Annotated in this window: 54 protein-coding genes, 5 pseudogenes and 1 riboswitch (2 of these 60 running past the window's edge); of the genes and pseudogenes, 39 read left to right on the plus strand and 20 right to left on the minus strand. The window is 55.4% G+C overall.

Going from position 1 to position 57,671, the window contains the following annotated elements:
* From cobN to AYT24_RS02050, 7 genes are all read left to right on the plus strand, one after another.
* Positions 1-483, plus strand: partial view of a cobaltochelatase subunit CobN gene (gene cobN, locus AYT24_RS02020; protein ID WP_010932109.1) — the final stretch only. 3,297 nt of this gene lie to the left of the window's left edge; only the last 483 of its 3,780 coding nucleotides appear in the window; its start codon lies beyond the left edge, outside the window; its stop codon occupies positions 481-483.
* On the plus strand, positions 480-1,028 hold the full coding sequence (locus AYT24_RS02025; RefSeq protein WP_010932110.1) for a hypothetical protein: 549 nt from the start codon (positions 480-482) through the stop codon (positions 1,026-1,028). Before cobN ends, AYT24_RS02025 begins: the two co-directional genes overlap by 4 nt.
* On the plus strand, positions 986-1,243 hold the full coding sequence (locus AYT24_RS02030) for a TonB-dependent receptor (RefSeq protein WP_164926857.1): 258 nt from the start codon (positions 986-988) through the stop codon (positions 1,241-1,243). The genes AYT24_RS02025 and AYT24_RS02030 overlap by 43 nt, the downstream gene beginning before the upstream one ends.
* A 4-nt stretch (positions 1,244-1,247) precedes the next feature.
* On the plus strand, positions 1,248-3,197 hold the full coding sequence (locus AYT24_RS02035; RefSeq protein ID WP_010932111.1) for a magnesium chelatase subunit D family protein: 1,950 nt from the start codon (positions 1,248-1,250) through the stop codon (positions 3,195-3,197).
* Positions 3,194-4,237: an ATP-binding protein gene (locus tag AYT24_RS02040; RefSeq protein WP_010932112.1), complete on the plus strand. Its 1,044-nt coding sequence runs from the start codon at positions 3,194-3,196 to the stop codon at positions 4,235-4,237. The genes AYT24_RS02035 and AYT24_RS02040 overlap by 4 nt, the downstream gene beginning before the upstream one ends.
* Before the next feature lie 19 nt (positions 4,238-4,256).
* A complete protein-coding gene (locus AYT24_RS02045; protein WP_164926858.1) occupies positions 4,257-8,009 on the plus strand; it encodes a cobaltochelatase subunit CobN in 3,753 nt (1,250 codons plus the stop codon).
* 18 nt (positions 8,010-8,027) lie between these two features.
* Positions 8,028-8,250: riboswitch (cobalamin riboswitch) on the plus strand.
* Between the two features lie 229 nt (positions 8,251-8,479).
* Positions 8,480-10,612 carry a TonB-dependent receptor plug domain-containing protein gene (locus AYT24_RS02050; protein WP_164926859.1) on the plus strand — a complete coding sequence of 711 codons (2,133 nt, stop codon included), beginning with the start codon at positions 8,480-8,482 and terminating at the stop codon, positions 10,610-10,612.
* 132 nt (positions 10,613-10,744) lie between these two features.
* Here AYT24_RS02050 and AYT24_RS02055 read toward each other — a convergent pair whose 3' ends face one another.
* Positions 10,745-10,945: a transposase gene (locus AYT24_RS02055; RefSeq protein ID WP_010932115.1), complete on the minus strand. Its 201-nt coding sequence runs from the start codon at positions 10,943-10,945 to the stop codon at positions 10,745-10,747.
* 421 nt (positions 10,946-11,366) lie between these two features.
* Here AYT24_RS02055 and AYT24_RS02060 point away from each other — a divergent pair, with 421 nt between their 5' ends.
* From AYT24_RS02060 to AYT24_RS10425, 17 genes and pseudogenes are all read left to right on the plus strand, one after another.
* Complete coding sequence (locus tag AYT24_RS02060) at positions 11,367-11,576, plus strand: Flp family type IVb pilin (RefSeq protein ID WP_010932116.1); 210 nt, start codon at positions 11,367-11,369, stop codon at positions 11,574-11,576.
* A 232-nt stretch (positions 11,577-11,808) separates the two neighbouring features.
* Positions 11,809-12,018: a Flp family type IVb pilin gene (locus tag AYT24_RS02065; RefSeq protein ID WP_010932117.1), complete on the plus strand. Its 210-nt coding sequence runs from the start codon at positions 11,809-11,811 to the stop codon at positions 12,016-12,018.
* Between the two features lie 652 nt (positions 12,019-12,670).
* Positions 12,671-12,880 carry a Flp family type IVb pilin gene (locus AYT24_RS02070; RefSeq protein WP_010932119.1) on the plus strand — a complete coding sequence of 70 codons (210 nt, stop codon included), beginning with the start codon at positions 12,671-12,673 and terminating at the stop codon, positions 12,878-12,880.
* Between the two features lie 60 nt (positions 12,881-12,940).
* Positions 12,941-13,777 (plus strand): Flp pilus assembly protein CpaB, encoded by an 837-nt coding sequence (cpaB, locus tag AYT24_RS02075; protein ID WP_010932120.1) that lies wholly within the window; start codon positions 12,941-12,943, stop codon positions 13,775-13,777.
* Positions 13,778-13,783: 6 nt separating this feature from the next.
* Positions 13,784-15,421 carry a type II and III secretion system protein family protein gene (locus AYT24_RS02080; RefSeq protein WP_226986838.1) on the plus strand — a complete coding sequence of 546 codons (1,638 nt, stop codon included), beginning with the start codon at positions 13,784-13,786 and terminating at the stop codon, positions 15,419-15,421.
* Positions 15,422-15,431: 10 nt separating this feature from the next.
* A complete protein-coding gene (locus AYT24_RS02085; RefSeq protein WP_226986839.1) occupies positions 15,432-15,908 on the plus strand; it encodes a TadE/TadG family type IV pilus assembly protein in 477 nt (158 codons plus the stop codon).
* Positions 15,909-15,914: 6 nt separating this feature from the next.
* Complete coding sequence (locus tag AYT24_RS02090) at positions 15,915-16,967, plus strand: TadG family pilus assembly protein (protein WP_164926860.1); 1,053 nt, start codon at positions 15,915-15,917, stop codon at positions 16,965-16,967.
* A 6-nt stretch (positions 16,968-16,973) separates the two neighbouring features.
* Positions 16,974-18,122: an AAA family ATPase gene (locus AYT24_RS02095; protein ID WP_164926861.1), complete on the plus strand. Its 1,149-nt coding sequence runs from the start codon at positions 16,974-16,976 to the stop codon at positions 18,120-18,122.
* Positions 18,098-19,540, plus strand: a complete 1,443-nt coding sequence (locus AYT24_RS02100; protein ID WP_010932125.1) for a CpaF family protein — start codon at positions 18,098-18,100, stop codon at positions 19,538-19,540. The genes AYT24_RS02095 and AYT24_RS02100 overlap by 25 nt, the downstream gene beginning before the upstream one ends.
* 14 nt (positions 19,541-19,554) lie before the next feature.
* A complete protein-coding gene (locus AYT24_RS02105; RefSeq protein WP_164927209.1) occupies positions 19,555-20,523 on the plus strand; it encodes a type II secretion system F family protein in 969 nt (322 codons plus the stop codon).
* A 17-nt stretch (positions 20,524-20,540) separates the two neighbouring features.
* The gene (locus tag AYT24_RS02110) at positions 20,541-21,479 is read left to right on the plus strand and encodes a type II secretion system F family protein (protein WP_010932127.1); all 939 of its coding nucleotides are present in this window, start codon (positions 20,541-20,543) and stop codon (positions 21,477-21,479) included.
* Positions 21,476-22,201 (plus strand): prepilin peptidase, encoded by a 726-nt coding sequence (locus AYT24_RS02115; RefSeq protein WP_226986840.1) that lies wholly within the window; start codon positions 21,476-21,478, stop codon positions 22,199-22,201. The genes AYT24_RS02110 and AYT24_RS02115 overlap by 4 nt, the downstream gene beginning before the upstream one ends.
* A 203-nt stretch (positions 22,202-22,404) precedes the next feature.
* Entirely contained in the window at positions 22,405-22,572 is a 168-nt protein-coding gene (locus AYT24_RS02120; RefSeq protein WP_010932128.1) for a Flp family type IVb pilin, read from the plus strand.
* Positions 22,573-22,865: 293 nt separating this feature from the next.
* Positions 22,866-24,086 (plus strand): glycosyltransferase family 87 protein, encoded by a 1,221-nt coding sequence (locus AYT24_RS02125; RefSeq protein ID WP_164926862.1) that lies wholly within the window; start codon positions 22,866-22,868, stop codon positions 24,084-24,086.
* Between the two features lie 81 nt (positions 24,087-24,167).
* Positions 24,168-25,388: a glycosyltransferase family 87 protein gene (locus tag AYT24_RS02130; RefSeq protein WP_010932130.1), complete on the plus strand. Its 1,221-nt coding sequence runs from the start codon at positions 24,168-24,170 to the stop codon at positions 25,386-25,388.
* A gap of 184 nt (positions 25,389-25,572) precedes the next feature.
* A pseudogene (locus AYT24_RS02135) lies at positions 25,573-26,684 on the plus strand (glycosyltransferase family 87 protein).
* Between the two features lie 80 nt (positions 26,685-26,764).
* Complete coding sequence (locus AYT24_RS10425) at positions 26,765-29,254, plus strand: glycosyltransferase family 87 protein (RefSeq protein WP_226986841.1); 2,490 nt, start codon at positions 26,765-26,767, stop codon at positions 29,252-29,254.
* 169 nt (positions 29,255-29,423) lie between these two features.
* Here AYT24_RS10425 and AYT24_RS02150 read toward each other — a convergent pair whose 3' ends face one another.
* From AYT24_RS02150 to modD, 10 genes and pseudogenes are all read right to left on the minus strand, one after another.
* On the minus strand, positions 29,424-30,266 hold the full coding sequence (locus AYT24_RS02150; RefSeq protein WP_010932133.1) for a glycosyltransferase family 2 protein: 843 nt from the start codon (positions 30,264-30,266) through the stop codon (positions 29,424-29,426).
* A gap of 172 nt (positions 30,267-30,438) precedes the next feature.
* Positions 30,439-31,658, minus strand: a pseudogene (locus AYT24_RS02155) (IS256 family transposase).
* Positions 31,567-32,364, minus strand: coding sequence for a hypothetical protein (locus tag AYT24_RS02160; RefSeq protein WP_164926863.1), 798 nt, complete (start codon positions 32,362-32,364; stop codon positions 31,567-31,569). The pseudogene AYT24_RS02155 and the gene AYT24_RS02160 overlap by 92 nt, the downstream one beginning before the upstream one ends.
* A 181-nt stretch (positions 32,365-32,545) precedes the next feature.
* Entirely contained in the window at positions 32,546-33,772 is a 1,227-nt protein-coding gene (locus AYT24_RS02165) for an ISL3 family transposase (RefSeq protein WP_010932135.1), read from the minus strand.
* A gap of 38 nt (positions 33,773-33,810) precedes the next feature.
* Positions 33,811-34,848: an ArnT family glycosyltransferase gene (locus tag AYT24_RS02170; protein WP_010932136.1), complete on the minus strand. Its 1,038-nt coding sequence runs from the start codon at positions 34,846-34,848 to the stop codon at positions 33,811-33,813.
* A 372-nt stretch (positions 34,849-35,220) separates the two neighbouring features.
* Complete coding sequence (gene modC / locus AYT24_RS02175; RefSeq protein WP_010932139.1) at positions 35,221-36,276, minus strand: molybdenum ABC transporter ATP-binding protein; 1,056 nt, start codon at positions 36,274-36,276, stop codon at positions 35,221-35,223.
* Positions 36,273-36,959, minus strand: coding sequence for a molybdate ABC transporter permease subunit (modB, locus tag AYT24_RS02180; RefSeq protein ID WP_010932140.1), 687 nt, complete (start codon positions 36,957-36,959; stop codon positions 36,273-36,275). The genes modC and modB overlap by 4 nt, the downstream gene beginning before the upstream one ends.
* A 19-nt stretch (positions 36,960-36,978) precedes the next feature.
* Positions 36,979-37,604 (minus strand): annotated as a pseudogene (gene modA, locus AYT24_RS10700) (molybdate ABC transporter substrate-binding protein).
* Complete coding sequence (locus tag AYT24_RS10430) at positions 37,601-37,741, minus strand: hypothetical protein (protein ID WP_226986842.1); 141 nt, start codon at positions 37,739-37,741, stop codon at positions 37,601-37,603. The pseudogene modA and the gene AYT24_RS10430 overlap by 4 nt, the downstream one beginning before the upstream one ends.
* A gap of 12 nt (positions 37,742-37,753) precedes the next feature.
* Positions 37,754-38,611, minus strand: a complete 858-nt coding sequence (gene modD / locus AYT24_RS02190) for a ModD protein (protein WP_010932141.1) — start codon at positions 38,609-38,611, stop codon at positions 37,754-37,756.
* 445 nt (positions 38,612-39,056) lie between these two features.
* On the opposite strand from modD, the gene AYT24_RS02195 reads away from it, so the two are divergent.
* The 7 genes from AYT24_RS02195 (at position 39,057) to AYT24_RS02225 (ending at position 45,320) form a co-directional block, all read left to right on the plus strand.
* On the plus strand, positions 39,057-39,770 hold the full coding sequence (locus AYT24_RS02195; RefSeq protein ID WP_010932143.1) for an ABC transporter ATP-binding protein: 714 nt from the start codon (positions 39,057-39,059) through the stop codon (positions 39,768-39,770).
* Between the two features lie 19 nt (positions 39,771-39,789).
* Positions 39,790-41,328, plus strand: coding sequence for a lycopene beta-monocyclase CruA (gene cruA / locus AYT24_RS02200; protein WP_010932144.1), 1,539 nt, complete (start codon positions 39,790-39,792; stop codon positions 41,326-41,328).
* Between the two features lie 5 nt (positions 41,329-41,333).
* A complete protein-coding gene (gene ligA, locus AYT24_RS02205; protein ID WP_010932145.1) occupies positions 41,334-43,358 on the plus strand; it encodes an NAD-dependent DNA ligase LigA in 2,025 nt (674 codons plus the stop codon).
* 279 nt (positions 43,359-43,637) lie between these two features.
* A complete protein-coding gene (locus AYT24_RS02210; protein WP_010932146.1) occupies positions 43,638-44,267 on the plus strand; it encodes an LOG family protein in 630 nt (209 codons plus the stop codon).
* 3 nt (positions 44,268-44,270) lie between these two features.
* Positions 44,271-44,708: a thioesterase domain-containing protein gene (locus tag AYT24_RS02215; protein WP_010932147.1), complete on the plus strand. Its 438-nt coding sequence runs from the start codon at positions 44,271-44,273 to the stop codon at positions 44,706-44,708.
* Between the two features lie 44 nt (positions 44,709-44,752).
* The gene (locus tag AYT24_RS02220) at positions 44,753-45,001 is read left to right on the plus strand and encodes a BrnT family toxin (RefSeq protein ID WP_010932148.1); all 249 of its coding nucleotides are present in this window, start codon (positions 44,753-44,755) and stop codon (positions 44,999-45,001) included.
* The gene (locus tag AYT24_RS02225; RefSeq protein ID WP_010932149.1) at positions 44,982-45,320 is read left to right on the plus strand and encodes a BrnA antitoxin family protein; all 339 of its coding nucleotides are present in this window, start codon (positions 44,982-44,984) and stop codon (positions 45,318-45,320) included. The genes AYT24_RS02220 and AYT24_RS02225 overlap by 20 nt, the downstream gene beginning before the upstream one ends.
* A 110-nt stretch (positions 45,321-45,430) precedes the next feature.
* Here AYT24_RS02225 and ubiE read toward each other — a convergent pair whose 3' ends face one another.
* Together ubiE and hisI are read right to left on the minus strand one after the other, a co-directional pair.
* Positions 45,431-46,156, minus strand: a complete 726-nt coding sequence (ubiE, locus tag AYT24_RS02230; protein WP_164926864.1) for a bifunctional demethylmenaquinone methyltransferase/2-methoxy-6-polyprenyl-1,4-benzoquinol methylase UbiE — start codon at positions 46,154-46,156, stop codon at positions 45,431-45,433.
* 6 nt (positions 46,157-46,162) lie between these two features.
* Complete coding sequence (gene hisI / locus AYT24_RS02235; RefSeq protein WP_010932151.1) at positions 46,163-46,576, minus strand: phosphoribosyl-AMP cyclohydrolase; 414 nt, start codon at positions 46,574-46,576, stop codon at positions 46,163-46,165.
* A 239-nt stretch (positions 46,577-46,815) separates the two neighbouring features.
* Between hisI and AYT24_RS02240 the strand changes: the two genes are divergently transcribed.
* From AYT24_RS02240 to AYT24_RS02260, 5 genes and pseudogenes are all read left to right on the plus strand, one after another.
* Positions 46,816-47,907: an efflux RND transporter periplasmic adaptor subunit gene (locus AYT24_RS02240; RefSeq protein ID WP_010932152.1), complete on the plus strand. Its 1,092-nt coding sequence runs from the start codon at positions 46,816-46,818 to the stop codon at positions 47,905-47,907.
* A gap of 33 nt (positions 47,908-47,940) precedes the next feature.
* Entirely contained in the window at positions 47,941-48,282 is a 342-nt protein-coding gene (locus AYT24_RS02245; RefSeq protein WP_226986843.1) for a hypothetical protein, read from the plus strand.
* A 1-nt stretch (position 48,283) separates the two neighbouring features.
* Positions 48,284-48,568 (plus strand): ferrochelatase, encoded by a 285-nt coding sequence (locus AYT24_RS02250; protein WP_010932154.1) that lies wholly within the window; start codon positions 48,284-48,286, stop codon positions 48,566-48,568.
* Positions 48,569-48,764: 196 nt separating this feature from the next.
* A pseudogene (locus AYT24_RS10705) lies at positions 48,765-49,562 on the plus strand (NYN domain-containing protein); the annotation flags it as partial.
* A gap of 623 nt (positions 49,563-50,185) precedes the next feature.
* Complete coding sequence (locus AYT24_RS02260) at positions 50,186-51,091, plus strand: AEC family transporter (protein ID WP_164926866.1); 906 nt, start codon at positions 50,186-50,188, stop codon at positions 51,089-51,091.
* A 30-nt stretch (positions 51,092-51,121) separates the two neighbouring features.
* Here the strand turns inward: AYT24_RS02260 and AYT24_RS02265 are convergent, their stop codons facing one another.
* From AYT24_RS02265 to AYT24_RS02290, 7 genes and pseudogenes are all read right to left on the minus strand, one after another.
* The gene (locus AYT24_RS02265; RefSeq protein WP_226986880.1) at positions 51,122-51,739 is read right to left on the minus strand and encodes an energy-coupling factor ABC transporter ATP-binding protein; all 618 of its coding nucleotides are present in this window, start codon (positions 51,737-51,739) and stop codon (positions 51,122-51,124) included.
* On the minus strand, positions 51,667-51,843 hold the full coding sequence (locus tag AYT24_RS10435; RefSeq protein WP_226986901.1) for a hypothetical protein: 177 nt from the start codon (positions 51,841-51,843) through the stop codon (positions 51,667-51,669). The genes AYT24_RS02265 and AYT24_RS10435 overlap by 73 nt, the downstream gene beginning before the upstream one ends.
* A 158-nt stretch (positions 51,844-52,001) precedes the next feature.
* Positions 52,002-52,193, minus strand: a pseudogene (locus tag AYT24_RS10710) (energy-coupling factor ABC transporter permease); the annotation flags it as partial.
* A 22-nt stretch (positions 52,194-52,215) separates the two neighbouring features.
* A complete protein-coding gene (locus AYT24_RS02275) occupies positions 52,216-53,040 on the minus strand; it encodes a transporter (RefSeq protein ID WP_164926867.1) in 825 nt (274 codons plus the stop codon).
* A gap of 80 nt (positions 53,041-53,120) precedes the next feature.
* On the minus strand, positions 53,121-53,525 hold the full coding sequence (gene nikR, locus AYT24_RS02280; RefSeq protein WP_010932159.1) for a nickel-responsive transcriptional regulator NikR: 405 nt from the start codon (positions 53,523-53,525) through the stop codon (positions 53,121-53,123).
* A 4-nt stretch (positions 53,526-53,529) separates the two neighbouring features.
* On the minus strand, positions 53,530-54,981 hold the full coding sequence (gene gltA / locus AYT24_RS02285) for an NADPH-dependent glutamate synthase (RefSeq protein WP_164926868.1): 1,452 nt from the start codon (positions 54,979-54,981) through the stop codon (positions 53,530-53,532).
* 121 nt (positions 54,982-55,102) lie between these two features.
* On the minus strand, positions 55,103-55,948 hold the full coding sequence (locus AYT24_RS02290; RefSeq protein WP_010932161.1) for a sulfide/dihydroorotate dehydrogenase-like FAD/NAD-binding protein: 846 nt from the start codon (positions 55,946-55,948) through the stop codon (positions 55,103-55,105).
* Between the two features lie 196 nt (positions 55,949-56,144).
* On the opposite strand from AYT24_RS02290, the gene hisH reads away from it, so the two are divergent.
* The 3 genes in view from hisH to scpB are tightly spaced (at most 38 nt apart) and all read left to right on the plus strand, a layout consistent with a single transcriptional unit that may run on beyond the window.
* Positions 56,145-56,750 carry an imidazole glycerol phosphate synthase subunit HisH gene (hisH, locus tag AYT24_RS02295; protein WP_010932163.1) on the plus strand — a complete coding sequence of 202 codons (606 nt, stop codon included), beginning with the start codon at positions 56,145-56,147 and terminating at the stop codon, positions 56,748-56,750.
* A gap of 21 nt (positions 56,751-56,771) precedes the next feature.
* Positions 56,772-57,554 carry a 1-(5-phosphoribosyl)-5-[(5-phosphoribosylamino)methylideneamino]imidazole-4-carboxamide isomerase gene (gene hisA, locus AYT24_RS02300; RefSeq protein ID WP_010932164.1) on the plus strand — a complete coding sequence of 261 codons (783 nt, stop codon included), beginning with the start codon at positions 56,772-56,774 and terminating at the stop codon, positions 57,552-57,554.
* Between the two features lie 38 nt (positions 57,555-57,592).
* A protein-coding gene (gene scpB / locus AYT24_RS02305; protein ID WP_010932165.1) for an SMC-Scp complex subunit ScpB crosses the window boundary here: on the plus strand, positions 57,593-57,671 show its start. It continues 551 nt past the right edge of the window; only the first 79 of its 630 coding nucleotides appear in the window; its start codon is at positions 57,593-57,595; its stop codon lies off the right edge, out of view.

Raw genomic sequence — 57,671 nt, forward strand, 5'->3', positions numbered from 1 at the left:
TACTACAACTACTACGGCGGCCTCATCACGGCGGCCAAGAGTCAGCGCGGCGGCGAGTTGCCCGAAGCCTTCATGGGCGACAGTTCCGATCCGAACCGGGTGCAGGTGCGCACCACATTCGAGGAGGCAAAGCACATTTTCCGCTCCCGCCTGCTCAATCCCAAATGGCTCGACGGCCTCAAACGGCATGGTTACAAAGGCGCGGGCGACATCTCCAAGGTGCTCGACATCATCCTCGGCTGGGACGCCACCGCCGAGGTGGTCGATGACTGGATGTACGAGCGCGTGGCCGGGAAGTATGTCTTCGACGAGGAGATGAAAAAGTGGATGGAGGAGGTCAATCCCTACGCCCGCCAGAACATTCTCGACAAGCTGCTCGAAGCGATCAGCCGGGGCATGTGGAACGCCACGGACGAGATGAAGCAGCGTTTGCAGGAGGAGTACCTCGAAACCGAAGGGCAGCTGGAGGAGATCAACGAATGAAGTTTTCCGTTACCTGCATCATGACAGCGATGCTTATGTCGGTCGCCCCTGCGGATGTGGTGCGTGCTTCCGGGCGCGGCGATGAGTTCGGCGCGGAGTTCGACGGGCTGGAGAGCCGGAGCTGGTACAGGGAAACAACCACCAGCAACAGCGACTCCGATCGAGACTTCTTTTCGCGACTCCGGGTGAAGTCGGCGGGCCAGACCCTGAAAAGGCAGGTGTCGCAAATCGAGCTGAACGCGGGCAGCAGCAGTAACCTGCCCACCTTCCGGCAACGCTACAACGAGACCTCCACGACCCGCTCCAACCCCGACTTGCAGAGGGAGCGGGCCGTGAAGACCGGCCTTGCCCTGTCGTTTGCGCCGTCGGAGAAGCTGACCTTCACCTGGAAGCCCGCCGCATGGCTCGAACTGACCCCATCGTACCTCTACCAGCACGCCCGCAATGAAGAGACCGGCCTCTGGCTGCCGCCATTCCATTCCATACCCTGTCGGGACAGATCGTGCTCAAACCTGTCAGCCGTCTCTCCATTCGCGCCGACCTGAAATACACAGGCGAGGTCTATGCCCGCCCGGACAACGTCGAGCGCCAGCCAGGCTACGGGCTGGTGGATCTGCGCGTGGAATATCGGGCGGGCGCGATGCAACTCTCTCTCGATGTCGATAACCTGCTCGACCGCGAGTATCTCTATGTCGATGGCTATGACGCGCCGCCCCGTGAGTGGAAGATTGGCATGAACTACACTTTCTGTCTGAACTGAAATCATGAAAAGAAAATATTTCCCGTTTTCGGCCATTCTCGGCCAGGAGGATCTCAAAAAAGCGTTGCTGCTCAATGCCGTCAATCCCCGCATTGGCGGTGTGCTGGTGCGCGGCGAGAAGGGCACGGCCAAATCGACCGCCGTCCGGGCGCTCGGCGCACTGCTTGCCGCAGCGAGGAACGGCAGCGGTGGTGAAGGCGAGGTGGTCGTGACGCTGCCGCTCAACGCCACCGAGGAGATGGTGGCCGGAGGCATCGATTTCCAGCAGACCATGAAGGAGGGGCGGCGCGTATTCCAGCCGGGCCTGCTCGCCAAAGCCCACAAGGGGATTCTGTATGTCGATGAAGTGAACCTGCTTGATGACCATCTGGTCGATATCGTCCTCGATGCGGCTTCCTCCGGCGAGAACCGCGTCGAGCGCGAAGGGATCACCCTCAGCCATCCCTCCCTTTTCGTGCTGGCCGGTACGATGAATCCCGAGGAGGGCGAGCTGCGCCCGCAGTTGCTCGACCGTTTCGGACTCTGCGTGGAGGTGCGCGGCGAGGCCGATCCAGCGCTTCGCGTCGATCTGATGTTGCGCAGGGAGGCGTTCGACCGTGAGCCTGAAGAGTTTTCGGAGAGGTATCGTGCCGAGGAGGAGCGGCTTGGGCGAACTATTGCCGATGCGCAGTCGCTTCTGCCGTCAGTCAGGATTCCGTCGCATTTGCGCGGCTTCATTTCGGAGCTGTGCCGGAACAGCAATGTCGCCGGGCACCGGGCAGACCTGGTGATCGAGCAGGCGGCGCGGGCCAACGCCGCTCTGCGCGGGTCGCGCGAGGTGTCGGTGGAGGATGTCACGAAGGTCGCGGGCTTTGCGCTCGTGCATCGCCGCCGCGATCCGGTTCCGCCGCCCGAACAGAAGCCGCAGGAGCCGGAGCGCCAGGAGGAGCAGTCGCGTGACGAGCAGTCCCGGCAGGAGAAGCCGGAAGAGCGTGGCGATGAGCCGCAGCAGCCACAGGAGGGCGACGACAGGCGGGACGGCAACGACGATTCCGGCAATGAAGAGAGGTCGCAGCCAGAAAACAGGGATGCCGCCGAACAGCAGGAGCGGCCCGATAACGAAGGTCAGGACGAGCTGTTCAGCATCGGCCAGTCCTTTCGTGTTCGCAGCATCGCCACTCCGAAAGATCGCAAGATGCGGCGCGGCTCCGGAAAGCGTTCGCGGTCGCGGGTTTCGCAGAAGCAGGGGCGCTATACCAAGAGCACCATGCCGCGCGGCAACAACGACATAGCGCTCGACGCCACGCTCAGGGCCGCCGCGCCGTTCCAGCGCCATCGTGAAAACCCCAACGGCATGGCGGTGGTGTTGCAGAACGAGGATATCCGCGAAAAGATCAGGGAGAAGCGCCTCGGCAACCTGCTGATTTTCGTGGTCGATGCGAGCGGTTCGATGGGCGCGCGGGGCCGCATGGCCGCCTCGAAAGGGGCGGTCATGTCGCTCTTGCTCGACGCTTACCAGAAGCGCGACAAGCTGGCGATGGTCTCGTTCCGCAAGAATGAGGCGTTCGTCAATCTGCCGGTCACCTCCTCCATCGAGCTTGCCGCCCGGATGCTCAAGGAGATGCCGGTGGGCGGGCGCACCCCCTTTTCCGCCGGTCTGCTCAAGGGGTACGAAATCGCTCAAAACTATCTCCGCAAAGAGCCGGGCGGACGACCGCTTATCATCCTTGTCACCGACGGCAAAGCGAATCGGGCCATCGGGCAGGGCAAGCCGCTCGACGAAGTGTTCACCATCTCCGAAAAGATTTCCCGCGAGGAGCGAATCCGCTTTCTCGTCGTCGATACCGAAGAGCCTGGTCTGGTCACTTTTGGTCTCGCCAAAAAAATCGCCGGTCTGCTCGATGCCTGGTACTACCGCATCGACGACTTGCGTGCAGACACCCTTGTTTCCATCGTAAAAACCATGATGCCATGAAAAAGAACTACACCTATCCCTTTACGGCCATTGTCGGTCAGGAAGAGATGAAGCTCGCGCTGATTCTCAACATCATCAATCCGGCCATCTCCGGCGTGCTCATCCGCGGCGAGAAGGGGACGGCCAAATCGACCGCCGTCCGGGCGCTGGCCGATATTCTGCCGGAGATCGAGGTGATTGCCGGAATTCCCTTCAATCTCGCGCCCGACGAGGATGACGAAACGATCCGCGAGTGCTTTACGGTGACGGGTCACGCTATGCCCGATCCGGACAACCTCGAGGTTACCATGCACAAGGTGCAGGTGGTCGAGCTGCCGGTGGGCGCGACCGAGGATCGTGTGGTCGGCACACTCGATCTCGAACATGCGCTCAAGACGGGCGAAAAGCGCATCGAGCCGGGCCTTCTCGCCGCCGCGCACCGGGGCATTCTGTATGTCGATGAGGTGAACCTGCTTGATGACCACGTGGTTGATGTGCTGCTCGACTCGGCGGCGATGGGGGTGAACACTATCGAGCGCGAAGGGGTCTCCTTTTCCCACCCGGCCCGTTTCACGCTGGTTGGCACCATGAACCCGGAAGAGGGTGAGCTGCGTCCGCAGTTGCTCGACCGCTTCGGACTCTGCGTTCACGTCGGCGGCATCGCTGATCCGCAGGATCGCGTGACGGTCATGGAGCGCCGTTTCGCTTTCGAACAGGATCAGGAGCGCTTCTGCAGCGAGTGGCAGGGTGAATCGTCGAAGCTTGCTGAACGCATCGTCGCGGCACGCGAGCTTTATCCCTCCGTCACGATCAGCCGCGAGCACCTGCTTGGCATTGCCAAAAGCTGCCTCAAAGTGGGCGTTGACGGCCATCGCGGCGACATCATCATCATGAAGACCGCCAAGACCATCGCCGCCTGGGAGGGCCGTCATTGCGTCGGCAGCGACGACATCGACCGCGCCGTCGCCCTCGCGCTGCCCCACCGCATCCGCCGCCAGCCGTTGCAGGACATGGTGATGGATGTCGGCTCGTTGCTGGGGTCAAAGTGCACGACCAACTAATCGTCAAATCCGTACCAACGTGATCACTATCGCTTATTATAACAACATCCACAGTTCGGCCATCTGGCATCAGCTGGCGGCTGTGGTTCGTGACGAGGGCATCGAGCTGCTCTCTTTCGGCTTCGGCGGAGAGCAGGCTTTTGTCGAGCGCCTCGATAACGGCTCCATCGACCTGCTGCTGGTCAACGTGCCGCCGGAAGCGCCCGGTTTGCCGGGGCTGCTTCCGAAGATGATGCAGGTCCCCGGAAGGGTCGCTCTGCATCCGGGATTGCCGGAGAGCTTCTCCACGGTTGACGACGCGGAGCTCCGGACACTCCGCGACTATTTTGGCGTGCTCTCACAAGAGAACTACCTGAACGGCCTGCGCCGCCTTGCCGGTCTCGACCACGAGCCTTGCCGCGTGGTCAGCACGACCGGTATCTATCATCCCGGAAGCGACCGCTTCTTCGAGAGCGCCGAAGAGTACGCTTCATGGTTACGGGGAACGGAGCGGTGGAGTGAAAATGCTCCGGTTGCCGGGATTATCATGCACTACAACCTTCTGGCCGAGACCAACCACGCTGATGTTGATGCACTCGTCGAGGCGCTTTCTGAAGCGGGTATCGTGCCGTTTTGCGTCTTTTTCGACAGCGAGGCGGCCATGTTGCAGGAGAATCGCTACCCCTGGCATCGCCTTTTCACCTCCGGTGAGTTGCGCCCCGATGTGGTGCTGAACTTCCTGCTTGGGCGGCTGCTCGCGACGCCCGAAGAGCGCCATGTTCTGCAGTCCCTCGACGTTCCGGTCATCCAGCTTCTCCGCAACTTCATGCTCTCGCCTGAAGAGTGGCTCGCCGATCCGGTCGGCATCAGCGCCATGTCCCTGACCCACTCACTGGTGCAGCCGGAGATGTTTGGCGCCATCGATCCGGTCATGGTGTCAGGAATGATTCGCAAGCCCGGCGACCCGTTTACGCTTCGAACCGCCGTTCCAATCGATGACCGGATTGCAATGATCGCCAGGCGCGTCAGGCGGTGGGCGCGCCTTCGCCATGCGTCTAACGCTGAAAAAAGGATCGCCATTATGCTCCACAACAATCCCTGCAAGGGGGTCGAGAGCACCATTGGCATGGCCGCCGGTCTCGATACCTTCGAGAGCCTGCTCTCGCTGCTCCGGCGGATGCAGCAAGAGGGGTACGACACGGGCGAGCTGCCGGAGTCGGGCAAGGCGCTGCTCGACCTTATACAAGACCGCAAAGCGCTGCTCGAATTCCGCTGGACGACCGCCGACGAGATCATGCGCAAGGGCGGCGTCTTGCACGCAATGCACGAAGAGGAGTACCGCGAGTGGTTCGACGGGCTCGACGCCGGCGTGCGCGAGCGTGTGGATGCCGACTGGGGCGTCTTTCCGGGCGAGGGGATGGCGCTCGAAGTCAATGGCAAACCGGCGCTGCTCATCACCGGCTTGCGTTTCGGCAAGGTGCTCGTGATGCCGCAACCGAAGCGCGGCTGCTACGGCGCTCGCTGCGACGGCGAGGTGTGCCGCATTCTGCACGACCCCAACATCACGCCGCCGCACCACTGGCTGGCCACTTACAGTTGGGTGCAGAAGGAGTGCGATGCCGTCATCCATTTTGGCACGAGCGGCGCGCTGGAATATCTGCCCGGCAAGCGGGCCGTGCTCTCCGGCAACTGCTTCAGCGACATCTCGCTCGGCGATCTGCCGAACATCTATCCCTACATCATGGATGTGCCCGGCGAGGGGATGACCGCCAAGCGCCGGGGCCGGGCCGTCATCATCGACCACCTCACGCCGGTCTATCGCCCTGCGGCCCTGACGCCGGAATTGCAGCGATTCGACGAGCTGCTGAATGAATTCCGCCGCACGGTGGATGGCAATGAAAAGGCGCGCATGGAGGCGTTGCAGGAGGAGCTGCTCGAGCTGGCTGTCAACTTGCGATTCCTGCCGGAAAATGCTACCACGGCTCACTTGCTCGACGAGGTCGAGCGCCTCTCGCGCAGGATCGGTCTGGTGAAGCAGTCGATGGTGCCCGACGGGATGCACCGGTTCGGCGAGCCTCCGCCGGTTGAGGGTGTCGCCTCCATGCTGACGGCTGCTCTGCCGCGACTCGGCGACGAGTATCCCTCCCTGGCCGAGGTTGCCGGGCTGCATCCAGGGCTCGGCGGCGACGACTTCATGAAAGCCTCCGAACTGTTCGCGGCACTGCTCGATCCTTCTCAGGGCGAACAGGCCATCCGCGACGCTGCCGAGGCCTTGCCGGATGCGCTCAAGGCGTGGTGTCTGAAAACCGCCGAGGGGATCGGGCGGGCAGGCGACGAACTGACCAACGTCATCCGGGCGCTCTCCGGGCGCTACATCGAAGCCGGTCTCGGCGACGCCCCCTCTTCTGGCAAGGCCGACGTGCTGCCCACCGGCAGGAACTTCTACGCTGCCGACATCATGACCATGCCAACCGAAACCGCATGGACAATCGGTTCGGGCATGGCCGACATGGTGCTGCAAAAATTCCATCGAGAGGAGGGGCGCTTTCCCGAAAGCATCGGCATGAGCCTCTGGAGCTCGGATGCCTTCAAATCGGACGGCGAACTGCTTTCGCAAATCTTTGCCCTCATGGGGGTCAGGCCGGTGCGGCAATCGAATGGCAGGGTGAACGGTATCGAGGTGATCCCGCTCGACGAGCTGACGGTGAGTATCGACGGCGTCTCGATGCCGAGGCCGAGGATCGACGTGACCATCGAAACCAGCAGCATCGTCCGCGACATGGTGCCGCACTTCCTTGCGCTGATCGACAAGGCGGTCGCCGCCGTCAGCGCCCTTGAAGAGGAGTCGCCGGAAATGAACTTCGTGCGCAAGCACACGCTCGAACAGCTTGCCGCTTTGCAGGAGTCCCACGCCGAACAGATGGACGCTTCGCTCATGCAGCGCCTGTCACTCTACCGCGTCTTTTCATCGCCACCCGGCGCCTATGCCAACGGCGTGGCGCTCGCGCTCGACGCCTCGGCCTGGAACGACCGGCGCGATCTGGCCGAAACCTATATCAACCACTCAGGCTACGCTTATGGCGGCGAGCAGCTCGACCACGGCGTAAAGGCGTACGGCGTGTTCAGCAGGCAATTGGCCAAAGTCGAAGTCTCCTTCATCAAGCAGACCTCCGAAGAGTACGACGCGCTCGACTGCGGCTGCTACGCGGCCAGCGCCGGGGGAATGGCTGCCGCCGCGCAAGTGCTCTCCGGCAAACCGGCGAAGACCTGGTGGGCCGACGCCACCCGCCCCGGCAATCCCGACATTCGCGACTTTCGGGAAGAGGCCGAACGCGCTGTCCGGGCCAAGCTCTGCAACGAGTCGTGGATCGCTTCGATGAAAGAGCACGGTTTTCAGGGTGCGCAGGGGTTCGCATCGCGGATCAACAACCTCTTCAAATGGAGTGCCACGACGGGCGAAGTCGAGACCTGGGTGTTCGAGCGTGTCGTCGAGACCTTCGTGCAGAACGACGAGAACCGCGAGTGGATTCGCCAGCAGAACCCTTATGCGCTCGAAGAGATCACCCGCCGCCTGCTCGAAGCCGAAGCACGCGGCCTCTGGGAAGCTCGGCCCGATCTGCTCGAAGCGGTGCGGCAGGCGGCGCTCTCCATCGAGGGCGACCTCGAAGAGCGCATCGGCGATGTTGACGAATCGTTCCAGGGAGGCCGCATCGACATTTTCACCGGTAAAGACGTAGAACGCTGGAAACAGGAGTGGCGTCTTGGCGTCGATTCTTCGGAAAAGAAGCAGTAAGAAAAAGTAGCAACTGACAATAAATAATTCAGTTACGGTTTCCGGTGCCCGGTGGGGCGCCGGAATGAAAAGGGAACCCGGTGAAAATCCGGGACAGTGCCCGCTGCTGTGATCCTCCCGTCGGCCACAATCGGGTCGGCGGACGATCGCTTCCGATGAGGCCACTGGTTCGCGCCCGCGAACCGGGAAGGCCGGAAGCGAGGGGAGAGTCAGAAGACCTGCCGTAATGCAGTAAATGCTCCGGGAAGAGAGCGAATACGAACATGACAACAAACAGCGCGATTGCCGCGTGTGGCCGGGCGGAGGCGACAAGATTCCGTCCGGCAGAAGCGAACGTTCCCTTTTCCTTACGGAAAAGGATCGTCAGGAGACGCGGAAAACGATCAGCAGGTTGCCACATCCGTGATGGGCCGTGTGTGGATGACTTGCACAACACACAAAGAAACATTCCAACAACAATCCGTTTAATCATGAAAAGCAATTTTGTAAAGCCTTCGAAGTCATTCATCCGCATGGCAGGCCTGCTTGCCGTGCTCTCGACAGTCTGTCGTCCGGACGCTGCCGCAAAAGAAGTTGCCAAAACCGATTCGGCTGACTACGTAGCCGATGAAATCGTCGTCAGCTCAACCAGAACAGACGAAAAACTCAAGAACATCCCGCGCAAGGTCGAGGTGATTACCAGCAAGGATATTGAGGCGCTCGATCCCGATAATGCCACCGAGTTGCTGCAAAAAACTGCCGGTGTTGATGTGATCGAGTATCCGGGCGTGCTTTCTGGCGTATCGATGAGGGGCTTCGTGCCAAATTACGGTTCATATCTCAATCCCCAGTACGTTACCTATCTCCTTGATGGCCGCCCTCTTGGTACGTACAATCTTGCCTCGGTAGATATGAACATGATCGAGCGGGTCGAGGTGATTAAAGGCCCATCATCGGCATTGTATGGATCGAAAGGAATGGGAGGCACCATCAACTTTATTACAAAGAAATCCCGTGGCCCGATCAAGGGGACGGCCTCGCTCGGCTACGGAAGTTTCGAAACCTTCGAGGGCAATGCCGCCGTCGGCGGTTCGATCAGTGACCGGTTCGATTTCGATATCGGTTTCCGCTACTTCAATCAGGGCGAAGACTACAAGGTTGGAAAAAATACGCTCATATCGAATCCCGATCCGCAGATTCTCGAAAGGGACATTGATACGATGCACAACAGTACCTACTCGACCAATTCGGGCATGATGCGTGTCGGTTATCGGTTGAACGACAATTTCAGAGTCGATTTGCGCGGTGCGTTTTTCAATGCCCCATCCGTACATACCCCCGGCTCTATCTGGGGCTACTATGGTGAGGGTATGAAAGATGTGTATCGAAAAACAGCAGATCTTTCGCTTACCGGTACGGCAGGACGTCACAGCATCAAATTCATGCCGTACTGGTCAAAAGACGAATCGAACAATCTCAAGCAAACCGAAGCTACACAGAATAAACCGAGTAAAATCTACCCGTATTACCTGGGAGATTTTGAGGAGTATGGCTTTCAGTTGCAGGATGTTATTGCTTTGGGCAACCACCGTATAACCGGCGGTTTGGATTATGATAACCAGACGTACAAAACCAGGCGGTACAGTGCACCGGATGTTGCCCAAAGACCGTATAGCGCTGACAGCAGAACTAGTGATTTTGGCCTGTTTACCCAAGCCGCGCTCTCTTTTCTTGATAATCGCCTGATTGTCACTCCCGGAGTCCGATTCGACGCAACGACATTCGGTTTGCTTGATACACCGCTTGTTCCCAATGTGAACACCGAAAAAGAGCATGACGGGTTTTTCAGTCCATCGCTGGCATTCCAGTACTCTTTTGTTCCCGAATTGAAAGTGCATTCGAGTATCGGACGAGCATTTGTCGCGCCTTCGGGGTTGCAGAAAGCTGGTGAATATGTTGACTCTTTTGGAAGAACGGTCAGGGGTAATCCCGATCTGGAGCCGGAAACAAGCCGAACGTGGGATGTCGGTCTGACCTGGAGTGACACGAAAAAAGGAGTGCGGGCCGATGTGACCTACTATGATACTGATTTTAAAGATTTTATTACGCAAGTACAGAGAACGGATGGCAGCACGACTTACATGACTTATGTCAATGCGGGAAGCGCGAAGATCAGGGGACTTGAGTTCGAGCTGTCCTACGACTTTGGAGCTTTGGCTGATTACCGCTACTCATTACGCTGCTTCGTAAACTATACGCATCAATTTGAGAATGATGTCACAATGGGTGGTGTTACGAGTCCAATGAAGTATGTGCGGGACGGTCTTGGTTCATTCGGCATCGAATATGACGATTTCCGGCTACTCAGTGCGCGACTCAGTGGTCGCTATCTGGGTACCAGTTATGAAGACAACTATTATCGATCGTATGGACGGTTACCGAATGTGTTAGTGATTAAAAACGAACCTGCATTAGTGTTTGATGCGACGGTTGGCATAAAGATCAACGCTCAGAACCGCGTCGATCTGATGGTCAAGAATCTTCTCGATGAAAACTATGCCGAAAAAACCGGCTACAACATGCCGGGCCGCTGGTACGGCATGAAATACATCGTCACCTTCTGAGCCGGGCGCAGCAGATGATGGCATTCAATCTCATCAAAAAGGCAGTACTGGTGACGGTACTGCCTCTTCTGCTTCTGACGGTCTGCGGTTTTGAGTAAGCCAGGTTGGTAACAGGGCGACAGCTCGCCATCTTTATGGGACGATCGGGGTGTGCTTGGGATAGCCGAGGTGTTCATCCAGTTCACCTTCGAGTGCCTTTTCGATTAAGCGCTTTTTGAACTGGTCGAACAGGCCACCGTTGTCAAAAAGGGCTTGGGGGCTGCCGCTTTCTCGCAGAAGCTGCCCGATCAGCTCGCCCTGAATGTCCGGGGTCTTGTTTTTCTTTCTGGTCATAGTTTTGCTCCTTGTTACATGATAGGAAACTACGACCGTTTACACACTTTATCTTACAGACCCTTTTAATTTTTTTGACGATCGGTCACATGAAGTGCTCTTAAATTGCTTATTGCTTGTTTTGGTGTGTTTAATTTGGTTACTTAATATGTGAGTGTGTATCTTATATATGAAGGAAATGCCTTGGGTATTAAAGCTTGACGTTTAAAGGTTACGCTGTCATTTTTTAACTTTTTGTTATGAGTGCCCAGGAATTGTCTCGAGGCTTCGCCTGTAAGACCGGTTCATGCTGGCCAGCCAAGAGGCGCGTGTAATCTTTTTTTGTGTTGCGCTGACCGCGATGAGGTTTGCGGGAAAAAACTGACAATTTCGATTAACTGGTTGACTAAACTTTTTAACAAAACAGACGGAGGAAACAAACATGCTGAAAATGTATGTGGATTACTATGTTGCTGTATTAAGTGGATTTTTACAGCAGTATTTTGGCGTGAAATCGCAAAAAGGTGTAACCATGATTGAGTACGCCTTGATTGCTTCCTTGATTGCTGTGGCGGTCATTGCGGTTCTTTTGACTGTTGGATCGAACCTGCAGACCGTCTTCAGCTATGTCGGTAGCAATCTCACGACGTAATTAAAGCTTGACGTTTAAAGGTTACGCTGTCATTTTTTAACTTTTTGTTATGAGTGCTCAGGAATTGTCTCGAGGCTTCGCCTGTAAGACCGGTTTATGCTGGCTAGCCAAGAGGCGCGTGTAATCTTTTTTTGTGTTGCGCTGACCGCGATGAGGTTTGCGGGAAAAAGGCTGACAATTTCGATTAACTGGTTGACTAAACTTTTTAACAAAACAAACGGAGGAAACAAACATGCTGAAAATGTATGTGGATTACTGGGTTGCTGTATTAAGTGGATTTTTACAGCAGTATTTTGGCGTGAAATCGCAAAAAGGTGTAACCATGATTGAGTACGCCTTGATTGCTTCCTTGATTGCTGTGGCGGTCATTGCGGTTCTTTTGACTGTTGGATCGAACCTGAAGACCGTCTTCAGCTATGTCGGTAGCAATCTCACGACGTAATTGGTTGCCCGGCCAGGCATAGGCGCGTTTACTACGGCGGTCATTGCGGTTCTTTTGACTGTTGGATCGAACCTGAAGACCGTCTTCAGCTATGTCGGTAGCAATCTCACGACGTAATTGGTTGCCCGGCCAGGCATAGGCGCGTTTACTACGTAAAAACTCTTTTACAGATTAACAGTGAAACGACCAATCTTTGTTGTCATCGCACTCACCTTGGGTGCGATGACGGCTTTCATCGCGGCCCGCTGGATGAGCGGCCCCAAGGCTTCAGGGCCCAGTGTAGTCATTGTGGAACAGCCCATCGCCGCCGGCCGGCCTATTTCGTGCTCTTAAATTGCTTATTGCTTGTTTTGGTGTGTTTAATTTGGTTACTTAATATGTGAGTGTGTATCTTATATATGAAGGAAATGCCTTGGGTATTAAAGCTTGACGTTTAAAGGTTACGCTGTCATTTTTTAACTTTTTGTTATGAGTGTCCAGGAATTGTCTCGAGGCTTCGCCTGTAAGACCGGTTCATGCTGGCCAGCCAAGAGGCGCGTGTAATCTTTTTTTTGTGTTGCGCTGACCGCGATGAGGTTTGCGGGAAAAAGGCTGACAATTTCGATTAACTGGTTGACTAAACTTTTTAACAAAACAAACGGAGGAAACAAACATGCTGAAAATGTATGTGGATTACTGGGTTGCTGTATTAAGTGGATTTTTACAGCAGTATTTTGGCGTGAAATCGCAAAAAGGTGTAACCATGATTGAGTATGCCTTGATTGCCGCCTTGATTGCTGTGGCGGTCATTGCGGTTCTTTTGACTGTTGGATCGAACCTGAAGACCGTCTTCAGCTATGTCGGTAGCAATCTCACGACGTAATTGGTTGCCCGGCCAGGCACAGACGCGTTTACTACGTAAAAACTCTTTTACAGATTAACAGTGAAACGACCAATCTTTGTTGTCATCGCACTCACCTTGGGTGCGATGACGGCTTTCATCGCGGCCCGCTGGATGAGCGGCCCCAAGGCTTCAGGGCCCAGTGTAGTCATTGTGGAACAGCCCATCGCCGCCGGCAGGCCTATTTTGGCAGGACAAATCAAAGCGATCAGTTGGTCGGGTTCAGTTGTGCCGCAAGAGGCCTTCAGCCGTACTGCGGACGTGGTTGGTCGAATTGCCTTGGTTCCCATGATCCCCGGTGAGCCTGTTCTTCCTGGTAAGCTGGCTCCAATCGGCGCGACCGGCGGATTGTCTTCGATAATCCCGGCAGGCAAGCGCGCCATTAGTGTTCGTGTGAATGACGTCGTCGGGGTTGCCGGATTTGCCCTTCCGGGCAGTTATGTGGATATTCTGGTCAGCGGCAGAGATGTCAGCGGCCAGCCTTTTTCCCGAATAGTGCTGTCGAAAGTCAAGGTATTGGCTGTGGAGCAGGATACCGTTGCGGAAAAAGACAAACCGAAAGTTGTGAACGCGGTGACCCTCGAGCTTTCACCGCAAGAATCAGAAAAACTGGATCTGGCCCGGAACATCGGCGCGCTTTCCCTGGTTCTGCGCAACGAACTTGACACCACCGTAGTAAACTCTGTAGGCGTCCGTCTGTCTGATGTTGTCTACCCGCAGCGTGGTGTTCCAAATACATCTTCTCAGTTTAAACAAGCTGCACCTGTGCAGGCTTCACAAGCTGCACCGGCGCAGGTTTCACAAGCTGTACCGGCGCGTCAATACCGTGGAGTCGAAGAAATTCGCGGCATCAGCCGCCAACAAGCTACCACACCATAAGCCAACATGGACATGAATTTGACATGCGTAAAGCGTCTGGCCTGCGGAATGAGTGCTCTTGTGGCACTTGCTGGCGCAGTTCCCGTGGTTGTACTGGCCTCTCCAGCCTCTGTGCTTGCAGTGGTCGCATCGGAACCCGTAGCTAAAAAGGCTACTCCTGCACCCGCAAAACAGGTCGCACCGGCAACCGTAGCCAAAACAGCCGCCCCTGCATTTGTAACTCCAAAAACCACTCCTGCGCCTGCGGCTAAAAAGGCTGCTCCTGCGTACGTGGCAAAAAAGTACTCACGCGTACGCGCTAGTGCGATGGATTTTTCTGCATACGCACCTTCGAGCTATTCTGTTCCTGAAGGTGAATCCAGGGTCTACCGGCTTGCCGTGCCAGCCAAGCGTGTTGCTGTGGGGGACCCTGCCATTGCAGATTTTATTATGATCAGCCCCTCAGAACTCTATCTGTCGGGCAAAAAAACAGGCGCTACCAATCTTATTGTCTGGGGCAAAAACGGCAACTTCACCACTGCTCCGCTGGTTGTCAGCCGGAATGTCAAACCCATACAGGACCTGTTGAGAGCTGTTTTGCCGAAAGAGCACGATATTCAGCTATACTCCTCAGGGGATGCCTTGGTATTGGCTGGTTCCGTGTCCAACGCTTTGGCTGCTGAAACCGCTATCCGCCTGGTAAAAACCTTTTTGGGGGGCACAGTTCCGGATGTTACCCCAGAAGCCACCCTGACCAAGAAAAGCGAGGCAGCGACGGGCACATCGGGGGGAACCAGTATATCAGGCATGACTGGAGTCGCCAGCGCCGCAGGTATGTCTGGTGCTGCGACAGTGGCATCTTCCGGCATTCATGGTTTTATCAACCTTCTCAAAATACGCGATCCGCAGCAGGTCCGCCTCGAAGTGCGCATTGCTGAAGTTTCGAAGTCCTACATGGAAGCTCTGGGCTTCAGCTGGACGCAAGGCGTGGGCAGCACCGCAGGCAGCAGCCTTATGACAGGGTTTGTCAGCAACGCAACGCTCAACCTCCTCCTGAAGAATAGCGGAAATCTTAAGGTTGAAGCAGATAGTCAAAAAAACTGGATTAAAATGCTGGCTGAACCCACCATTGTCGCCATGAGTGGTCAGGAAGGGTATTTTCTGGTTGGAGGCAAAATTTATACACCTACCCCAACAGGAAACGGAGCAGTCGACTATCAGGAACGCACCTATGGTGTAGGGTTGCGATTTACTCCTACCGTGCTGGATGCAGGCCGTATTTCGCTCAAGGTTGCTCCCGAGGTCTCTGAGCCCGACTCGCAATTCCAATCTGCAGGAAGCCTGTATAATTTGCCTGCCTTTAAAGTCAGTGCGGCTTCCACCACCGTTGAAATGAACGAGGGACAGAACCTTGTTATCGGCGGCCTTCTGAAAGACAAACTTACCGAAACAATCGAGGCCGTGCCTTTGCTGGGTCAACTTCCCCTGCTCGGCGCATTGTTCCGTCACACTTCGATGGATTCTGAAAAGGTCGAGGTCATCGTCATTGTTCGCCCGACACTGGTCAAAGCAAGCGATACCGTGCCGGAGCTTCCGACAGACAGGTTTGTTCCGCCTGGTCCAAATAGGCTTTTTCTCGAAGGAAAACTTCAAGGCTCGAAATAACATGAACAGGATGCACGCAAATACCGCCGCCATGCGTCACGCGCAGGCGCCGAAGCATGCTCAATTTCAGAAGGGTGCGGTGATGGTAGAATTTGCGTTTATCCTTCCCATTTTTCTGCTTCTCCTTTTCGGGATGGTTACTTTTTCGATAGCCCTTTACGATAAAACCGTGCTTTGCATTGCAAGCCGTCAGGGAGCGCGTACCGGAGCCTTGTATTATGCAAGCAACTACGACAGCAATGGAAATTTAATCAATGCAAATGTTCAGCAGAGAGCCTGTGATGCTGCCAACGCTGTCTGCCAGCAAGACCTGATCAATTTTGGGCCTAACATGAACCTTCAGATACAATGTCAGGTTTTGGGTGGTACCGTTCATGGCCAGAGGTCTGTTTCCGTCACAACCGGCATTGATTATACGGGGATTTACATTTTATCGGATGTGTTGCACTTATCGTCCACAACCATAATGAGGCTTGAGGAGGATTAAGTAATCATGGCACGTTTACGCTCCATCAAACGCCTTCATAGCCAGCGTGGTGTAGTAACCATTTTGTTCGCATTGGTATTGATGGTATTGGTTGGTCTTATTGCGCTGGCGGTTGACCTGACTCGTCTCCATCTGGTTAAGGCCGAACTTCAGAACGCGGCCGACGCCGCTGCGCTGGCTGGCGCCGGTTCACTCATCGACACATCATTGCAGACGTTCAATTGGTCAGCGGCTACGGCCAAAGCGCAGGAATTTGCAGACGTCAACTCCGCAGATGGCAAGACGATTGGGCAACATCGGCAAGAGCAGGATGTGAATGTGGCCATTCAGCCGGGCTACTGGAACCTCATAACGCCGTCATTTACTTCCAATACCGGTTTGGTAACTCATACAGGGGATGGAAATATCCCCGCTGTGCAGGTTACAATTACCCTTTCTCACCTGAAATTTTTTTTCGCTCCGATTCTGGGTATTCCTGAAGGTACAGTTCAGGCTACTGCTATTGCTGCGGTATCGCCACCAACAGGCGGTACGGGCTTGTTTCCCATGGCTATTGGCGGATGTCTGTTCAATCTTTTTTGGGATTCAGTGCATAACACTCCAAAGCTGGATCCGGCAACAGGGCAGCCCTATGAAATTCAGGTCTATAGCGTTTACTCTGGTGGAGCTGGCGCTTCATGCGACTCGGGCCAATGGACCAGTTTTCAGACAGATGCTAACAACGTTCCATTTATAAGAGATCTGATTAAAAATGGAAATAGTATTCCATTATCCATTGGTGATTCCATCTGGATTCAACCGGGTACCGAGGCGACTGTATACGACAGTGTTCCCACCAACGTTGATGTTGCTGTGCCGGTTGTTGACAATGTTGCTACGCACTCTTCTCAGACTGTTATTGCGATTGCCGGTTTTCATATTACGGGTGTGGTTAAACATGGCAACAAGAGTGTTGTTACAGGTCATCTCATCCCTCAGTCTATGGTTCCCAGTCTCCATCCCGGTAACGGCACTGGCATCCCTTACGGCGCTTACACTCCTCCCTTTTTGGTCAAATAAAAGTATATGAACATAGTTACATATTCTCCACAGCCATGGGATGTTTCCGATTCGCAGCTTGAACTGGGTCAACACCACCTGACTCGACTTCTGGGCGAGTCAGGGGAGATGGTTCGCCAGATCAAGGCAAAAGACCCTGACGTTGTATTCATAGTTGGCTTTAAATCCACCGATCCCGGCTTCATTTGGGAGCTGGAAAAGCTCTGTCTTGCGCTGCCTCATGCTACTATTGTGGTACTGGACCCGCAGGCAGGGCCTGAACAGTTGTTGACGCTTATGCGCGCCGGTGTGCGTGAAGTCATCGACGATAGCTCCGAAAGAACCCTGCAACAGGTTATCGAGAGGGCTTTTCTTCGTACCAAAGGTGCGATCATCAGGCAGAAGAGGGTTTTTGGATTTGTCTCTGCCAAAGGGGGGGATGGCGGCTCCTGCATAGCGGCCAACTTTGCATTTGCGCTTTCTCAGGAGCCTGACATTCATGTGCTGGCGGTAGACATTTCTTTGCCCTTTGGTGACCTTGACATGTATCTTAGCGGAAACACCCACAGTCAGGATCTTGCTGACATTTCCAATGCAAGCGACCGGCTCGACAAGTCGCTGCTCGACACCATGGTGCAGCATATCAGTCCCTCGCTCGACCTCATTCCCTCGCCTGCAACGTTCGAAAAAATCGTGAATATCGAACCTGAGCGAGTGAGCGATCTCATTCACATTGCGGCAAGCTTTTACGACTACATTATTGTTGATTTTGGAGCATCTATAGACCATGTTGGTGTTTGGGTTCTCGAACACCTTGATGAACTCTGCATCGTAACCACCCCGTCACTCCAATCGCTGCGCCGGGCGGGTCAACTGCTCAAACTCTGTAAAGAATTTGAAAAACCAATTTCTCGCATCGAAATCATCCTTAACCGAGCTGACACAAATTCTCGCATTACCAGTGATGAAATAGAAAAAGTTATTGGCAGACCAATCAGCAAGCGCATTCCTCAGGATGAGGATGCCATGCAGGAATCACTCTTGTCTGGTCAGTCAGTGCTGAAAGTTGCGCCCAAATCCCAGCTTTCCAAAACCATCGTTGACTGGGCCTTGCACCTCAACGGCGTCAGTCGGCCTAATAAACGCTCGATATGGGAACGCTTAAAGATCAAATAGCTCGCTGGAATCTCTCCCTCAAAAGAGGAGCAGATTTTTCTTCCTCAGCCCCCGAGACCGCTGATGTGCCTGAGAAAGCGCCTGTCGTTCAGGCTCCGGTAGCGTCAGTTCCCGTAGCAGCGAAAAAAAACAAGGAATCCAACGGCGATCCTGACTATTACTCGGCCAAGACAAAGCTGCACCAGAAGCTCCTCACCCGCATCGATCTCAACTCGATAGAGAGCCTCGATGCCGATCAGTTGCGCAATGAGCTGGGTATGCTGCTTACCAGATTGATCGAAGAGGAGGCGCTGCCCCTCAATCATCAGGAGCGCAGCAAATTGGTGACCGACCTCAAAAATGAAATCCTGGGTTTGGGTCCTTTGGAGCCTTTGCTGGCAGACCCTGACATTTCTGAAATCATGGTCAACGGTTACCAGAATGTCTATGTAGAAAAAAAAGGATGCATTTCCTTGACCGACATTCGCTTCAGCGACGATGCTCACCTCATGAAAATCATAGACAAGATCGTCTCTCACGTGGGGCGGCGTATCGATGAATCAAGCCCCATGGTCGATGCCCGCCTTCCCGATGGTTCGCGCGTCAACGCCATCATTCCGCCATTGGCACTCGACGGCCCTGCACTTACCATAAGGCGCTTTGCGGTTGTGCCTCTGCAAATGCACGACCTCATCGAAAAAAAAACACTTACGCCAACCATGGCCGAACTGTTGTCGGCTCTGGTGAAAGTCAAGTGCAACATCATTATCTCAGGTGGTACCGGCTCGGGAAAAACCACGTTGCTCAACATTCTTTCGGGTTATATTCCGTACAACGAGCGTATCATCACCATCGAAGACACTGCCGAGCTTCAGCTTCAGCAGGATCATGTTATTCGCCTGGAGACGCGCCCGCCAAACATTGAAAATAAAGGTGAAGTCACCATGCGCGCGCTGGTGAAAAACTCTCTGCGCATGAGGCCAGACCGCATCGTGCTGGGTGAGGTTCGTAGCTCCGAGGTGATCGACATGCTGCAGGCCATGAACACCGGCCACGATGGTTCACTCACCACCATTCACGCCAATAGTCCACGTGATGCGATAGCCCGACTTGAAAACCTTGTGGGACTTGGTGGTATCAATCTGCCCAGCAAGGCGTTGCGTCAGCTTATCGCCTCTTCGGTTCAATTTATCATCCAGGTTTCGCGACTCAGTGATGGTACCCGAAAGATCACCCATATCCAGGAGATCATCGGCATGGAAGGCGATGTCATTACCACACAGGATATCTTTTTTTTCCAGCGTACCGGCACTAATTCGGACGGATCTGTTCAGGGAGTGTTCAAAGCTACGGGCGTGCGTCCCAGAGTTTATGAAAAAATACGCACTTTCGGTCTCAATCTTAGCGAAGGGATCTTTGACCCCGACTCCAAAGACTAAACTTTGTGCACATCATGACCACGTTTTTGTTATCATTATCTGTTTTTTTTGCGGTTCTGCTGATCATGTGGTTGGTGTATTTGGTTTGGTCCCGGTTTTTCGATCCCAACAACAAATCCAAAAATCAGAGGCTGAAGAATATCCAGACCACTATTCAATGGGGTGGGCAAGCTCCGAGCAGCTTGCTAACGAACCTTGAGGAGCATGAACTTGAAACGTGGTTACGTTCACGATCCAGAGCATTTGAGAAACTTGTTAACCTCGTTCAGCAATCTCGCAGCTCTTTCAGTGCAGGGAGCGTCCTTGGTCTTATGCTTGCCTTGTTTGCGGTAGTGCTGCTGGCTGGTCTTCTGACCAAAACCAACATTCTGTTCCTGCTTGTGCTGGCTGTCGCTATTGCCAGCATGCCTGTTATGTGGTTATCCCGAAAGGCCAAGAAGCGGCGCATGGCTTTCGAGGCAAAACTCCCCGAAGCGCTCGACTACATCTCTCGCTCACTGCGTGCCGGCCACAGTCTTTCCTCTGCCATTGGTATGATTGGCAAGGAGTTCCCCGATCCCTTGGGTGGTGAATTCAAAACCGTCTTCGATGAAATGAACTTCGGTATCCCATTCAAAGAAGCCTTCGCCCACCTCTCTAATCGTATTCGTAGCAACGATATCAGTTTCTTTGTTATCGCTCTCATGATACAGCATGAAACTGGCGGCAACCTCGCCGAACTGCTCGGTGGGTTGGCCACAACCATACGCGAACGCTTCAAGTTGCGTGGCAAGGTTCGCACGCTTTCGTCTGAAGGGCGCATATCAGCCCTGGTGCTGGGCAGTATGCCATTTGTATTCGCAACTATTATCTCTCTCATAAACCCCCGGTACATCCTGCCGCTCTTTAACACTCCCCAAGGTCACACCCTTCTTTACATCGCTGGGGGGCTCATGCTTGTTGGCATGTATGTGCTTAACAACATGGTTAAGATCAAGGTTTAACCCAAGCAACGTCCACAATGTTAGACGCCCTGCAATTTTTGACCATAGTGCTCTCGGGTGCTGCTGTAGCTTCGGTTGTGTTTGCGTTGTACAATTGGTGGCTCAGTAACACCGTCAAAAAAAGACTGAGTCAAATCGTTCGCCAGCGCTGGGCCCCAGCCGACGTTGCTTCACCCAGGAAGCCAACACCGCAAAAAATAGACACAGTCATCAATATTCTCTCAAAACTCTCGCTTCCGGAAGAGGGGTGGCAAAGCTCCACCGTTCGGACGAGGTTTTTGCAGGCAGGCATTCGCAACAAAAATGCACCTCAATACTACTATGCCGTTAAAACCCTGCTCGTATTTGGGTTGCCGGTGATGCTGTTTTTGTTTCTGCGTTTCGCTCAGCCCAAGCTCCCCGTCATTCTTTTCTTGATTTTTATGCTGCTCTCGGCAGCAGCAGGTTATTACCTGCCTGAAATAGTGATGGACTTCATCACCAAAAAACGTGTCGAACGCATGCGTAACAGCCTGCCCGATATGATAGAGCTTATGGTCGTCTGTACTGAGTCGGGTATGAGCATCGACGCTGCCATAGCCCGTATATCGCAGGAAATGGCCCGCACCCACCCCGACCTCGCTCAGGAGTTTTATCTTGCCGGTCTTGAAATGCGAGCCGGCGCTACCCGCATTGACTCATTGCGCAACATGGCACTGCGAACATCTCTTGATGAGTTGCATGACCTTGTTTCCATGCTCATACAGGCTGAAAAATTTGGTACCAGCATGGCAGAATCGTTACGTGTGCAGTCAGAAGTGATGCGCACAAAACGTACTCAGCGTGCCGAGGAGCTTGCCGCCAAAATCCCCGTCAAACTGGTACTGCCGCTCGGCCTGTTTATTTTTCCGACACTTTTGATCGTGATGCTGGGGCCGGCAATCCTTCAGTTGATTGATGTTTTAAAACATAAGTGAGTTTCAGCCCCATGGTGCATCTTTTTTTTACAGACTGGCCATGGTGGGTGGCTGGTGCATGGGCAGGGGTGTGCCTGGTGTCTTTGGGCCGTATTATTCCGCATAAGGTTTTGCAGCGTGCCCAGGTTCCTCTGAACGAATGGCAGGGCCCCGGTGGCGGCCTGGAGCAACCCGTTCCGAAGGCTCGACGTATTTGGGTGCCGGTGGTCAACGCCGGCTTGTGGGCCTCCGCAGCCGATACCGCTAACCAGCCGGTATTCTGGGGCACGTTTCTATGGGCCGCTTTGGCCAGCACTCTGCTTTTGCTTGCTCTCATTGACTGGGACACCACCCTGCTGCCGGACTGGATTGTTCTTCCGCTGGGGTTGGCGGGCCTCCTCAGCAGCTATGCTGGGTTTACCCGGCAAAGTCTGGCCGTCAGTGCGGCATCTGCTGTTGTAGTGCTGGTCCTGCTTGGCGGTTTTGCCTGGATATTCCATCGTATCAGGGGCGTTAGTGGTATCGGAGGTGGTGACCTCAAACTTCTGGCAGCGCTGGCCGCCTGGTGGGGTCCTGACGGTGTCCTTTACGTGGTGGCGTTGGGTAGTGTGGTTACCGTAGTCTGGTATCTGGTGTGGCGACGCTTCAAAGGCCTGAGCCCCGAGGCAGAATGGCCATTTGGACCAGCTCTTGTGGTAGCTGCGCTGGCGTGGGGCTTGTGGGCTGCTCATTACTCGATTTAGGTTGATTTGGCAACGGTTATCCGGTATTCACGCTCAACGCTATCTGTTTTTTCTCAGTGCCATTCTGTCTTGAATAATGTGCTATCACCCCTTTTAGTCTAAGGGCTGGCGGTTTGGGTATCGGGTTTTGTCCCTTCCTTTTCAGGAAGTGCATGATCAATTTCGGGAATCGACAGTCTTCACTATTTTGATCAGGAGGTACTATGCTAAAAAGTATCAACTCACAAAAGGGCGTCACCATGATCGAGTACGCTTTGATTGCTGCTTTGATCTCTACGGTTACGATTCTGGCTCTTTCGCAGGTCGGTCAAAATCTGGTAACTTTGCTTGTCAGCGTCGTAAACGCTTTTTCCAGTGCGCCGCCGAACTGACCACCGTACATATTGCTGCTGTCGGGTAATAAAACTTTATTTCCTAAGGGTAAATACCCCGCCGTTTACGGCGTAAAGTATTCAAGTATTGCCTTCAAGATACCCCGCTGCTTGCGGCGGGGTTCTTCATTACGGGACAACTCTGAAAATTGCGTTCATTAAACCCGCTACATGCGCAATATCCCGGTGATTCCTTTTTTGAAAATCAGATATTTGTAAAGAAATTGGCGCCTCTAAAACAGGGTGGGGACTCTTTTTTTCTCAGTAAATCAGAACCTGTAGAAACAGATACCATGAAATCAGATAAGCACTGGCTGAACCGGGAGCGTCTTACTGTTTATCCCCGAATTTTTCTGGCTCTGTTCCTTATCCTTGGTCTGGTGTGGGTTCTGATGTCGAAAAATATGCTTGACATTAAAGGAAAGCCGCTTGGATACGATTTTATGACATTCTGGGCTGCATCGCATCTTGCCTTGACGGGACATGCTCAAGACGCCTACAAAATACCCTTGCTTTTCAAGGCTCAGCAACTTGCCATATCGGCTTCAAAAGTTGCTTACGCATGGTTCTACCCGCCCACCTTCTATCTTGTTGTGCTGCCATTGGCGTTACTGCCTTACGTGACAGCATACTGGACCTTTATGCTCTCAACGCTGTGGGGTTATCTTCTGGTGTTTCGCCGCATCGTTCGTGGCAACATCGCGATGTGGTGTCTGGCGGCATTCTCCGGATTGTGGATAAACTTTTTCTGCGGCCAGAACGGATTCCTGACTGCATCACTTGCCGGCTTGGCACTGCTCACCGTTGAGCGACGTCCTGTTCTGGCAGGAGTGTTCATCGGGCTGCTTGCCATCAAACCGCATCTTGCGATGCTCTTTCCGGTGGCATTACTCGCTATTGGCGCGTGGCGAACGTTGGTAACCGCTGCCGTGACAGCGGTCACCTTTATGGCTATTGGTATGGCAACTTTCGGAATCGCCGTATTGAAGGGCTTCCTTGCGAGCATTGGCGATGCTCGTCTGTTTCTGGAAAACGGCATTCTTGAATGGATAAAAATGCCCTCCGTTTTTGTGTTCATGCGCTTGCTCGGAATGCCCGTCGCCGGGGCGTATATTGCCCATTGTGCCGTAGCCATAGCGGCAGTAATCGTCGTCTGGCGTGTGTGGCGTCGTTGCGAAGATCGAAACCTGCGCGGTGCAGCCCTGATGACGGCAACGTTTCTGGTCAGCCCGTATGTGTTTGATTACGACCTTGCCTGGCTGGCCTTTCCGATCGCCTGGCTGTCATTGGATGGTTTGCGCAACGGCTGGTTGCGGGGCGAGCGTGAAGTGCTGGTCGCAGCCTGGTTGTTGCCGTTGCTGATGGCCGTGATAGCTGAAGCGGTGAAAGTGCAGATAGGGCCGCTGGTGCTTTGCAGCCTGTTGTGGGTGACGTATCGTCGTGCAACGGCCGCATCGATGGCTGGTGCCCTTGCAACCGACGCCTATGACGATCAGCTCGGAACGGTACCGTAAGCGGAACTTTTTTCGCTTGATTCTGGAAAACACTTCGACGATGCCCAAAAAATCGCGGAATACGAAAGAGATAAAGAGGTCATGAAATCGGACGCGCATTGGCTGAACTGGGAGCGTCTTACCATATATCCCCGCATCTTTCTGGCTGGATTTTTTGTGTTTGGCTTAGGGTGTGTTTTTATTGCAAAAAAAAAGTTTGGCCTGAATGGGATACCGTTTGGTGCTGATTTTATAACATTCTGGGGGGCCTCGCATCTTGCCTTGACAGGGCATGCTCAGGACGCTTACAACAATTCCCTGCTGTTAAAGGCTGAACAACTCGTAATACCGGTATTCAGGTTCACTTATATATGGGCCTACCCTCCGTCGTTCTATTTTGTTGTGCTTCCTCTGGCGTTACTGCCTTACGTGGCAGCATACTGGACCTTCATGCTCTCAACGCTGTGGGGTTATCTTCTGGTGTTTCGCCGCATCGTTCGTGGCAACATTGCGATGTGGTGTCTGGCAGCGTTCTCCGGATTGTGGGTAAACCTCATTTGCGGCCAGAATGGATTCCTGACCGCAGCACTTGCCGGTGCGGCTCTCCTTGCCGTTGAGCGAAGGCCGGTTGTGGCCGGGCTGTTTATTGGCCTGCTTGCCATCAAACCGCATCTTGCGATGCTCTTTCCGGTGGCGTTACTCGCTATTGGGGCGTGGCGGACGTTGATAACCGCCGCCGTGACGGCAATCACGTTTATGGCCATTGGCACGGCGACCCTTGGTACTGCGGTGCTGAAGGGATTTTTCGCAAATCTGGGCTATGCTCGTCTGTTTCTGGAAAACGGAGGCCTTCCATGGAAGAAAATGCCCTCGATGTTTGTTTTTTTGCGTTTGCTCGGAACGCCCGTCACATGGGCGTATGCTATTCATTTCTTCGTTGCCGCGGGGGCGGTGATCGCTGTCTGGCGCGTCTGGCGTCATTGCCGGAACTGGGAGCTTCGAAACGCAGCCCTGATGACGGCAACCTTTCTGGTCAGTCCATACGTGTATGATTATGACCTGGCCTGGCTGGCTTTTCCGATTGCATGGCTGGCAGTGGACGGGTTGCGCAACGGCTGGCTGCGTGGTGAACGCGAAGTGCTGGTGGCGGCCTGGTTGTTTCCGGTCCTCATGATACCAATAGCTGAAGCGGTGAAAGTGCAGATAGGGCCGATAGTGCTTTGCAGCCTGCTGTGGATGACGTATCGTCGTGCAACGAAAACATCGATGACGGGGGCTACGGCAATCGATGACCATGCAGCGCAGTTCGAGACTGTACCATAGGAACTCGCCTTGCCTGATTCCGCAAAACACTTCAACGATGCCGAAAAAATTCGAATATGTAACAGATAGAGAGACCACGAAGGCCGAAGCGCATTGGCTGAATCGGGAGCGCCTCACACTTTATTCCGGCATCTTCCTGGCCGGATATCTTGTTTCTTGCATTGGTGCAGCTATCTTGAAAAACATGTATGACCTGCAAGGGATACCGTTTGGCGCTGACTTTATACAATTCTGGGCGGCATCGCATCTTGCCTTGACGGGACATGCTCAGGACGCCTACAACAGTTCCTTGCTGTTAAAGACTGAACAACTTGTTACACCGGCATTCAAGGGCCGTTATATATGGCTCTACCCTCCGTCGTTTTACCTCGTTGTACTGCCGCTGGCGTTACTGCCGTATCTGGTGGCATACTGGACCTTCATGTTGTCAACTCTGGCGGCTATCTTCTGGTGTTGCGTCGTCTCGTCCGTGGCAAGACGGCGATGTGGTGTCTTGCCGGTTTCTCCGGATTGTGGGGAAACCTCTATTGCGGCCAGAACGGCTTTCTGACCGCGGCCATCGCCGGGATAGCACTGCTCAGCCTTGAGCGTCGGCCTGTTCTGGCGGGAGTGTTTATCGGTCTGCTTGCCATCAAACCGCATCTTGCGGTGCTTTTTCCGGTGGCGCTACTCGCCATTGGGGCGTGGCGGACGTTGATAACCGCCGCCGTGACGGCAATTACGTTTATGGCTATTGGTACGCTAACCCTTGGAACCGCTGTCCTGAAGGCGTTTTTCGCGAGTCTGGGCGATGCCCGGCATTTATGTCTTGAAAACGGATCTCTTCTCTGGAAGAAAATGCCTTCGGTGTTTGCGTTTCTGCGCCTGCTCGGCACGCCCGTCACCTGGGCGTATGTTGTTCATTGTATCGTTGCAGCGGTGGCGGTGATCGCTGTCTGGCAGGTCTGGCGTCATTGTCAGAACTGGAACCTGCGCGGAGCAGCCCTGATGACGGCAACCTTTCTGGTCAGCCCGTACGCGTATGATTACGATCTGGCATGGCTGGCCTTTCCGATTGCATGGCTGGCAGTGGACGGGTTGCGCAACGGCTGGCTGCGTGGAGAGCGTGAAGCGCTTGTGGCGGCATGGTTGATGCCGTTGCTGATGAGTCCAATAGCCGGGGCTCTAAAATTTCAGATAGGGCCGCTGGTGCTTTGCAGTCTGTTGTGGATTACGGTGCGTCGGGCCAATGCGGCATCGATGATGGGTGGTATGGCAACCGACGCTTATGCTGATCAGTTTGAGCCGCTACCGTAAAGAGAACTTGCTATGCCTGGCTTTGTAAGGCACTCCAACGATGCTGGAAAATATCCAAACACACAATGGCAGGAAATGCTATGAAAACACAAGCGCACTGGCTGAACTGGAAGCACCTCAAAGTTTATTCCAGCCTGCTTCTTGCTCTATTCCTTATCTACGGTATAGGGGGTGTTTATTTTTCAAAAAATATGGTTGACGCAGGAGGGCACCCTCTCGGTTTAGATTTTATTGCATTTTGGGGTGCATCGTATCTTGCTCTGGCAGGGCATGCTCAAGACGCCTACAACATTCCTTTGCTTTTCAAGGCTCAGCAAATTGGTGTGCCGGCTGCAAAAGTTTCTTACCCATGGTTTTATCCGCCTTCGTACTTCCTTGTTATTTTGCCGTTGGCGTTACTGCCGTACCTGGCAGCATACGGGACTTTCATGTTGTCAACGCTGGGCGGCTATCTTTTGGTGTTTCGCCGCATCATTCGCGGCAAGACGGCGATGTGGTGCCTGGCCGGTTTCTCCGGATTGTGGATGAACTTTTTTGATGGCCAGAACGGATTTCTGACCGCCGCACTTGCCGGCGCGGCATTGCTCAATTTTGAGCGACGTCCTGTTCTGGCGGGAGTGTTCATCGGCCTGCTTGCCATCAAACCGCATCTTGCGATGCTCTTTCCGGTGGCGCTACTCGCCATTGGGGCGTGGCGGACGTTGATAACCGCTGCCGTGACGGCGATTACCTTTATGGCTGCTGGAACGGCAATTCTGGGAACCGCTGTGCTGAAAGCGTTTCTTGCGAGTCTGGGCGATGCGCGTCTGTTTATGGAAAACACCCATCTTCTCTGGAATAAAGTCCCCTCGGTGTTTGCGTTTCTGCGCCTGCTAGGAACGTCCGCCACATGGGCATATGCTGTCCAGTTTGCCGTCGCTGTGGTGGCCGTGATCATCGTCTGGCGCGTCTGGCGCCATTGCCGGAACCGGAACCTTCGTAACGCAGTTCTGATGACGGCAACGTTTCTGGTCAGCCCATACGCATTTTATTACGATCTGGCATGGCTGGCCTTTCCCATCGCCTGGCTGGCATTGGATGGTCTGCGCAACGGCTGGCTGCGCGGAGAGCGCGAAGTGCTTGTGGCGGCGTGGTTGCTGCCGCTGATGATGGTTCTGATAGCTGCAATGCTGAAAGTGCAGGTAGGTCCACTGGTACTTGGCAGTTTGTTGTGGATGACGTATCGTCGTGCAACGACAGCATCGATGACAGGCGCTCCGGCCAGTGCCGCGCCTGCGAAGATCAGTTCGAGACTGTACAGTAAGCGATGTTATTCTCTGGCGAACACTTCGACAATGGCAAAAAAATCCGAACACGCAGCAGAGAGAAAGACCATGAACGCAGACGCGCACTGGCTGAACCGGGAGCGCCTCATATTTTATTCCCGCATCTTTCTGGCGCTCTTCTTCGGAATTGGCGTAGGGTTGGTGGTAACGTCAAAACATATGGTTACCGGCGACTTTGTCCTGGCCTGGGCTGCATCGCATCTTGCCTTGACAGGACATGCACTGGATGCCTACAGCATACCTTCACTCATCAAGGCTCAGCAAATTGCAGAACCCGGCCCGCAGGATGTTTATGGATGGTTCTATCCGCCCTCATACTACCTTCTTATTCTGCCCCTGGCGTTACTGCCGTACGCGGCAGCATACTGGAGCTTCATGTTGTCAACGCTGGGCGGCTATCTTTTGGTGTTTCGCCGCATCATTCGCGATAAGACGGCGATGTGGTGCCTGGCCGGTTTCTCCGGATTGTGGATGAACTTTTTTGATGGCCAGAACGGATTTCTGACCGCCGCACTTGCCGGCGCGGCATTGCTCAATCTTGAGCGACGTCCTGTTCTGGCGGGAGTGTTCATCGGCCTGCTTGCCATCAAACCGCATCTTGCGATGCTCTTTCCGGTGGCGCTACTCGCCATTGGGGCGTGGCGGACGTTGATAACCGCTGCCGTGACGGCGATTACCTTTATGGCGGTTGGAACGGCAATTCTGGGAACCGCTGTGCTGAAAGCGTTTCTTGCGAGTCTGGGCGATGCCCGGCATTTATGTCTTGAAAACGGATCTCTTCTCTGGAGTAAAATGCCCTCAGTATTTGCGTTCATGCGTCTGCTCGGCACGCCCGTCACCTGGGCGTATGTCGCTCATTTCATCGTTGCTGTGGTGGCCGTGATCGCCGTCTGGCGCGTCTGGCGCAATTGTCAGAACCGGAACCTTCGTGGAGCATCCCTGATGACGGCAACGTTTCTGGTTAGCCCGTATGTATTGTTTTACGACCTGGCGTGGCTGGCCTTTCCGATCGCCTGGCTGGCATTGGACGGGTTGCGCTACGGCTGGCAGCGTGGCGAGCGCGCAGTGCTCGCGGCGGCGTGGTTGCTGCCGCTGCTGATGATGGTACAGATCATTGCGCATCTGAACGTGCAGGTGGGGCCGCTGGTGCTTTGCAGTCTGTTGTGGATGACGTATCGTCGTGCAACGACAGCATCGATGACAGGCGCTCCGGCCAGTGCCGCGCCTGCGAAGATCAGTTTGTGAGTGTGCCGTAAGTTGTGTCGCCAAAGTGCCGTGAACGCTAACCAAAAACTGTTGGCAGGCATACCAGCATCATAAATCACAAAATGCCGGTAATCACTCAAGAGTCATTATCTGTTGCAGCTTGAAGGCTGTAAAAGGCGTATTATTCAGGGTTCGCGTCCCCAATGGCTCAAATGCGGTTGCCGCTTGGACTTTTTATGGATAGTTTTGCCTCAGGATAACCGTTACTATTATGCGGATGAATAACTTCGTATTTGCATTCGTGAAAAAGACCAAGGCGCTGCATACGTGCTTTCGTTGTGGTAATGACTACATCTAAAGCGTATTTGAGACCATTCACATAACAGATTTCATCACCATAATAGGTTGGAATCGGGCGTTCTGCGATACGGAAGCCCCAAAGAATCAGCTGGATTATTATTTCAGTATCGAAATGGAAATCGGGCGTATTTAAATGAAACGGGATTTGCTTCAATGCTTTTACGGAGTATGCTCTGTAGCCTGAGTGAAATTCGCTTAAAGAGGTTTTTAACATGATATTCTGAAACAAAGTCAGAATTTTGTTGCCTACAAACTTGTAGGCGGGCATCCCTCCTTTTAGTGCGCCAAAAGGTGTCATCATTCTCGAACCAAATACTGCCTCGGCCTCTCCCTTTGTAACCGGTGTTATGAGATCTCTCAAGTATTCCGGAGCATATTGCCCATCGCCATGGAGTAGTGCTACACAGTCGAAATCATGCTCAATAGCGTATTGGTAGCCTACCTTCTGATTTCCGCCATATCCCTGGTTTTCGGGGTTTACCAGAACATTGGTCTTGAATCTGATTTTCCCGCTTTGTATTGTCTCAGCGCAGCGTAATACAGTATCATCAGAAGATTGGTCATCTATAACGAGCACTTCGGCATCAAAATCATCGAGCAGGTCAGCAGGAATGCGCATCAGGACGTTCTCAATCGTACTCTCCGCATTGTAAGCAACTATAAAAATTAAAATGCTCGGTTTCTTATCCATTGCTTTTCTTCTTTTTAAAGAGCTGTATCTGCGTGAGTCTATAAATTTGACCTCGATAGCGCCTTTTGAGTAAGACCCTTCCCAATTATAGGGCACCTGTTGTACAAGAGCAAATTGTTTTTACTTATTCCCTTAGCTGAGCCTGTTCAGCTAAGTGTGTAAACGGTCGTTTTCATAGAGGCACCCTTCCCTCGAATTTAATGGAAAACTGATTGATGACCGCCCCCCAGTTTTTGATTGGCATCGTCCATTTTTTGGCAATATTCTGCATGGCAAGATAGATCAGCTTGATAATCGATTCGTCAGTCGGAAACGAGCCTTTGGTTTTCAGCACTTTGCGCAGCGAGCGGTTCAGCGACTCGATGGCGTTGGTCGTGTAAATGACCTTCCGGATTTCTGGCAGATAATCGAAAAACGGGATGATGTGCTCCCAATGCCGCTGCCAGAGCTTGCTGACCGAGGGATATTTGCCGTCCCATTTGTCGGCGAAGAGGTGCAATGCCACTTCGGCGGCCTCGGCGGTTGGTGAGCCGTAAATCGTTTTCAGATCGGCACAGAACTCTTTGCGATCTTTCCACGATACGTATTTGACGGAGTTGCGCACCATGTGCACCATGCACAGCTGCACCTCGGTTTTCGGAAACACCGCGGCGATGGCGTCCGGAAAGCCGACCAGCCCGTCAACGGCAGCAATCAGGATGTCCTCGACGCCCCGGTTTTTGAGTTCGGTCATGACGCTAAGCCAGAATTTGGCCCCTTCGTTCTGCGAAATCCACAGTCCCAGCAGCTCCTTGTGGCCATCCATGGTGATGGCTAAGGCCAGATAAACAGCTTTGTTACAGGCCCGTCCGTCTTGACGGCCCTTGACGACAATGCAGTCGAAAGAGACGATGGGATAGAGCGCCTCGAGCGGGCGGTTCTGCCAGGCGCGTACGTCGTCGAGCACCGCGTCGGTCACGCTGCTGATGAGCGCTTCGGAGACTTCGACCTGGTAGAGTTCCAGCAACATGGCCTGCATGTCGCGGACGCTCATGCCGCGGGCGTCCATGGCCAGGATTTTGTCGTCGAAGCCCTTGAAGCGCGTCTGGCGCTTCGGGATCAGTTGCGGCTCGAAGCTGCCGTTGCGGTCGCGCGGGGGGTGGATGGTGAACTGATCGTTTTACTGCCGTAACCGTTACGGCTGTTCCTGCTATTCGGGACGATCGGGGTGTGCTTGGGATAGCCGAGGTGTTCATCCAGTTCACCTTCGAGTGCCTTTTCGATTAAGCGCTTTTTGAACTGGTCGAACAGGCCACCTTTGTCAAAAAGGGCTTGGGGGCTGCCGCTTTCTCGCAGAAGCTGCCCGATCAGCTCGCCCTGAATGTCCGGGGTCTTGTTTTTCTTTCTGGTCATAGTTTTGCTCCTTTTTCAATGATAGGAAACTACGACCGTTTACACACTTTATCTTACAGACCCCCTTAGCTGGAAAGGTCGAGTGAGAGTTTTCCGGCTTATTGCGCGTATTCACTCGACTTTCAACTGAATTTGCCGAGGCTTTTCGTTTTAGGACTTCTATCCACCATTTCGAGCGCGGTGCGCCAAGCGCCTCTGCGCCCCATCGATAGCGGGACTTGTCTCTGAATATTTCGATCAGTCCTGCACGTGTGTAATATTGAGCCTTGTACTGTTTGAACCATTTGAAAAGTTGCCAATGAGAATCTTTACTTGGCGACCATGAGGCAGGAATAGACGCAGGATCAATGTAAACGATATATGCTGGTTGAGCATTCTCTATCTCGCGGGCCATCTGTTCCTGCATTTCCAGGGAAAAGTCATGACCTTCCATCATGGCATAGGTGTAAATATAGCCTGTGGAGGCACGCCGCCTGGAGTAAAAGTAAATCTGGGGTTCGGATCCGATGACGGCAACGTATTCATTTTTCCCGGTATGGGATCTGATGTAATCGGCAATTTCAAGGGACTCTGGAAAGGGATTCAGGCCGTAGGTAAAGCGGCTGGCAGCGTAAGGGCTCATCCAAAAGAGAAATGCACGCTGTTGGAACAGGGTGAAAGCCATGACAAGTCCGGCAATGAGCACCCCGATGCTGAACCTGCTCAAGTTCGACACGCGGCTTTGCAGGATAGCTGTCAAAGAATTCACGCCCAAACCAGCCCATATTGAAACAACTGGTAACAGGAGTACAAAGTAGTGAGGTCGAAAGAAGAGCCCGGGACAAATAGCGAGAAATGAAAATAGGGTTCTTCGCAGAATATCGTGGGTAAAGGAGCGCTGGGTTACGTCATGATCCGATAGCCATGTTGAGTTTTCCGCAGTAAAACAAAATCCGGATTCGGTAACTCTCGAACCGGTGAAACCCTCTTGCAGAGGCCTTGACGATCTGAATCTTGCTGTTCAAGCCTTCGGAAACTGCGTTGGTGATCGGGTGTTTGAACCAGGTCAAGACGTTGCCGAAATGGCGCTGAAGCAGCTCTTTGACCTTCGTCAACGGAACCAGACCAACCTCATCGATCCGCTTCGACCAGTACTCGAAAAAAAACGTCCCGGCATCAGCGCAACCAAGCTGCCAGAAGGCTCGAAACATATTTTTCAACGACCACGCCTTCCCGGTTCTGAACTCCGCGTCCATCAGCTTGCCCAGCTCGGCCTGTTGCTGCTCACCCATGTTTTCCGGATTACGCAGCCAGACATATGTTGAGCCGATCAGGCGTTTGTCTCCGGCCTTGTCGAGTTGGCGACACTCCTTGCGACGCACCAGATCGACAGCCTCATTGAGATACTTGCTGATATGAAAGCGATCATGCACCAGATCGGCCTTCGGCAACAGCTCTTGAACGGCATGGATAAAGGGTTTCCACATATCGACCGAGACCGCCTTGACCCCTGCTTGCTGGCTGTCGTTCAGCGATGCAAGCAGCTCTTTGGTCGCCTCGGTCGTGCGATGCTCGACCACCTCAAGCACGCGCCTTTCGCCGAGATCAGTCAGCGTTGTGACGTCATGCTGGCCCGCCTTGAAGCTTTTTTCATCGATGCCCAGATACTCGACGGTTTCGGTTTTCCGGCGAACCAATCCTCGCTGAACGGCGCGTCGCATGATTTGATTGACGGTATGCCAGTTCAAGCGCAACAGGCGCGACGCCGCCTTGATATTGGCACAGTGCAACAACAGCTCGACGGCGAAGCTCTCGAACAGCAACGTGAAACGAGAATGCCGTGCCGCCCATGGCGCCTGAACGGTTTTGACTCCATGCTCCTTGCATTGGCAACGAGGCAAACGGGCCACCAGGATCGTCTCGAACTGCATCGTATCAAGATGACGCCACCGCTGCTCAGCGGCATGGTCATAGATGAGGCATGATTGGCCGCAGATTGGACACTCGCCCTGCTTGCCGGTAAAGGCCAGTCTGATCTCCACTTGCCGGCTACTCATCGACAAGTTGACGTTCTCGACTTCCCAGTTTGAGGGAAGACCTAACAGTTGGTGGTAATGGCTTGACAGGCTCTGCATGGGCGGATCAATGTGGTTAGCTTGCTTGAATTGCACGACTACGCCAAGTTACCCATTACAGCCACATCTTTCCACGATATTCTGCGAAGAGCCGAAAATAGCGATAAGATCAGGAGGAGTGTCCGAGACTTCCGCTCATCTTTGTTCCAGATGGGAGGCCGCAAGCCGATGTATGCCAAGAACCATAATGGCCAACTGTCTCTCAGTATCAGACCAAAGTTGTTCAGGAAGTTGTATAATCCGTCTTTAAAAGATAGTTCGCTGATGTATGCTCTCGGATATTTGAAGGTCCAAAACCAGAATTGAGCAAATGAGCCGGAGGCCAGAAAGATTATGCAGACCACGGCGTAAGGTAGCAGTATGCCACTGCACAAGGCAAGCGCGTGCCAGCCAAGAGGCTTCCAGGAGAACGGCCGTCCGCCTGGGTATTGAGTGAAAAATATCACGATGCCAGCCAGGATAAAGGCGAACCCGTGCTGTTTAATGACAAAGCCCAGTCCAAGAAGAAGGCCCGCTGCGAAGAACAGCCACCATCGCCTTTTTTCGAGTGCGATAAGGAGTATCAGGAAGCCCGCCACTGCGGGCACAATGACGAAATGCTCCGCGTTTGCGAAAACGCCTTGAACCGACGGGCTTACTGACAGTACGGCAAAGCTTCCCGCCGCAGCAAGGCCGGTCAGGGGGTTGATCAGGCGGCGCGCAAGCAGAAAGATGAGAATGGAAGTTATGGCGTTTATGAGCAACAGACCTGCATGTACGCCGGTGTGTGTTTGTCCGAAGATCGAGAGCACCAAAGCGTACGCCCCATAGATGCCGGGCAGCTTCATGCTGTAGAGGTGCTCGTAGGGAAGTAGTCCTTGGAGCATCAGCTGTGCGCCATAGGCGTACTCACCCTCATCACGCTCCATTGGGACGTTGAGCAAATGGTACCGGATGCCAGCCACTAACAGAAGCACCGCCAGCAGGAACAACCATGCGCCATGTTCTGCGTGCCTCTTCTGCAAACGAAGCTCCTCTTCCTGCGGCTGCTCAATCTGCCGATCCCACTGTTTACTATCGCGGTTTTTTCCCGGCATGGGGTTCCATGGTTTGTTCCATCAGCCTGTGAGCAATTGCTGTGATGAGTGCGTTTGAGGCAAGCTTCCTTGTAGCCGTTGAACTACTGCTTCAAACCTCTGTAGCGTTCGAGGCCATCGTCAGTTGCATTCAGGGAAAGGTACTCAATATTTGGCGCGCTGCCATAACCGTTCGATGAAAACACGCTGTTGCGTACTCGTCCTTTGCCGTCCTGTAAAGCTGACTTGGTTTACTGTATGACGGCCCTGTTCTGGTGCCCGAACGGTATCGGAAATCTGGCGGGCACGGTGCTCTGGATGCCGAAACCGTCTGGTCTTTGCCGTGGTGGGAACGCGCGGGGCGTGAGGGTTACACGGGGGAGGCACGGATGGTCAGCTCACTCTCCGAAACGCCGAGGCTTTGATTGCGGCGAAGAGCATCGTGCCGGGCGCGATGCCGAGTTCTTCGGCGGCAGAGCGGACGATTTCTGCGACAAGCGTTTTACCGCCCGATTCGAGCACCACGCCTTTTCGCCCGTCCGAGTCGAAGAGTTCGGCGACACGGCATTCGAGCAGGTTGCGGGCGCTGATGGCTTCGGGGTGCTGCTTGAAGAGGATGATGTCGCGCGAGGAGAGTTCAAACAGCGACTCCTCGCCGGTGCGACCTTCCGAAATGATAAGGTGGCCGTTGCCCCACGGGTAGTGGAAGAGGCCGTCTTTCTGTGTCGCGCCGTCGAGGCGGAGCAGGTTGAGGTAGCCGCGCGGGTTGGTGGCCATGCCGGTTCGGGCCAGCTCGTCGGGGGTCGAGATGCCCGCCAGCCGCCCGTCGCGGACGACCAGCACCCGTTCGGTCATGAGCTGCATTTCGGTCAGCGAGTGCGAAATGAAGAGGCACGGAATGCCGAACTCCGCGCTGACGCTGCGCAGGTAGGGGATGATCTGGTAGCGGAGCGAGTCGTCGAGCGCCGAGAGCGGCTCATCCATCACGAGCAGGCGCGGGTTTGCGAGCACGGCGCGGCCCAATGCTACGCGCTGTTTTTCGCCGCCGGAGAGCTTGCCCACGCCGCGACCGACCAGATGCCCCAGATTGAGCACCTCGATGATCGCCTCTGGCCTGATACGCCGTTCCGAAGGGCGGCAGCGCTTGTAGCCGTAGAGCAGGTTCGACTTGACGCCGAGGTGCGGAAAGAGCGTCGCTTGCTGGAACACGATTGAGATACGCCGCTTTTCGGGTGAGAGATCGATCTTTTTCCGGCTGCTGAACAGGCACGTATCGTCGAGGTAAATCTCTCCTGCATAAGGTTTTATCAATCCCGCAATCAGATGCACGAGCGTCGATTTGCCGCTGCCTGATGCGCCGAAGATGCCGACCCGCTCGCCCGAAATTTCGGTTTTTAGCTTCAGGGAAAAGTCGCCCAGCCTCTTTTCGATGTCGATGCAGAGCTTCACGCTTTTCCTCCGTGTTCAAGTTTTTTGCCGATCAGTTCGTGCAAAAAGAGCACGGAGACCGAGAGCGCGATGGAGACCAGGCAGAGCGAGAGGGCCATCGAGGTGCCCGCCGGGGAGCTGGCGTAGTCGTAGATGGCGAGCGGAATGGTTTGCGTGAGGCCGGGAATGTTGCCCGCCACGATGATCGTCGCGCCGAATTCGCCGAGGCTGCGGGCGAACATGAGCGATGATCCGGCCACCATGCCCCGGAACGAGAGCGGCAAAATGACTGTTGCGAGCGTGTCGTACCACGGCGCGCCGAGGCTGCGCGAGGCGTCGATGAGCTGCTGGTCAATCGACTCCATGCCGAGCCGGATCGAGCGCACCAGCAGCGGAAAGCCGACCGTGGCCGAGGCGAGCACGGCGGCTTTCCAGGTGAAGACCAGCTCGATGCCGACAGACGAAAGCGCCTGACCGATCCAGCCGTTGCGCCCCAGCATGAGCAAGAGGAAGTAGCCGATCACCACCGGTGGCAGGGTGAGTGGCAGGTTGACCAGCACTTCGAGCAGCACCTTGCCGCGAAAGCGCTTGAAGACCATCACCCACGCCGTCGCGAAGCCGAACGGCAGCGAGAGCGCCGTGGCGGTGACAGCGACCTTCATCGAGAGCGCAATGGCCGAGAAATCTTCGGGCGTCAGGTGCATGGTTTGTCGCTGAGGCTTTTTACTTCACGGTGAAGCCATATTTCTTCAGAATCGCCGTGGCCTCTTTGCCCTTCAGCCAGGCATAGAAGCTTTTGGCGTCGGCGTTTTTCGCGCCAGCGACGGTCAGCGCAACCGGATAGACGACTTCGGGATAAAGGTTTGCGGGCACGGTGAAAAGTATCCGGGCTTTCTTCGCCATGAGCGCGTCGGTGCGATAGACGAAGGAGCCGTCAACCTCGCCAAGCTCGGCGTACATCAGGCTTTCGCGCACACCCTTGGCTATGATGAGCTTGCCCGCGAGCGTCTGTTTGAGTCCGGCTTTCACGATAGCCTGATCGCGTACTTTCCGGCGGGCACGCTTTTTGGGCTGCCGATGCCGATTTTGCCGAGCCTGGTCAGGTCGCTCATGCTCTTGATTTTCTGCGTGGTCGCGCCCGCGAACACCAGGTCGTTGAAGGCGAAGGTGCGGATGCTCGCTGCATCGACGAGGTTCTTCTCTTTCAGGTAGTTCATCCACTTGACGTTTGCCGAAATGAAAAGGTCCGCCGGAGCGCCCTGTTCGATCTGCTTGGCGAGCGCCCCCGCAGGAGCATAGTTTTTCTGGAAGGTCGTGCCCGGATGAGATTTCGTGTACACGTCGGTCATCTCGTTGATGGCGTCTTTGAGGCTCGTCGCCACGGAGAGGTTGGGTTGATCTGTCCGGCAAGCGCCGGTATGCTCGTCAGTATGACGACGTTGAGCGCGATGCCGATGGCGCGGATGAAGTGCTTCAAGGTTTGCATGATTCGGGTTTGTCAGTTGGATTTTACTGGCAAGATCGAGGTCGAAATGTCGGCAGGTTTGCCGAAGTAAACCGAGGAGAGCACGATGATGTCGATGCCGGTGGCGGCGTACGCGGCGGCGTTTTCGCCGTTGATGCCGCCGGCCGCCGAGACTGCCACGCCGGGAAAGCGGCTGCGGATTTCCGAGACCAGCGCCGCGAGTTCGGCGACCGGCATCTTGTCCACCTGCACCACGTCCGCGCCCGCCGCCGCGATGCGGAGCGCCTCGACGGCGCTGTCCGCCTCGACGAGAATTTTCTGTTCCGGCGCGAGCTTTTTCAGATCGGAGAGCTTGTCGAGGAACGGATCGAGTCCGCCAAGAAAGACGGTGTGCTGGCTGAAGACAAGGATCGATTCGGAGAGGCCGAGGCGGTGGGGAAACGCGCCGCCTGCCATGATCGCCTTCATGGCGATCTTTTTGGTGCCGGGAAAGGATTTGCGCGTCGTGACGACGTTGATGCCGGGGTTGGCGGCGCGGGCGCGTTCGACGATGGTCGCGGTGCGCGTCGAGATGCCGGAGGCGTATTCGAGCAGGTTCATCGCCACCTTCCAGCCCGCGTGCAGCGCCGCCGCCGGGCCGGAAGCTCTCAGAATCTCCGTGCCCGGCGCAGCAATCGTGCCGGACGGAAGCATCGAGAGCACCTCGGCACCGCACTTCGCGAGCACCCGCCCGGCCTCCTCGGTGCAACAGAGCACCGTCCGGTCGCGCGTGGTGAAGGTTATCTCGCCCGGTTCATCGCCGATGCCGAGCAGGGTGGTGGTCAAGTCGCCATAAGGCACGTCTTCTTCGATATATCGCTCGATTTCGCTGTCGGGGGTGAGGCTGTACATTCGTGAATATTTTAGAACGTTATGTGATTTCTGTTATAGCGTAAAGCGCAGGTTCTGGAATTTCTGTGTCGTCCGCGTAATTGTTCTGTTTTCGTTGTTTTGGTCAATAATCCTGATAAATTTAGGGATTAATGCGATTAATCCTAAGAATATTTGTGTTGCGCGTCGCTATGGCTTTGAAAAACTTACGGATATGTTGTCGCGCCTGTTTTCGGTATGTTTTACGGGAAATAACGAATTCTTCCTGACATTGGCAAAAGTGTCCCGGCGCGATGGATTGTCGGGTGGAATGGAGGCTCCTGATCTGACTTCTTGTTCAGCGCAGTTGTTGCCGGGTAATAAACGGCGCTTTTTTCTTATACTTCAGAGCGCCCGGGGAAGAGGAGTCTGATTTCGATTTCGATGGAGGGGGCGTGATCCGTAACGATGAACCAGACCCAACTCGATGGCTGAAACGATTCTCAGGCTTAAAGGAATCCGCAAGGAACTCGAACTGTCGAGGGATGTGCGCCAGACGATCCTTCCCAACCTTTCGCTGGAGATTTTCGAAGGTGAATTTGTGGCCATTACCGGGCCGTCCGGATCGGGCAAATCGACGCTGCTCTACATCATGGGCGGCCTCGACAAGCCGACTTTTGGCAAGGTGTGGCTCGACGGTCAGGAGATTACCGGCCTCGACGAGGCGGAGATGACCGTCATCCGCAACCGGAAGATCGGCTTTATCTACCAGTTCCACTTTCTTTTACCGGAGTTCAGCGCGGTCGATAACGTCATGATGCCAATGCTGATTCGCCGCAAGTATGGCAAGAAGGAGATTCGCGAGCGGGCGATGAAGCTGCTCGACATGGTTGGCCTCGAAGACAAATACACCAACAAGCCCAACCAGCTCTCCGGCGGACAGCAGCAGCGCGTGGCGATTGCCAGGGCGCTGGCCAACGAACCGAAGGTGCTGCTCGGCGACGAGCCGACCGGCAACCTCGATTCGCGCTCGGCCAATAACGTGTATGAACTTTTCGCCCGCCTGAATTGCGAACTGAACCAAACCGTGATTGTCGTCACCCACGACGAAGATTTCGCCAATCGTGCGGGTCGCCGCATTCACCTCGTTGACGGCAAGATCGAGAGCGATTCGCGCACACCCCGGCAAGCAACCGCCTGAAACCACGGAGAACCGATCCATGCTCGAACAGATCAGGAATACCCATCCGCTTGTTTATCAAAACTTTAGCGCTCTGCCGGATGGTGAGAAGCACTTGCGCTCGATTCTCGCTATCGACCGCTACTGGGAGAAGCTCGATCTTCCGGTACCCGACGTGATTCTTGCCGGCTCGCGACTTCCAGTTGACGCCTGCGTCGAGGAGGCGTGCGATATTCTCTACGCTGGAGGCACGCTCGGCCTTTTGCACGCGGCGGTGATGTCGAAAAAGTACGGGCGCAAGGTACTGGTGATCGACCGGGCCGAGCCGGGGCGCACCACGCGGGACTGGAATATCTCGCGTGGCGAGCTGCTGCGCCTCGCCGACACCGGAGTGTTCACCAGCGAAGAGCTGGACTCGACCATCGTTCGAATGTACAAAACCGGCTGGGTGGAGTTCCACGCGCCCGCCGAAAGGCGCAAGCGGCTCTATATGGACGAAGTGCTCGACTGTGCGGTCGATGCCGACAGGCTGCTTGGCATGGCTTGCAAAAAGGTGCTCGCGGGTGGTGGTTCAAAGGTGCTTGGCCACACCAGCTTCGTTTGCTGCTACCAGTTCCCGGATCACCTCGTTGTGCAGGTCGAGGAGTTGTCCGGCAAGCCTCGCTACTTCCGGACGCAGGTGCTTGTGGATGCGATGGGCATTGTTTCGCCGGTGGCGATGCAGCTCAACCGGGGCCGCCCGCAAACGCACGTCTGCCCGACGGTCGGCACCATCGCGAGTGGGTTCGAGAACGCCGATTTCGAGGTGGGCGAAATTCTCGCCAGCACCGAGGACGCGGAGGTCTCCGGCAAACGCGGGCGGCAGCTCATCTGGGAGGGGTTCCCGGCGAAGGGCGACGAGTACATCACCTACCTCTTCTTTTACGACAAGGTCGATTCGCCGAATGACAAGTCGTTGCTCGGCCTTTTCGAGGCGTACTTCCGCAAGCTGCCGGAGTACAAAAAGCCGGGGCCGAATTTCACGATTCACCGGCCCGTTTTCGGCATCATCCCGGCGTACTTTCACGACGGCGCGGGATGTACGCGCGTGGTCTCCGGCGAGCGCATCGCGCTGCTCGGCGACGCGGCCTCGCTCGCCTCGCCGCTCACCTTCTGCGGCTTCGGCTCGGTGGTGCGCAACCTCGACCGCATGACCTCCGGTCTCGACCGCGCCATGCGCGAAGGCCGACTCGGCGCGGCTGAGCTGGCTAACATAAGCGCTTACGAGCCGAACGTGGCCTCGATGGCAACTCTCATGAAGTACATGTGCTACGACCCGGAGACCGACGAGCCCGGCTTCGTCAACGAGATGATGAACGAGGTGATGATTGTGCTCGACGAGCTGCCGCAGCGCTACCGGCAGGCGATGTTCCGCGACGAGATGAAGGTCGAGGAGCTGGTGACGGTGATGCTCAAGGTGGCGTGGCGCTACCCCAAAATCCTCAAGGCGACCTGGAACAAACTCGGCGTGGGCGGGTCGGTCGGCTTCGTGAAAAACCTTGCCGGATGGGCAATATCGCAGAACGAAAAACGCGGTTAACATCGATGGATAAAGCGAAAGCACAACAGGAAATCGGCAAGCTTCGCGCGGAGATCGAACGCCACAATCGCCTCTACTACCTCGAAGCCAAACCGGAGATTTCGGATTTCGAGTTCGACAAGCTGCTTAAACGGTTGATTATGCTCGAAAAGGAGTTCCCGGAGCTGGTGACGCCCGACAGCCCGTCGCAGCGTGTTGGCGGCGGCATCACCAAGGAGTTTCCGACGGTTGTGCACCGCGACCCGATGCTCAGTCTTTCGAACACCTACTCCATCGCGGAGGTGGCCGACTTCTGCAATCGCGTCGAAAAGCTGGTGGCAGCCGAGGGCGGCGGTACGCCGGAGTACGTCGCCGAGCTGAAGTATGACGGTGTGGCGATCAGCTTGCTCTACCGCGACGGTCTGCTCGTTTGCGGCTCCACGCGTGGCGACGGTCGGCAAGGCGACGAGATCACGGCCAATCTCCGGACAATCCCGTCGATTCCGCTTCGGCTCGAAATGCCCGATCTGCCGCTTTTCGGCACAGCATTGAGCGGCGAAATCGAGGTGCGCGGCGAGGTCTATATGCGCAAGGACGATTTCGAGCGGCTCAACGAGGAGCGCCCGGAGGAGGAGCGTTTCGCCAACCCGCGCAACGCCACCGCCGGCACGCTCAAGTTGCAGGACTCGGCGGAGGTCGCGCGGCGCCGGATGTCGTTCGTGGCCTACTATCTCAAGGGGTACGACGGCGAAGCGCCCACGCACCTGAAGCGGCTGGAGCAGCTCAAAAGCATGGGCTTCATGACCGGCGCGGCGGCTAAGCTTTGCAAAGGGATGGACGAGATTGCCGACTTCATCGCCGAGTGGTCGGAGAAGCGCTGGACGCTGCCGTACGAAACCGACGGCGTGGTGCTCAAGCTCAACGAGGTCAGCCTGTGGGAGCGGCTCGGCGCGACCGCCAAAAGTCCGCGCTGGGCGATTGCCTACAAGTACCCGGCGCAGCAGGCCAAGACCGTGCTGCAAGGCGTGGTGTTCCAGGTCGGGCGGCTCGGCACCATCACGCCGGTGGCCGAACTCAAGCCGACCAGGCTCGCTGGATCGATCGTGTCGCGCTCGACCCTGCACAACTTCGACGAAATCAAACGGCTTGGCGTGCGCATTGGCGACCACGTTATGATCGAAAAGTCGGGCGAAGTAATTCCGAAAGTGGTCAGCGTCGTGCTCGACGAACGCCCGGCGGAAACCGCCGAAATCGAAGTGCCGTCGGAGTGCCCGGTTTGCGGCACCAGGCTGGAGCGGCCCGAAGGCGAGGTGAACTGGTATTGCCCCAACGAGGAGGGATGCCCCGCGCAGAAGCGAGGCCGCATTCTGCACTTCGCCTCGCGCAACGCCCTCGACATCCAGAACCTCGGCGAGTCGCTTGTTACGCAGCTCGTCGATCGTGGCCTCGTGAGCGACGCGGGCGACCTTTACAGTCTTACTCAGGAGCAGCTCGCGGGCCTCGACCGCATGGCTGCCAAATCGGCGCAAAACGTGCTCGACGCGCTCGAAAAGAGCAAAAAGCAGAGCTACGCCCGCCTGCTCTTCGCCCTCGGCATCCGCCACGTCGGCGCAGCCACGGCCCGCGAACTGGCCCACGCCTGCCCCTCCATCGACCGCCTCCGCGAGATGGATGAAGAGGCGCTCGCCGCCGTGCCCGACATCGGCCCCGTCATCGCCGCAAGCATCCGCGACTTCTTCGCCAAACCGTGGGTGCAAGCGATGCTCCAAAAGCTCGCCGAAGCCGGGCTGCCGATGCAGGCGGGAGAGGAAAAGGCGCTCGTTAACAACAATTTTGAAGGACAAAGCGTCATCTTCACCGGCGCACTGGAACGCCACGTCCGCCAGGAGGCCGAAGAGATGGTACGCGAACGCGGCGGCAGAATCGTCAGCTCGGTGAGCAAAAAGACAACACTCGTTGTCGCAGGCAAAGAGGCCGGAAGCAAGCTTGAAAAGGCGATAAAGCTGGGAGTGAAGGTGATTGACGAGGATGAGTTCGAGCGGATGCTGTGAGGGTGGATGTACGGTTATAAAATCAGAATCAGGTTCTTCGCAGAATATCGTGGGTAAATGGTGAATATGGGTCAATCGACTGAGGCACGGCCAAAACGAATGCGCTCTGCAAAGAGTGTCCGGTCAAAGGATAAATCACCTTAACGCTTTATCATATGATGAGTTATAAATGTCTTTGACCGAACTGTTAAACTTGTTCATCAGGGATGGTCATGTGAGCATCCTTCATGCCACCCACGAAATTCTGCGAAGAACCACCATCAACCTCAATCAAAATTCATGGAACCGCATTATCGTGTAACTATTTTCGGGTCGGCCCGGATCAGTGAGGGGGACGAGGCTTACCGGGATGTTTATGACATCGCTCGCGGGCTGGCGGCCGAGGGGTTTGACATCGTGACCGGCGGTGGGCCGGGGTTGATGCGGGCGGCCAATTCCGGATCGAAAAGCGTCTCCAACGGAGGGCAGTCGATCGGGCTGAATATCAAGCTGCCGCATGAGCAGTGCCCGAATCCGTATCTCGACATCAAGGAGGAGTTTGACCGGTTCAGCGGGCGGCTCGACGCCTTCATGGCCATGTCCGACGCGGTGGTGGTTGCGCCCGGCGGCATCGGCACCATGCTCGAACTCTTTTACTCCTGGCAGCTTGTGCAGGTGCAGCACCTCTGCGAAACGCCAATTATCCTTTTCGGCGAAATCTGGACCAGCCTGCTCCTTTGGCTTGAAACCGAAGTACTGCCGCGCCATCTGTTCGAGCGCAAGGATATGCATTCAATATTTCACGTCATGGAAGCCTCAGAGGTGGTTGATCTGATCATCAAAATCCACAAAGCCCGGCCAGAGACGGAGCACGTCTGCCGGAATTTCAACAAGTATCGCCTCGACATCGAACAGGCAGGAAAAAAGTGAATCGTGGAACGGAAACTTCAAGAAATTCTCGATAGCGCGATTCCCCTGACGCAGGCCATGGGGATTGTCGTCGAGCGGTACACCGGGCGCGAACTGACCATTATTGCGCCGCTGGCCAACAATTTCAACCATCTCGGCACGGCCTTCGGCGGCAGCCTCTACATTGCCTGCGTGCTCTCCGCGTGGGGGCTGCTCTACCTCCGGCTCCGCGAAGCCGGAATCAAAGGCAGCATTGTGATCCGCAAAGGGAACGCCGAGTATCTCCGACCCGTCACGGGCGACATTGTAGCCACCGGCACCCTGCCGACAGAAGAGGAATTTGCCGCGCTTATCGAGAGCTTCGACCGAAAAGGAAAAGCGAAGATGACGATCTGCGCGGTCATCGAGGTTGAGGGCAAGGTTGCGGTGAAATTCGAGGGGGAGTTTGCGGTGGTGAGGTGAGGGGGAAAATTTGTTTTGTCTATACAAAATATGTAGAATTCTGAATGTTTGAATGGGACGAAAACAAGCGGTTGAGTAATCTTGAAAAGCACAACCTTGATTTTGTGGATTCCCGACTGCTTTTTGACGGAAAACCAGCGATTACGGTAACGTCAGCTGTTTCCAGCGAAACGAGGTATCTGACAACGGCTGAAATCAGCGGCAAGTTTTACAGCGTTGTCTGGACATGGCGGGGAGATGTCCGCAGAATTATATCATTCAGGAGAGCAAGAGATGAAGAAGAAAGAGCATAGCGTCAGGTATACGGATGAAGAGTTGCGCGCCATGCAGGAGCGTGGCGAGAGCGAGAGTGATTGGAAGACGGCTGCGGCTATGACGGATGAAGAGATCGAGGCAGCTATTTCCAGCGATGAAGATGAAGCGGGCACGGTTCTTGACTGGTCGACGATAATGGTGACCCCGCCTCAGCCTAAAGTAGTGCTCAACATGCGCGTCGATTACGAGGTGATGGAGTTTTTTCGAGGCCAGGGGAAAGGGTACCAGAAAAAAATCAATGCCGTGTTGCGTTCCTATGTGGAGCATCAGCGTAAGTCTGGCGGTGTAAAGGCTTAGAGTTTTTTTAGGTCACAATAAAATTTCCGGAGGTCCTGTTCCGGTAAAATGAAAAAGGTGAAGTTTTTATGCTTCACCTTTTTGCTTTGACGTCATATCAAACTCTTGCCTCACTTCATGGCCACGTACAAAATAGAGGTCTCGAAGGTCATCGGGAAGTACTCGGCCTTTTTGAATCCCGCGTTTTTCAGAATTTTCGTGAACGCTTCGGCTTGGGGGAACTGTTCCACCGAATTGGGGAGGTAGTCGTAAGCAAAGGTCGATTTGCTGAACATTCCGGCGATTTTCGGTAGGACGTTCTTGAAGTAGATCAGGTAGAGCTTTTTCATCACCGCGTTGCGCGGAATCATCGGCTCGATGATGTAAGCGCAGCCGCCGGGCTTGAGCACGCGGTGGAACTCTTTCATACCCTGCGCGAGGTCTTCGAAGTTCCGGACGCCGAAGCCTGCGCTGACGACGTGGAAGCTCCGGTCGTCAAAAGGCATCTTTTCAGCGAAGCCTTCCAGGAACTCGATGTTCGGGTACTTCTTGCGCGCGATGGCGAGCATCTCGGGAGAGAGGTCGTAGCCGGTCACCTTTGCACCGGGGATCTTTGCCATTGATGCGGCCAGGTCGCCCGTGCCGGTGGCCACGTCGAGAATTTTCGGCTCGCGTTCGCCTTCCAGCTGCTTGCGGGCCTTTTTGGCGGCTACGACACGCCAGTAGTTGTCGATGCCGAGGCTCAGCAGGTGGTTGAGGAAGTCATAGGTCGGCGCGACCTCGTCGAACATGTTGCGGATCGAGGAGCGTGACTTGGTTTGTATGAGGGACTTTGCGGTCTCTTTGGAACTACTCATCAAGGGTCAGCTTTGTTTGCCGTAAACCTCTTCGGGATCGAACATCAGCGTGTCGCAGATCTCCATCGACTCGCCGTCCACCGTTCTCCGGTAGAAGCAGGAGTGGTAGCCGACATGGCACGCGCCGCCTTTCTGCGAGACCTTGAGCAAGAGCGTGTCGCCATCGCAGTCGATGAGTATGTCGTGCACCTCCTGCATGTTTCCCGACGATTCGCCTTTGAGCCAGAGCTTGTTGCGGCTGCGGCTCCAGTAGCAGGCCTTTTTCTTTTCGAGGGTCATTTTGAGGCTTTCGAGATTCATCCAGGCCATCATCAGCACCTTGCCGGTTTCGTGATCCTGCACGATGGCGGGCACCAGCCCGTTGCTGTCGAATTTGACCGTTTCGAGAAAGCTCTTCTGCGTCTCTTGATTCTCGCCCATTGAAGCTGTAGATTAGAATTTTTTCCGTAATGCCTGCGTTTAATGCCTGCGTTCAATTCAGCCGAAAGAGCCATCAGAAAACGCCCGGCAGGAAGATTTGCAAGATTGTTAAAAATATTGAAAAACCAAGGGTGTAATCGGGAAAAAATCACCGGTTTTCCGGCTCGCTCTTTTTGAAAAACTGTTTGGCCTCGTCCGCCGGGGCGATGTGTAACCGTTAATTCCCATTCCCTGACGATATGCAGAATTTGCAGAAGATGCTTCCGAAGTTCTCGATAGCCCTGGCCGTGGTGTTCGCCGCGACCATCGGCTACTTGCTGACCCGGGGCAATACCGTCGATGTCGAGGCGCGCAAAATTTCGAGATCGGAACTGGTCGAGGCGATCTATGCAACTGGCTACGTCGAGGCGGAGAACATCGCCAACCTGAGGGCCGAGTTCTCCGGGACGGTTCGCTCCATCGGCGCGCTCGAAGGGCAACGGGTCTCGAAAGGGCAGGCGATCATCGTGTTCGACAGCGTGCAGCCGCGCCTGGCCGTCAATGAGGCGCGCGCTGCCGTGGCTGAAGAGATGGCCGCCGTTCACGATAACGACCTCCGGCTACAGCGGAACCGTACGCTGTTTCAGGCTGGCGCGATTTCCCGTCAGGATTTCGAGGCGGCGGAACGCAACAGCACGGCGTCCCGCGAAGCGCTCCGGCAGCGCCAGATGCAGCTCAAGAGCCGCGAGGACGATCTGAAAAAGCTGGAGGTTGTTGCACCGTTCAGCGGAATTCTGACACTTCAGAATGTCAAGGAGGGCGATTACGTCCAGTCCGGCACGCTTGTGGCGACCGTGACCGATTCATCCCGCTACCTCGTGGTGGTTGAAGTTGACGAACTCGATGTGCCGCGTCTGCGCACCGGTCTCAAGGCGGTGATCGCTTTCGACTCGATGCCCGAGAAGCGTTTCGATGCCACCGTCGTGCGCATTGTGCCGCAGACTGACCGGGTAACGAAAACTTCGCGCGTCTATCTGAAACTCGATGATTCGGTGGCGGCGATCCAGGGCGGCATGACCGCAACGGCCAACATCATTTACAATACGAAGAAGGGAACGCTGCTGGTCAGCAAAAGCTCCGTGTTCGAGGAGGAGCACCAGAGCTACGTCTGGAAAATTGTCAAGGGCAAGCTGAAAAAGCAGCCGATTCGCACCGGCGACAGCGATCTTGTGTTCATCGAGGTGGTCAAGGGGCTCAATGCCGGGGATGTGGTTGTCACTTCACCGCAGGAAAACTACCGCGACGGCATGGAGGCGCGGATTGTCAGGGAGTCTCCGAAAAAGCAGTCGTAAGCGTCATCCGTGAGCGCGAAGCGAATGTCCGTGATGCTGGCAGCCCATGCCGAGGCTGAAACCACCGGTTTCTTTGAGAACTACCAGGTGAGCCTGCATACCCTCCTCAGGCGTGCGTCGGAGATCATTCCTGTCCCCTTGCCGCTGCGGTATTTCATATCGTTCAGCTCCTCGGTCAGAAAAAAGATCGCAGGCAAGCGGGCCGGCTCGCCCCAGAATCCGCTGACGAGGCTTCAGTCGTGCGCGCTGCAGACGCATCTCGACGCGATCTCTCCCGGCGTGGAGTTCGGGGTGACGGCGACGCCTCACGGCGCTTATCGAGTTCGATCCACGAATGCCGTGGGGCACGGTCACGAGCGCATTTCTAAACCATGATGTGGGCGGCAAGTGGAGCACGCCCTCTTTCGATGAGGCTGCTCGGCTGGTGCTTGGCAGGGGGTTCCATCATGTGTCGCTGTGTGCCGCCGGTTATTTTTCCGACGGCAACGAGACGATCCATCGTGAATCGGTGCTCTCTGCCATTGACCCATCCGTCCGGGTCGAAACGATTCCTTGCCTGAACGATTCGCCTCACCTGATCGCATGCCTTGCCGGAAGAGTTGTCGCCGCATCCCGGCAGATTCTGGCTTTTTCCGGTGATTTGAAGGGCCGGAGCGTATGAATCGAACGTAACAGGCTTATATTATATAATGTGAAACATTTCGCTGATCGTGCATTGACATCCGTTTCTATGGAAAACGCGTCGGCGTCACACCCAATTGTCCGCTTCTCCAGTGTATGAGGAGATGCCGGTTTTTCAACTACTTCTTTCCGTTTCCTGACGAGGAGCGGGCAAGACCAACGACAAGGACACCACTATGGAGCACAGCCGTGAAACGATTGCGATGCTTATCGATGCCGACAATTCGCCGAGCGACAAGATCGATTTCATCCTGGCCGAAATGGCCAAATATGGCGTGGTCAACATCCGCAGGGCCTACGGCAACTGGAAGAGCCACTCGCTGAAAGGGTGGGAGGACAAGCTGCATGATTACGCCATCCGTCCGATCCAGCAGTTCGATTACACCAAAGGCAAGAACGCGACCGACATGGCGATGACCATCGACGGCATGGATCTGCTCTTCAGCAAAAAGCTCGACGCCTTCTGCATTGTGTCGAGTGACAGCGATTTTACGCCGCTCGTGATGCGTATTCTGTCGGAAGGGTTGAACGTTTACGGATTTGGCCAGAAATCGACCCCGTTGCCATTCGTGAATGCCTGTTCCACCTTTCTTTATCTCGATTCGTTTGCCGGTGAGAAGGAGCAGACCAAGAGCGACAGCTGCCGGCGCAAGAGCAGCCACGAGCTGAGGAGCGATGGCAAGCTTCGGACGCTGCTTCTCAACGCTGTTGACAGCGCGCAGGAGGAGGATGGCTGGTCGAACCTTGCCAAGATCGGCAAGAACATCGCCAACCAGGCGTCGTTCGATCCGAGGAACTACGGCTTTAAGCGCCTGTCTGATCTGGTTCGTGCTATTGATATGTTTGATATCGAGTTCCGGAACAACAACTCCGAACTCTACATTCGCGACAAACGCAAGGGACGCAAGTACGAAACCCTGCCCGTCGATGCTCCGGCGACGGCTCCTGTTTCGGTTGTGCCCGAACCGGTAGCAGTAAAGCCGGTCGAACCGCAAGCGGAAGAGTCGCAACAGCCTGCGTCAGAACCTGCACTGAAGAGCACTTCCGAGCCGCAAGTGGTGCAGCTTTCTTCACCCGGACCTGAATCGGTTGCGCCTGAAGTGCCTGCATTGAAGCCTGTCGAACCGGAAACCCCCATGCCTGTGACTGAGACGGCGGAGTCTGCTGCCGAGTTGCCAGTTTCGACCGAAGCCAAGCCGAAGAGAACGGCGAGGTCAAGGATAACCAAGCCGCGCTCGACCTCCTCGAGAAAAACAAAAGTTGCCGCAGAGCCGACGAGCGAAACCGCAAAGTCAACGGGAGACTCCGCCGTTGTGGCACCTGCGCCGGCGAAAACTGAAGTTGTTCAGGCGACGGTGGAAACTCCGGAGCCGGAGAAGAAAACCCGGCGTCCCGCTCGACGCCGCACGACTCGTAAAAAGAGCGAGGGGGAGAGTGACGCTGTACCGGCAGAGTAGTCGTCGCTTTCCGTGATTCCCGGAATGGGACGGATGGGACTTCTGAAATGGCAGAGATGAAGACGATTCTACAGGTTTTTTAGTTGTCAGGGCGGTTTGCGAACCGCCCTTTTGGTTGTAGGCAAAACGGCATTGAATCAATGGACAATCTCATTCTTATTGCAGTATCGTTTACTGCGGGGTTGCTGATGCGCCGGTTCAGTCGGATGCCGGAGCAGACTCCGGTTGCCCTGAATATGTTCATCATTTACGTTTCATTACCGGCTATGGTGCTGAATTATCTTCATGGCCTCGATTTCAGACCATCGATGTTCCTGCCCGCTTCGATGCCGTGGCTTACCTTCGGTGTATCGGCGCTGTTTTTCGTTGTCGCAGGCAAGCTTCTGAAGCTTCCAAGAGCGACGGTCGGCTCGCTGATTCTTTGCGGTGGGCTGGGCAATACCTCGTTTTTCGGTTTTCCGATGATCGAGGCGTTTTACGGAAAGCAAGGGATCGTGCACGGCATCATCATCGACCAGCTCGGCAGCTTTATGGTAGTTTCGATTCTCGGCGTCACCGTGGCCGGTATCTATTCACACGGAAGCACTGATGTTCGCAGCATTGTCAAGCGGGTGCTGCTGTTTCCCTCGTTTATCGCCCTGATTGCGGCCGTGCTGCTCAATGATGTGATATACTCCGCATCGTTTGCGAATCTGGTCAAACGGCTGAGCGACATGCTTGCGCCGCTGGCGCTCTTTTCGGTAGGCTTTCAGTTCAATCCGGGCCATATCGGTAAAAGCCGGAACACGCTTGCGCTAGGGCTTGCGTTCAAACTCGCCGTGGTACCTGCGGTGATGTTCGTGATCTATGTGATGGTTGCAGGGATGCAGGGGCTACCCGCGCGCATCACCATTTTCGAGGCGGCCATGCCGACCATGATCACCGGCGGTATCATCGCCGCCGAACACCAGCTCGACCCGCCGCTGGCCAACCTCATGGTGTCTTTTGGCCTGCTGGTTTCGTTTGTGACGCTTGCTTTGTGGACGGTAGTGCTGCGCGGGGTTTGAGGCGAGGAGCGCAGTTTCCGGTTTGGGGACTTATGAGCCCTGTAACCTCAGCGGGAGTTCGAGGCCGTTCGCTTCGAGCAGCTCGCGGTTTGAGAGGATTTCTTTTGCCGGGCCGTCGGCGACGATTTTTCCACTGTTCATAATGCAGACCCGCTCGCAGGTTTCCCAGATGAAGTCGAGGTCGTGGGAGACGGTGAGTTTCGTTGTCGCCAGGTTGTTGAGCAGGCCGATGAGCATCCGGCGGTTGCGGGGGTCGAGGTCGGAGGTGGGTTCATCCATCACGAGCAGCTTCGGCTGCATGACGAGCACCGCTGCCAGTGCGGCGAAGCGTTTCTGGCCTTGCGACAGGTGCGCGGGCGCTTTGTCGCGCAGCTCCCAGAGGCCAAACAGCCGCAGCAAACGCTCGGCTTCGGCGTGGCTCGCGGCCTCCTCCATGCCGAGATTCGACGGGCCGAACAGCATGTCGTCATAGACTCTTGCCATGAAGAGCTGGTCGTCCGGGTTCTGGAACACCAGCCCGACCATTTTCCGGATCTGCTCGATTGCTTTTTTGTCCACCTTCAGCTTCCCGATTCTTACCGACCCCGACTGCGGCAGGTGCCAGCCGTTGAGGTGATTGACGAGGGTCGATTTGCCCGCCCGTTCGATCCGGCGATGCCGAGCGATTCGCCCTTGCCGACGTAGAGGTCGATGCCGTCGAGCGCTTTGGTGCCGTCGGGGTAGGTGAAGGCGAGCTGTTCGATGTCGATCAAACCGGAATCTCCTGCGGGAAAATTGTTCAGAAAAGGTGGCGGACAAGGGCGAAGAGCGCCGCTGCGCCTGCGATGGCGAACAGATCGCCGGGCATCAGTGCGATGGGCGGGTGCGAGTCGAGAGCTGAGCGGAAGCCGCGCGCGCTCATCGCCATGTAGCCTGTGCCGGGGATCGTGAAGTTTATCATCTGTGCTGCGAAAACGAACGCGCCCATGACCCCCATGAGCACGGTTTTCGAACCGTCGGATTCCGAGGGGATTTTTCTTGCCGACAGGCCGATCATTCCTGCGCTGACCGCCCAGAACGCACCGCCAACAACTGGCGAAAGCAGAGCATCTGACATGTGCATAATTCGTACTCCCGTGATTTGGTTAGAATCGCATGGTCACGCCTGCGAGCAGCGTGGTGTCGGTTTCGGCGTCATTCAGGCCGCCTTTGATGCCGATGTCGAGATCGGTATTGTCGTTGACGGCGTAGATCAGGCCGCCGAGAATCCAGGCCGGATCGGTATCGGAATCCTTGTCGGAATTGGTTTCGATGCCGATGTCGCCCACGGCCCGGAGCTTGTCGGTCACGTTCAGCTCGGTGGCCATCGAGGCGTGCCAGATGTTTTTTCTCGATGATTCACTGATTTCGTCGAGCTTGTAGGCGTTACGGCTGTAACCGAGGTTGACGTGGAAGGTGGCCAGTTTGGCTTCGCGCGTGGCGATGAGCGTGACGTCGCCCGAAACCTTGCCGGTGCCGAAGCCTTTGTTTTCATCACCCGTCGGGATGGTGAGACCGGGTTTGATGGCGAGGTTGAAGCCGCTGTCCGGGAGTTCGTAAAAGCGCCATTTGATTTGCAGGGCGAGGTCACCAATGCCGTTTTCATCAGCCACCTTCAAGCCATTCTCTTTTACCGTGTCCCACTCCCAGGGCAGGCCAACGACCAGATCAATGTTGTCTGTCAGGCCGTAGCTGAAGGTGGCCGAAATAGCACCGCCGGTCTCCTTGCACGATACTCCCGCTTCGGTTTCCTTGTCGCTGGTGGATTCAAAGCCGATTTCGATCTGGCCGTGGCCTGCGCCCTGGGTGCCGGTGTCGTCGGTTACGAGCGGCATGGCGGCGAAGAGCGGCGTCGAAGAGAGCATGAGCGCCGAGACGAGAAGGGTGGCTTTTTTCTGCATGTCGAAGGTGCTTGTGGTTGGTGATAGCATGAAAATAAAATTAGTGCTATCGCCGGGCAACAGGTAACGGTGTTGAATCGTTCTGCAGAGAACTTTTCAACGCTGCCTTGTCAATCAGCGGAGGAGAGGGAGAGGTCGAGATGCTTCACGCCGACCAGCACCTTGAGGGCGCTGGAGAGCTTTTCGATCTCCGGGGCGTTGCCCTTGACGGCGATCACTTCGAGGCAGTTCTCGTGGTCGAGGTGCACGTGCTGGGTCGAGATGATGAGGTCGTGGAAGTCGTGCTGGATGTCGATCAGGCGGTTGACCAGATCGCGCTTGTGGTGGTCATAGGTCATCACGATGGCCCCGGCCACCAACCCGCCTTCGGCGGTGGTTTTGCGGAGCAGCTCCTCGCGGATGAGGTCGCGGAGCGCCTCCGACCGGCTCTGGTAGCCCTGGGCCTTGATGTGCCGGTCGAAAGACTCGATCAGTTTCCTTTCAAGCGAAATGCCGAAACGGTAGAGGTCGCTCACGTGCTTACCACTCGTTGAAGTTCTTGGCCGTGCCGCCGAGCTTTTCGTTGATGGCAGCCGCCGCTTTGCGTCCCGCGCCCATCGCGAGAATCACGGTCGCGCCGCCCGTGACGATGTCGCCACCGGCGTAAACGTTCTCCTTGGAGGTCTGCATGGTGTTGACGTCAACGACGATGGTCTCGCGTTTGCTGACCTCGATGTCGGGTGTCGTCTGGTGGATGAGCGGGTTGGGGCCGTTGCCGATGGAGATGATCGCCATGTCGATGGGCAGGATGTACTCCGAGCCTTCGACTGGTACCGGGCGGCGGCGTCCCGAATCGTCGGGTTCACCCAGCTCCATTTTCTGGCACTTCGCGCCGGTGAGCCACGCCTTTTCATCGCCGACGAATTCAAGCGGTGTGGTGAGCAGCAGGAACTCGATGCCCTCCTCCTTGGCGTTGTGAATCTCCTCCTCGCGGGCGGGCATCTCTTTTTCGGAGCGGCGATAGACGATGTAGGCGTGCTCCGCTCCGAGCCGTTTGGCCGTGCGTACGGCGTCCATCGCGGTGTTGCCGCCGCCGAAGACCGCGACGTTTTTACCCTTGCAGTCGAACACCGGCGTGTCGCTGCTCTTCAGGAAGTCGTAGGCCTTCATGAGGTTCACCCTGGTGAGGAACTCGTTGGCCGCGAGTACGCCGACGAGGTTCTCGCCCGGAATGCCCATGAACCAGGGCAGACCCGCGCCCACGCCGATGAAAACCGCGTCGAAACCTTCCTCTTCCATCAGCTCGTCGATGGTGATCGTGCGTCCGACCACCACGTCGGTGCGGAACTCGATGCCCATGCGGCGCAGGCCGTCAAGCTCTTCGCGGACGATCTCCTTCGGCAGACGGAATTCCGGAATGCCGTACATCAAAACACCGCCGAGTTCGTGCAGCGCCTCGAACACCACCACCTTGTGGCCGTACTGGGCCAGGTCATTGGCGCAGCTCAGGCCGGCCGGACCACTGCCGACAACGGCAACCTTTTTGCCGGTCGGAGGCGCGATTTTCGGATCGATCTTCTGGCCGCTGGTGCGTTCGTAATCGCCCACGAAGCGTTCGAGGTTACCGATGGCCACCGGCTCGTGCTTCTTGCCGATGACGCACACCTTCTCGCACTGGTCTTCCTGCGGGCAGACGCGGCCGCAAATTGACGGCAGTACGTTGTCCTCCTTGATCTTTCTGACCGCGCCCATGAAGTCACCCTCGGCGATCAGTTTGATGAACTGGTCGATCTTGATGTTGACCGGACACCCTGCGATGCAGACCGGGTCCTTGCACTGGATACAGCGCAGGGCTTCCTGCTGTGCCTGTTCCGGGGTTAGGCCAAGGTTGACCTCCTTGAAGTTACCGACGCGCTCCACTGGATCCTGAGCGGGCATCTTCTGACGGGGAATGGCCATACGTTCCTTGGTGGTGATAGTACGAGCGTCCATGATTACGATTGCTGGTTTAGCGGTGAAACGGATTTTCGTGACAGTCCTGCCCGCCGGAGGTCGCTCGAAACGGCTCCGGAAGGTAGACAGCTTCTATGAAAAATGTTAGGTTGTGCAGGAATCAAGCTTGCCTGGTCAGATTGCATTCGTGAGCGAAGGTATCGTTAGCCTCCTTCTCTTCGTGCTGGTAAATCCTGTTCCTGTCGGCAAGGTTCTTGAAATCGACCTGGTGCGCATCGAACTCCGGGCCGTCGATGCAGCCGAACTTGATCTCGCCGCCGACCGTGACGCGGCAGCCGCCGCACATCCCGGTGCCGTCAATCATGATGGGATTGAGGCTGACCACGGTCTTGATGCCGTACGGACGGGTGACGTCAGCCACAGCCTTCATCATCGGAATCGGGCCGATGGCGAGTACAAAGTCGATCTTTTTGCCCGAGTCGATCAGCTCCTGGAGCTTCTGCGTCACGAAGCCGTGGAAGCCGTACGAGCCATCGTCAGTGGTGATGTAGGCTTCATCGCTGACCGCCTTCATCTCATCTTCGAGGATCACGAGATCCTTCGAACGCGCGCCGTTGATGGTGATGACGTAGTTGCCTGCTTCTTTCAGTGCTGCCGCCGTCGGGTAGGCGATAGCGGTGCCCACGCCGCCGCCGATACTGATTGCCGTACCGAAATTCTCAATGTGCGAGGGCGTTCCCAGCGGGCCGACCACATCGGCGATCGAGTCGCCTGCCTCCTTGCAGTTCAACTCACGTGTCGATTTGCCCACACCCTGCGCGATGATGGTGATGGTGCCCTTTTCGGGATCCGAATCAGCGATGGTCAGAGGAATGCGCTCGCCGTTTTGGTCGATCCTGATGATGACGAACTGGCCGGCTTTTCGCTTTTTTGCGATCATCGGAGCCTCGATTTCGAATTTTTTAATATTTTCGGCTAAAAAAATAGCGGAAACAATCCTGTACATTGTTCTTGCGATTACTCGTGATATGTGGATTGGAATGACTTTCAGCAGGGAAGCAAGGAACAAAAGTGAAAGCCACAGAAGAGGGTATAATACGGCGAGAACTTCTTAAAAAAAAGACGTGTTGCCCCTTTTTCGAGGTTTGAACCGCTTTTTTCTCCATCCGGAGGCCATCAGCAACGTTTTAATCTTTAAGTTCATGGTATTTATTGCCGACTATGGCGCCGGAAACCTCAGGTCGGTGCACAAGGCTTTCGATTATCTCGGTATCGAGGCAGTCGTCAGCGACAAGGCATCCGAGATGAGCCGTTACGATAAAGTGCTTATTCCCGGTGTCGGCGCGTTTGGCCCGGCGATGGAAGCGCTGAACCGCCAGGGATTCGACGAGGCGATCCGGGAGCATATCGACAAAGGCCGCAGTGTGCTCGGTATCTGCCTTGGCATGCAGCTCTTTCTTTCAGAAAGCGAGGAGATGGGAGCGTATAAGGGCCTTGACATCGTGCCTGGCAAGGTGCTCCGTTTTACCAGCAGTACCGACAAGATTCCGCAGATTGGCTGGAACTCTGTTGATTATTGCAAGGACTCGGTCCTTTTCCGCAATGTTCCAGATCAGTCGTATTTCTACTTCGTGCACTCTTACTATTGTGCTCCCGACGAGCCGGAAAGCGTGGCCGCGACCACCTTTTTCGCCGGGAAAAAATTTTGTTCGGCCATTGAGAAAAATGGTATTTTCGCGGTACAGTTTCACCCTGAAAAAAGCTCCGAAGCAGGTTTGCAGGTGCTGAAAAATTTTGCAGAATTTTAAGTCCTTGAGGTTATAAACGTTATGCTGATTATACCGGCTATAGATATTAAAGAAGGAAAGTGCGTCAGGCTGACCCGCGGGGACTTCGCTCAGAAGAAAATCTATCTTGACAATCCGTGCGACATGGCGGTCATCTGGCGGAAGCAGAACGCCAAGATGATCCATGTGGTCGATCTCGACGCAGCCCTGACTGGTGAGACGGTCAACTTCGAGAGGATTCGCGAGATCGTCAATGTGCTCGATATTCCGATCCAGGTCGGCGGTGGCATCCGCTCTGTCGAGGCGGTTGAAAAGTACCTTGACATTGGCGTCAGCCGTGTGGTTATTGGCTCTGCGGCGGTTACCAATCCCGGCCTCATCGCCGATCTCCTGAAGAAATATCGTCCTTCGCAGATCGTCGTCGGCATCGATGCCGAGCACGGCGTGCCCAAAATCAAGGGGTGGACCGAGAGCAGCAATATGCAGGATTACGAGCTTGCTGGCGAAATGAAGAAGCTCGGCGTCGAGCGCATCATTTACACCGACATCACCCGTGACGGCATGTTGCAGGGGGTCGGCTACGAAACCACCAAACGCTTTGCCGAGAAGGCGGGCATGAAGGTGACCGCGTCTGGTGGCGCGACCACTTCCGATGACCTGCACAAGCTCCGCTCGCTCGAAAAGTACGGCGTCGATTCGGTCATTATCGGCAAGGCGCTTTACGAGTGCAATTTTCCGTGCCAGGAGCTGTGGTACGCCTACGAGCAGGGGCTTGGCATCGACGGCGAATTTTCCACGGCCCGCAAGAAGGAGTGCTGCTCCTGACGGCGGCCGCATCGCGCTTGCAACCATCGACAGTCACCGTGCAGGAACAACGCCAACAACTTCTCCGGTCGCTTGAAGCCCTGATCTTCTCCTCGGAAGAGCCGGTCAACCTTCAGA

Origin of the sequence: Chlorobaculum tepidum TLS (assembly GCF_000006985.1) — a bacterium.
Classification (GTDB): domain Bacteria; phylum Bacteroidota; class Chlorobiia; order Chlorobiales; family Chlorobiaceae; genus Chlorobaculum; species Chlorobaculum tepidum.

Coding starts and splice junctions, on each gene's coding strand:
- AYT24_RS02040 (WP_010932112.1), top strand. CDS start 3,194: ATGAAAAAGAACTACACCTATCCCTTTACGGCCATTGTCGGTCAGGAA.
- AYT24_RS10425 (WP_226986841.1), top strand. CDS start 26,765: ATGAAAACACAAGCGCACTGGCTGAACTGGAAGCACCTCAAAGTTTAT.
- AYT24_RS02090 (WP_164926860.1), top strand. CDS start 15,915: ATGGCACGTTTACGCTCCATCAAACGCCTTCATAGCCAGCGTGGTGTA.
- AYT24_RS02095 (WP_164926861.1), top strand. CDS start 16,974: ATGAACATAGTTACATATTCTCCACAGCCATGGGATGTTTCCGATTCG.
- AYT24_RS10430 (WP_226986842.1), bottom strand. CDS start 37,741: ATGCAAACCTTGAAGCACTTCATCCGCGCCATCGGCATCGCGCTCAAC.
- AYT24_RS02290 (WP_010932161.1), bottom strand. CDS start 55,948: ATGTACAGGATTGTTTCCGCTATTTTTTTAGCCGAAAATATTAAAAAA.
- AYT24_RS02060 (WP_010932116.1), top strand. CDS start 11,367: ATGCTGAAAATGTATGTGGATTACTATGTTGCTGTATTAAGTGGATTT.
- hisA (WP_010932164.1), top strand. CDS start 56,772: ATGCTGATTATACCGGCTATAGATATTAAAGAAGGAAAGTGCGTCAGG.
- AYT24_RS02070 (WP_010932119.1), top strand. CDS start 12,671: ATGCTGAAAATGTATGTGGATTACTGGGTTGCTGTATTAAGTGGATTT.
- AYT24_RS02100 (WP_010932125.1), top strand. CDS start 18,098: ATGGGAACGCTTAAAGATCAAATAGCTCGCTGGAATCTCTCCCTCAAA.
- cruA (WP_010932144.1), top strand. CDS start 39,790: ATGCTCGAACAGATCAGGAATACCCATCCGCTTGTTTATCAAAACTTT.
- AYT24_RS02220 (WP_010932148.1), top strand. CDS start 44,753: ATGTTTGAATGGGACGAAAACAAGCGGTTGAGTAATCTTGAAAAGCAC.
- modB (WP_010932140.1), bottom strand. CDS start 36,959: ATGCACCTGACGCCCGAAGATTTCTCGGCCATTGCGCTCTCGATGAAG.
- AYT24_RS02240 (WP_010932152.1), top strand. CDS start 46,816: ATGCAGAATTTGCAGAAGATGCTTCCGAAGTTCTCGATAGCCCTGGCC.
- AYT24_RS02260 (WP_164926866.1), top strand. CDS start 50,186: ATGGACAATCTCATTCTTATTGCAGTATCGTTTACTGCGGGGTTGCTG.
- AYT24_RS02085 (WP_226986839.1), top strand. CDS start 15,432: ATGCACGCAAATACCGCCGCCATGCGTCACGCGCAGGCGCCGAAGCAT.
- AYT24_RS02150 (WP_010932133.1), bottom strand. CDS start 30,266: ATGGATAAGAAACCGAGCATTTTAATTTTTATAGTTGCTTACAATGCG.
- modD (WP_010932141.1), bottom strand. CDS start 38,611: ATGTACAGCCTCACCCCCGACAGCGAAATCGAGCGATATATCGAAGAA.
- AYT24_RS02105 (WP_164927209.1), top strand. CDS start 19,555: ATGACCACGTTTTTGTTATCATTATCTGTTTTTTTTGCGGTTCTGCTG.
- hisH (WP_010932163.1), top strand. CDS start 56,145: ATGGTATTTATTGCCGACTATGGCGCCGGAAACCTCAGGTCGGTGCAC.
- AYT24_RS02225 (WP_010932149.1), top strand. CDS start 44,982: ATGAAGAAGAAAGAGCATAGCGTCAGGTATACGGATGAAGAGTTGCGC.
- AYT24_RS02120 (WP_010932128.1), top strand. CDS start 22,405: ATGCTAAAAAGTATCAACTCACAAAAGGGCGTCACCATGATCGAGTAC.
- ubiE (WP_164926864.1), bottom strand. CDS start 46,156: ATGAGTAGTTCCAAAGAGACCGCAAAGTCCCTCATACAAACCAAGTCA.
- AYT24_RS02165 (WP_010932135.1), bottom strand. CDS start 33,772: ATGCAGAGCCTGTCAAGCCATTACCACCAACTGTTAGGTCTTCCCTCA.
- AYT24_RS02170 (WP_010932136.1), bottom strand. CDS start 34,848: ATGCCGGGAAAAAACCGCGATAGTAAACAGTGGGATCGGCAGATTGAG.
- AYT24_RS02055 (WP_010932115.1), bottom strand. CDS start 10,945: ATGACCAGAAAGAAAAACAAGACCCCGGACATTCAGGGCGAGCTGATC.
- AYT24_RS02245 (WP_226986843.1), top strand. CDS start 47,941: ATGCTGGCAGCCCATGCCGAGGCTGAAACCACCGGTTTCTTTGAGAAC.
- AYT24_RS02275 (WP_164926867.1), bottom strand. CDS start 53,040: ATGCTATCACCAACCACAAGCACCTTCGACATGCAGAAAAAAGCCACC.
- AYT24_RS02050 (WP_164926859.1), top strand. CDS start 8,480: ATGAAAAGCAATTTTGTAAAGCCTTCGAAGTCATTCATCCGCATGGCA.
- AYT24_RS02080 (WP_226986838.1), top strand. CDS start 13,784: ATGGACATGAATTTGACATGCGTAAAGCGTCTGGCCTGCGGAATGAGT.
- AYT24_RS02130 (WP_010932130.1), top strand. CDS start 24,168: ATGAAATCGGACGCGCATTGGCTGAACTGGGAGCGTCTTACCATATAT.
- AYT24_RS02195 (WP_010932143.1), top strand. CDS start 39,057: ATGGCTGAAACGATTCTCAGGCTTAAAGGAATCCGCAAGGAACTCGAA.
- AYT24_RS02035 (WP_010932111.1), top strand. CDS start 1,248: ATGAAAAGAAAATATTTCCCGTTTTCGGCCATTCTCGGCCAGGAGGAT.
- hisI (WP_010932151.1), bottom strand. CDS start 46,576: ATGGGCGAGAATCAAGAGACGCAGAAGAGCTTTCTCGAAACGGTCAAA.
- AYT24_RS02025 (WP_010932110.1), top strand. CDS start 480: ATGAAGTTTTCCGTTACCTGCATCATGACAGCGATGCTTATGTCGGTC.
- AYT24_RS02125 (WP_164926862.1), top strand. CDS start 22,866: ATGAAATCAGATAAGCACTGGCTGAACCGGGAGCGTCTTACTGTTTAT.
- AYT24_RS02110 (WP_010932127.1), top strand. CDS start 20,541: ATGTTAGACGCCCTGCAATTTTTGACCATAGTGCTCTCGGGTGCTGCT.
- AYT24_RS02065 (WP_010932117.1), top strand. CDS start 11,809: ATGCTGAAAATGTATGTGGATTACTGGGTTGCTGTATTAAGTGGATTT.
- ligA (WP_010932145.1), top strand. CDS start 41,334: ATGGATAAAGCGAAAGCACAACAGGAAATCGGCAAGCTTCGCGCGGAG.
- gltA (WP_164926868.1), bottom strand. CDS start 54,981: ATGGACGCTCGTACTATCACCACCAAGGAACGTATGGCCATTCCCCGT.
- AYT24_RS02210 (WP_010932146.1), top strand. CDS start 43,638: ATGGAACCGCATTATCGTGTAACTATTTTCGGGTCGGCCCGGATCAGT.